This is a genomic window from Microvirga roseola, assembly GCF_020866965.1.
GTDB classification, from domain to species: Bacteria; Pseudomonadota; Alphaproteobacteria; order Rhizobiales; family Beijerinckiaceae; genus Microvirga; species Microvirga roseola.
In genome coordinates this window covers 57,030-105,508 of sequence record NZ_JAJATX010000014.1, presented here as the reverse complement: position 1 = coordinate 105,508, position 48,479 = coordinate 57,030, and the positions used below count along the sequence as shown (strand labels likewise).

Genomic DNA, 48,479 nt, shown 5'->3' with positions numbered 1-48,479 from the left:
GCCGTCCGTGACCGCGCGCGGCATCGTCAACCTCACGGCAATTGCCGTCGTCGAGGCCCAGGCGATGGAGCAGGATCAGCCAAGCCTGATCTGAGGGGCGCTCATTCGGCCTTTGCGGTCACGTCGAGCTTCTTGAGGGCTTCCTTGGGATCGGATGCCAGCATGAAGTCCATCACGCCGAAGCCCGAGGGGTTCTTGGGCTCGGCGGAGATCGTGAGCCGACCGGGCTGGGCGATGAAACGGGAAACCGCCTGGCCGAGAGTCTTGGCTTGCTCCGAATTGCCGAGCAGTGACGACAGGGCGAGAGGCGCTGCGCCCGCATAGGTCCTGCGTAGCGACTCAAGGCTCGTCTTCTGCTCCTCGGCCGCCTTGGCGAGGTAGCGCTCGAGCAGGCCCTTGTCGTCGACAACAATGTCGAGAGCCTTCGCCTTCGCGCCGATCAGCGCCGCGGCGGCAGTGGCTTTATCGGTGCTGAACAGATCCCTGCCGACACTGCCGATGGTGCCGGAGAGGGAGACGCTACCTATCTCCTGCCCCTCCAGGGACAATTCCTTGATGGCGATCTCGCCGCTCTCCTCGTTCCAGGTGGCAGCCGCGACGAAGGAGGTGTCGAGAGTCTTGTAGCCGAGCGCGATGAGCTGTCTGAGAAACTCGTCCGTGCTGTTCGCCGGCAGTTCGAATGCGGAGTTCTGCTGGTCGATCCTGATGTTCGTAGGAATCCCGTTCACAGGCTTGTCGGCCGTGATCTCAAAGGACTTGACGGTCAGGTTCGTGCGCTCCGGTGCAGGTCCGGATCTGTCCAGCGTATCGATACCCATGCCCGACAGGCGCAGGGTGCCCAATGTCGGGATGAGGCTGCGCAGGGCGGAGTGATCGAGATCCTTCAGGGGCTTGCCCTGAAGCGCCTTCAGTCCTTTCAGGGTCGGAGCGATGGAGAAGCCATTGAGGCTGGCGGACTCGATCTTGACCCGATTGTCCGGGGCATCGATCTCGATCCCGTCCATTCGTAGATCGGCCGGTTGTGAGCCGGTGCTCCCCTGATAGGCTATCCGGTCGATGGTCCCGGTGACCTCGGGCTTTCCGTTCTACTTCGGGCCCGACTTGAACTTGATCCCCGTCGTCTCGACGAAACCGGTGTCGAACGCCTCGAGAAGATCGGCCACGGCCATGACGAGGCGGTCCTTTTCCTCGGATGTGGTGGTGCTTTTGTCGGTCAGCTCGGAAATGAGCGCTATCGTGCCGCTCCATGAGTCTCTCGTCGGACGGGCCATGATATTCCGTCCGTTCACCCTTTCGATCTCAAGGCTGTAGTCCTCTCCGGTGTCGAGGACGTCGATGTCCTCCATGGAGAGCGAACCATAAATTCTGGTCAGGGGGAGGGCGGCCTTGCCGTCCTTCGTATCGTAGAGCCTCATGAAGGCCGGCATGTCCAGGTCGCTGATCTTCGTCCGGCCATAGCTCGTCAGGATATTGCCCTTGGCGCTTGTGTCCTCGATGGCCATCGTGTCGATCGTGACTGAACCGATCTGACCCTGGACGATGTCGTTCAACGACACGTTTCTGTAGAGGACCGTCTGGGTTCGGTTGCCGAGCTTCTGCGTGACCTTCACTTCGGGAGCGGTGACCTCCCTGGCGCTGATACGGGCAACGCGCTCCGCCATCGGCTCGGTAGTTGAGGAGAAAAGCGTCTCGAAGTTCCGCCGGGAGGCCTTCGTGTCTGTGAAGTCGATCCGCTTCGCTTCATAGGTGAACGGTCCCCATGTGAAGCGCACGTCCTCCAGCGTGAAGCTGTCGGTGGACTGCGCAAAGGCCGCGCTCCACAGCGGGACCCGGACGGCGCCGACCGTGACCTGCTCGCTCCCGTGGCCGAACGCAACATCCCTTATGATTGCAGGTTCGAATTGCAGGGCTGCGGAGCCTGCAAGGAAGGCGAGCGTGCAGATGCCGGAGCGGCGAAGAAAGCCCATGATGGTCCCCAAGACACGAAGGCCCTCAGGCCGTATTCGGCCAGGAGCGGTCAGGCAGGGACCATAGGGCTAGGAACAGGGTTTCACAACGAGAACGAAGTGCCGCAGCCGCAGGAGGCTGTAGCGTGGGGGTTCTCGATCTTGAAGGACTGGCCGATTAGGTCGTCCACGAAGTCGATCACCGAGCCGTCCATGTACTGGACCGACACCTCGTCCACGATCACCGTCGCCCCGTCGCGTTCGATGACAAGGTCGTCGTCCTGGCGGGTCCGGTCCACGTCGAAGGCATATTGGAATCCTGAGCAGCCGCCCCCGTTCACGCTGATTCTCAGCATGGAGCCGGTAGGTTCCGTGGCCATGATTTCGTTGATGCGGCGGGCGGCGCGTTCGGTCAGGGTAATCCCGGGCATGGCGGTTCCGGTCCTCATGAGGACGTAATTCTTGGACAAGCTGTTAAGAGCAAGGTAAGTGCGCCTTGGCAAGGCTTCAACCCGAGGATGATCCGTGCGGCCCTATGGAGAACGATGGCGAGCCCCTTACGCCTGCGATCCCTGGGACAGCCGGGGGCGCCTCTACCCCGAGGCGGTCTCCCCGACCCGCAGCGACTTCCAGCGCGACCGGGACCGGATCATTCATTCCTCGGCCTTTCGTCGCCTCAAGCACAAGACGCAGGTCTTCGTCTACCACGAGGGCGACCATTTCCGGACCAGGCTGACCCACACCATCGAGGTCAGCCAGATCGCCCGGGCGCTCGCCCGGTCCCTGGGGCTGGACGAGGATCTCGCCGAGGCGCTCGCGCTCTCCCATGATCTCGGCCATACGCCCTTCGGTCATACGGGCGAGGACACGCTGGACGAGTGCATGGCGGCCTATGGCGGATTCGACCACAACGCCCAGGCGCTCAGGATCGTGACCCGCCTGGAGCGCCGCTATGCGGCTTATGACGGCCTCAACCTGACCTGGGAGACCCTGGAGGGGCTGGTCAAGCACAACGGCCCCCTTCTCGATCCCGAAGGCAGGCCGACCCTGCGCTATGAGGCCCGCGGCGTTCCGCTCGCGATCCTCGAATACAACAGCCAGCAGGACCTGGAGCTTTCAAGCCATGCGAGCGGGGAGGCGCAGGCGGCAGCGATTGCGGACGACATCGCCTACGACGCCCACGACATCGACGACGGCCTGAGGGCCGGGCTTTTCGAGATCGACGACCTGCGTGAGGTTCCGTTCCTGGACGAGCTATTGCGCGAAATCGACGGGCGCTGGCCCGGCCTGGACCTGTCCCGCCGCATCCACGAACTGACCCGGCGCGTCATCACCCGTTTCGTGGAGGACGTGGTGGCCCAGAGCGAGAGCCGGATCGAGGCGCTCAAGCCGGCCAAGGCCGAGGATATCCGGCAGGCGGGCGAGACAACCGTCGGCTTCTCGAAGGAGATGCGGGAGGCGGATGCCGGTGTGAAGCGCTTCCTCTATGCCCATATGTACCGTCATCCCAAGGTGATGGCGGTGAGGGCCAGGGCCGACGACGTGCTGCGGGACCTCTTCCGCCGCTTCACGGGCGAGCCCGATCTGATGCCGGACGAGTGGCGGACCGACCTGCCGGAGGACGAGACTCGCCTTGCCCGAAGGGTGTCGGACTACATCGCCGGCATGACGGACCGCTATGCGATCCTTGAACACCGTCGCCTGTTTGACGTAACCCCTGACTTGCGTTAGGCGCGCCAAAGCTTTCGGGGCCGTCGCCCCTGTTGAGATCGAAGTACATGAACATTTTCGGGTTGTTTGAGAAGCGGGTTGCGGATGCCCTCGGCCGTCTGGCCGGTGCGGGCCAGATTCCATCGGGGCTGGACGTCAGCCGCGTGGTCGTGGAGCCCCCGCGCGATCCGTCCCACGGCGATCTGGCCACCAATGCCGCCATGGTTCTGGCCAAGGAGGCGCGCATGAACCCGCGCGCCTTGGCAGACCTGCTCGTCGGCGACCTGAAGGACGATCCTCGCGTGTCCTCGGTGGAGGTCGCCGGTCCGGGCTTCATTAATATCAGGCTTGCACCCGAATTCCTGCATGAGGTTCTGCGGGCAGCCGTCCTGGACAGCGACGGTTTCGGCCGGAGCGGGCAGGGGGCGGGAACCCCGGTCAACGTGGAATACGTCTCCGCCAACCCGACCGGGCCGCTCCATGTGGGCCACGGCCGCGGAGCCGTCTTCGGCGATGCGCTCGCCTCCCTGCTGGCCTTCGCCGGCTACAAGGTGACCCGCGAGTACTATATCAACGATGCCGGCGCGCAGGTCGATGTTCTCGCCCGCTCCGCCTATCTGCGTTACCGGGAGGCCCTGGGGCAGGAGATCGGGGGCATTCCGGAAGGACTGTACCCGGGCGATTACCTCAAGCCCGTCGGCGCGCGCCTCGCCGAGGAGTTCGGCTCAAGTCTCCTCGACAAGCCCGAGGCCGAGTGGCTGCCCCTCGTCCGCCGGGTCTCCATCGAGGGCATGATGGACATGATCCGGGAGGACCTCGCGGCGCTCAACATCCGCCACGATGTCTTCTTCTCGGAGAAGTCCCTGCAGCAGGGCGAGGATAACCAGGTGTCCCGGATGATCGCCGACCTGCGGGCGCGCGATCTCGTCTATGTGGGCCGCCTGCCGCCGCCCAAGGGCCAAAAGGACGAGGACTGGGAGGACCGCGAGCAACTCCTGTTCCGCGCGACCGCCTATGGCGACGAGGTGGACCGCCCGCTCCTGAAGTCCGACGGCAGCTACACCTACTTCGCCTCCGATATCGCCTATCACCACTCCAAGTTCGAGCGCGGCTTCAACGTCATGATCGACGTGCTGGGGGCGGATCACGGCGGTTACGTGAAGCGGATGCAGGCGGCGGTGAAGGCCGTGTCGAACGGCAAGGCCGAGCTGGACGTGAAGCTCTGCCAGCTCGTGAAGCTCCTGCGCGGCGGCGAGCCGGTGAAGATGTCCAAGCGCTCAGGCGACTTCGTGACGCTGCGCGACGTGGTCGACGAGGTGGGCCGGGATGCGGTGCGCTTCATGATGATCTTCCGCAAGAACGATGCGCCGCTCGATTTCGACCTGGCCAAGGTCGTCGAGCAGTCCAAGGACAACCCGGTCTTCTACGTCCAGTATGCCCACGCCCGCTCGGCCTCGGTGTTCCGGCAGGCGGCCGAGGCATTCCCGGGGGCGGATTTCTCAGCCTCCCGGCTCGAGAAGGCGGACCTTTCGGTGCTTGAGGACGAGGCGGAGCTGGATCTTGTCCGCCGCATCGCCCAGTTCCCGCGGACGGTCGAGGCGGCTGCCGAGGCCCATGAGCCTCACCGGGTGGCGTTCTACCTCTACGATCTGGCGAGCGCCTTCCACAGTCTGTGGAACAAGGGCAAAGACTTGCCGCAATTACGCTTTGTTAATCAAACTGATCAAGATTCAACCCTGGCGAGGCTGGCTCTCGTGCATGCCCTGAAAGGGGTGTTGGCATCCGGCCTTGCGATTCTGGGCGTTACGGCACCCGATGAAATGCGGTAACGGTTTTCGAGGCGGAGCAACCGTTTCAGGCCGTTCTTGCGGGTGGCGTGTCGTCATGCCGGCGGAGCCGTTTTGGCTCCTGTCGCGTAATTGGAGGTCCGGCGCATGAGCGAATCAGTGAAGCCCCGTTTTGCGGTCGATCTCAATGAGATCGAGCGTCAGCTCGCCCAGGCGCAGGGCGCCTCGTCCCACCAGCCGGCGCCGGCCACGCGGAACGACCCGCTGGCCGAGCTGGCCCGCATCGTGGGGCAGGACGATCCTTTCCAATCGATCCTGGCGAGCGACGGCGGCAGCCGTCCCAGGCAGCAGGCGCAGGCTGCCGTCCATGATCTGTATGCCAGCCGTGGAGGCGAGGTGCATCATGGGCGACGCGGCGGTTACGTCGAGCCCTCCTTTGAGGCCGATCCCTACCAGGAAGTGGAGGTTCGCGGCTCCGAGCAGGCCTACGGCTATCGCGCCCCAAGCCCGTCGCAAGGGGAGGGCGCCTATGCCGGCGGGGCCTACGACAACTACTACGACGAGAACGCCGGATATCCGGATCCGCGCTACGCCGAGCCTGAAGCGCTGGACTACCCGCCCGTGCAGAGGCGCCGGTCCCGCAGGGGCCTGGTCGCCATCGGGGCGGTGCTCGGGTTCGCTGCCATAGGAGCCGGCGGTTATTACGCCCTCACGGATGGGCCTTCGACCGCCGCAAGCGGCGAGCCGCCGCTGGTCAAGGCATCCAACGAGCCCGTGAAGGTGCAGCCGCAGAATCCGGGCGGGGTCGAGATCCCGAACCAGAACAAGCAGATCTATGAGCGCGCCGGCAACACGGAGACCAAGGTCGTCAACCGTGAGGAGCAGCCTGTCGATGTGAAGCAGGCGGTGCGTCTGAACGGCGGGGCCGTTGGCGATGCCATGGGCGGAGCTGCCCCCCAGCAGCCGGCGAATGGCCTCAATCTCGGGGAGCCCCGGAAGGTCCGTACGGTCACGATCCGCCCCGATGGCACGGTGGTCGGGGCCGAGCCTGCCAATCCCGGCCCGGCTCCTGCCGCTGCGCCCCTGCCCACCATGACCCTGCCCGAGGCGGCGCAGCCCGCCCAGGCCGCATCGGCGACGCCCAGCGCTGCGCCCGTTCAGCCGGCTCCCGCTGCGCCCAAGCCCGTGGCGAGCACACCCGCGGCGGTGCCTGCCACCCCGGCTCCGGTTCCCGCGCCGTCTCCGGCCACGCCGGCCAGCGGCTCATCGCCGCAGCAGGTGGCCTCGGCCCAGCCTGTCCCGCTTTCGCCGCCCGCCGCGTCGGCTGCGACGCCGGCAACGGTGGCGACGGGTGACTACGCCGTGCAGCTCGGCATCGCCAACAGCGAGAGCAGGGCCGAAGCGACCCTGGCCCAGCTCCGCCAGAAGTACTCGGAGCTGGAAAGCCAGCCTCCGCTGGTGATGAAGGCCGAGGTCAACGGCAACACGCTCTACCGCATCCGGGTCGGCCCCATGTCGCGGGAAGAGGCCTCCTCCCTGTGCTCCACCCTTCAGGGGCAGGGAGCCCAGTGCTTCGTCGCCAAGAACTGATAGCAGACACCTCGGCCGTTTCCGCCGAGACTCCTTGACCCTGCCGGGCAGGGGACGTAAGGCGCGGGGATGACCACCCGCGCCTTTATTGCTGGCTGCTCCGGCCTCGAGCTCACGCCCGACGAGATCGCCTTCTTCCGGGAGGCGTCTCCGTGGGGCTTCATCCTGTTCCGCCGCAACGTGGATACCCCTCAACAGGTGAGGGCGCTCTGCGAAGCCCTGCGCGAGACGGTCGGGCGGGCGGATGCCCCCATTCTCATCGACCAGGAGGGCGGCCGGGTTCAGCGCATGGGTCCGCCCCACTGGCCGAAATATCCCTCCGGCAGAGCTTATGGCGGCCTCCATGCCGATGAGCCGCTTCTCCAGCGGGAGCTCGCCCGTCTCGGCGCGAGGCTGATCGCCCACGATCTCCGCTCCGTGGGCGTCACGGTGGACTGCCTGCCGGTGCTCGATGTGCCGTCTCCCGGCGCGCACGACGTCATCGGCGACAGGGCTTATGGGCAGACGCCGGAAAAGGTTGCGGTTCTCGGGCGTGCGGCGGCCGAGGGGCTGCTCGCCGGCGGGGTACTCCCGGTCATCAAGCACATGCCGGGCCATGGCCGGGCAGGGGCCGACAGCCACTTGGCACTTCCCGTGGTCGATGCCTCCCGCGAGGAGCTGGAAAAGCACGATTTCGCACCCTTCCGGATGCTGACGGACATGCCGCTCGCGATGACGGCGCATGTTGTCTACACGGCCCTCGATCCCGAGCGGCCCGCAACGACCTCCCGCATCGTCATGGATGAGATCATCCGGGGCCATATCGGCTATGACGGGCTCGTGATGACGGACGACCTGTCCATGCATGCCCTCTCGGGCTCATTCCGGGAGCGGACGGAGGCTGTCTTTGCGGCAGGGTGCGACATGGCCCTTCATTGCAACGGCGAGATGGGCGAAATGACTGCCGTGGCCGGGGCCGCGCCAGTTCTGGCAGGGGATTGCCTGCGCCGGGCCGAAGCTGCGCTGGCGCGCATCCGTCACGAGCCGGAGCCCCTCGATCCTGTGGATGCCCGCGCGAGGCTCGATGCCGCGCTTGCGGCGATCGCCTAAGCAGGTGAAGGTTCAGGCCCCTTCGCGTTGAGTATCCCCATGGCCAAGCCCCTACCATTCGAGGAAGCCGCACCCGCCGAGCGGGCCGAGAGCGAACCCGCTCTCTTCGTCGACGTGGACGGCTTCGAAGGGCCGCTCGATCTCCTGCTCGAGCTGGCGCGACGCCAGAAGGTGGACCTCCACCGCATTTCGATCCTGGCCCTTGCCGAGCAGTACCTCGTCTTCATCGAGGAGGCGCGCCGCATGCGCCTGGAGCTGGCGGCCGACTACCTCGTGATGGCGGCTTGGCTTGCCTACCTCAAGTCGCGCCTGCTGCTGCCGGAGCCGCCCAAGGGCGAGGAGCCGAGCGCCGAGGAGCTGGCGACGGCGCTCGCCCTGCGCCTGCGCCGCCTAGAGGCGATCCGCGAGGCGGCCAAGAAGCTGGGCGAGCGCACCTGGCTCGGCCGGGACATCTTCGCGAGAGGCGCGCCGGAGCCGGTCGTCATCCGCAAGGATGCCCGCTACGAGGCGAGCCTCTACGATCTCCTCAAGGCCTATGCCCACCAGAGGCAGATTAAGCTCAACTCCAAGGTTTCCCTTCACAAGAGGACCGTGTGGTCTCTCGTCGATGCACGGGAAGCCCTGGAGCGCCTCGTCGGGCATCTCAGCGATTGGGTGACCCTCGATACCTATCTCGTCGAATACATGGTCGAGCCCGCCATGCGGCCGACCGTGCTGGCCTCCGCTCTATCCGCCACCCTCGAAATGGTCCGCGAGGGAAAACTGACCGTTCGGCAGGACGAGGCTTTCGCGCCGGTCTGGGTCAAGCCCGTCGCGGACGCAGCCGAGGCAGGAGCCTGACATGGAAGAAGCAGTCGACATGACGGAAACCGCCGAGAACAGCCGCATACCCGATCACGGCGAGGCGATGCGGATCGCCGAGGCGCTCCTGTTCGCCTCCGCCGAGCCTCTGGGAGCCGAGGAACTGGCCGGACGCCTGCCGGAAGGCGCGGATGTGGAGAAGATCCTCGAGGATCTGACCGGGCTCTATGCCCCACGGGGCGTCAATCTCGTCCGGGTCGCGGGAAAATGGGCGTTCCGGACTGCCAGCGACCTGTCCTTCGTGCTGGCGCGCGATGTCGTCGAGCAGCGCAAGCTCTCCCGCGCCGCCATGGAGACATTGGCGATCATCGCCTATCACCAGCCGGTCACCCGGGCCGAGATCGAAGAAATCCGCGGCGTCGCCACCTCGAAAGGCACCCTGGACCTTCTGCTTGAAACGAGCTGGATTCGCCTAAGGGGCCGGAGGAAGGTGCCGGGACGGCCTGTCACCTATGGCACCACCCCGCAGTTCCTGGAGCATTTCGGCCTGGATGCCATCGAGGACCTGCCGGGGCTCGAGGAGTTGAAGGGGGCAGGGTTCCTGGAAGGGCGGGTGCCTTCCGACCTTTCGGTGCCGGTGCCCTCCGACGACGATGCTCTGCGGCCCGACGAGGATCCGCTCGATCACGACGACCTTTTCCAGCCCCTCGAGATGGATCAGAGCGGGACCGGCGAGGAATGATCCAAAAGCCCGCCTCTGCGCGCGACCTGTTCCGATTGCCCCGCTGGGGCCAGCGCGGAACGGCGGGCGCCTCGATCCCGGCGCAGCTCACCTTCGAGAACATCGTCCAGGTCTACGGCAGCCAGCGGGCCCTCGACGGGGTGTCGCTCCAGGTCGAGCCGGGTGAAATCATCTGCCTGCTCGGCCATTCCGGCTGTGGCAAAACCACGCTGCTGCGCATCGCTGCCGGTATCGAGGCTCCCACCTCCGGCCGTGTGCTGATGGACGGACTCGAGGTCAGCGGACCCAAGACCCTCGTCGAGCCGGAGAGGCGGGGCATCGGGCTGATGTTCCAGGACTACGCGCTTTTCCCCCACATGACCGTGCTCCAGAACGTCATGTTCGGCCTGCAGGACCTCTCGGCCAAGGAGGCGGACATCGCCGCCCGCAGGGCCCTTTCCCGCGTGGGGCTGGAGCATTATGCGGGCGAGTATCCGCACACGCTCTCCGGCGGCGAGCAGCAGCGCGTGGCGCTGGCGCGCTCCATCGCCCCGCGCCCGGGCGTGCTGCTGATGGACGAGCCCTTCTCCAACCTCGATCGTCGGATGCGCGACGCAATCCGGGACGAGACCGTCGCAATTCTGAGAGAAACGGGCGCTACGACCATCGTCGTGACGCACGATCCGGAAGAGGCCATGCGGATCGCCGACCGGATCGTCCTGATGCGCGCAGGCGCCATCATCCAGCAGGGCGAGTCGGAGGAGATCTACCGAAGGCCCGTCAACCTGTTCGCCGCACGCTTCTTCTGCGATTTCAATGAGATCGCCGGCACGGTTCGCGGCGGCCAGGCGACATGTCCGGTTGGGGTTTTTCCCGCTCCGCACCTGGAGGATGGACCGGCCATCGTCTGCGTGCGTCCGCAGGGGCTCAAGCTGAAGCCGCCGGGCTTCTGCCTGCCGGGACGCGTCGCTGGGCGCCGCTTCCTCGGCGAGGTGGACCTGCTTCATATTGACGTTCCGGGGCTCGACCGGCCGCTCCAGGCCCGTGTTCACGATCCTGTTGCTGTCAAAGACGGTCAGGATGTGGGTATTGAAGTGAGACCAAAGGATGTCCTTGTTTTCGCCGCCTCGGATGCCTAGGTTGGCGGCGAGCAAAGAGTTCAGAAACCGCGCCTTTCCGGGCGCAGGAGGAATGCCATGGGTGGCGCGAGTATTTGGCACTGGATCGTCGTCGGTCTGATCGTTGTTCTGCTTTTCGGGCGCGGTAAGATCTCCGACCTGATGGGTGACGTCGCGAAGGGTATCAAAGCCTTCAAGAAGGGCATGTCCGAGGATGATACGGCAAAGCCCGTCCAGCCGTCGGAGCCGGTCCGGTCCATCGATCACCAGAACGGCGTGCAGGCGAGCAACGCCACGAGCGATCACAAGGTCGGCTAATGGTCGAGGCCGGCGACCGTTCCTGAACGCGCCGGTCCTTTTCAGAGTACATGAAGGCAGGGTCGAGGCCACGCCATGTTGGACATGAGCTGGGGTGAGATAATGATGATCGGCGCCGTCGCGCTGATCGTCATCGGCCCTAAGGACCTGCCGCGCGCCCTGCGGACAGTGGGACAGATGACGGGCAAGCTCCGCCGGATGGCGGCGGAGTTCCAGGGGCAGTTCCAGGAAGCCATGCGCGAGGCCGAGCTTGACGAGGTCAAGCAGCAGCTCAAGGGCATGAACGATTCCGTTTCTTCCCTGAACAAGGGCTTCAATCCCATCCAGAGCGTCCGGGACGAACTGAAGACGGCTGTCGAGGCTCCGGTCTCGGGCCAGGAGCAGAAGCCGTCTCCGGAGGCGACCGGCACGGCGCTCCAGGTGCGGGAAGAGGCTCCCGTGCCCGCGCCGGTCGGGCCGGACATTCCCCTACCGGCCCTGCCGATGGACGATCCGGCCGAGGAGATCGCCGCTTCCTTGAGGCGCGAGGCCGAGTTCGAGGCCCAAAAGGCGGCTGCTGCCAGGGCGGCCCAAGAGAACGCCCAGGTGAGACAAGAGAACGCCCAGGCGACATACGAGAAAACGGACGTGAAAGCTTAAATGACCACCGCCGTCGAACAGGATGAGATCGAGGCTTCGCGCGCCCCTCTGATCGAGCATCTGACCGAGCTGCGCTCGCGCCTGATCAAGGCGCTCGCCGCTTTCGTGGTGATGTTCTTCATATGCTTCGCCGGTGCGAAGTACATCTACAACATCCTGGTCTGGCCCTATGTCGCGGCCGTCGGCTCGCCAGAGGCGGCCCGCCTCGTCTATACCCACGGCCTCGAATACCTCTTTACGCAGATCCAGGTGGCAGCTTTCGGTGCAGGCTTCCTGGCTTTCCCGGTCATTGCCGCGCAGATCTACAAGTTCGTGGCGCCGGGCCTGTACAAGAACGAGCGGCACGCCTTCCTGCCTTATCTCGTCGCCACCCCGGTTCTGTTCACCGTCGGTGCGGCCTGCGTCTACTTCATCGCCATGCCGCTGCTCATGCGCTTTTCCGTGGGCATGCAGCAGCTTGCGACCGAGGGCGCCCCGACCATCGAATTCCTGCCGAAGGTCAGCGAGTACCTGTCGCTGATCATGACCCTGATCTTCGCCTTCGGCATCTGCTTCCAGCTTCCCGTCGCCCTGACCTTGCTCGCGCGGGCTGGAATCATCACTTCGGAGTTCCTGAAGGATAAGCGGCGCTACGCCATCGTCATCGTCTTCGTCATCGCGGCCGTCCTGACCCCGCCCGACGTGATCAGCCAGTTCGCCCTCGCGATCCCCACTCTGCTTCTATACGAGGCGTCCATCTTCTCCGTCCGCATGGTCGAGAAGAAACGTGCCGAAGCCGAAACCTCGCGCGAGGCGGAGGAATAGGCGTCAGATTTCCACCATTGGCGCTACCTGGGCATTCTGAAACGGGGCGGTCTCATGACAGCATCGGACCCCGAAGCGGACACCGCTTTCGGGACGCATCCGGTGCATTTTTGGGCAAAGCGCATCGTCTGACGCGGAAAACCGAATTTCACTTTTGCGCACGATGCGCTAAGGCGGGACCGCATCACGAAGCAGGTCCTATCCCATGCACGACATCCGTTCCATCCGCGAAAACCCCGCGGCTTTCGACCAAGGCCTCAGGAACCGGGGCATGGAGCCCTTGTCCGCCCACCTGATCGCCCTCGACGACCAGCGCAAGAGCGCCGTTTCCGCCCTTCAGGCCGCCATGGAGCGCCGCAATGCCATGTCCAAGGAGATCGGACAGGCCAAGGCGAAGAAGGACGAGGCGCGGGCGCAGGAGCTGATGGCCGAGGTGGCGCGCCTCAAGGAAGCGGTGCCGGAGCTCGAAGAGGCCGAGCGCCGCGCCGACAAGGCGCTGTTCGAGGCCCTCGCCGCAATTCCGAACATCCCGCAGGAGAGCGTGCCGGTAGGCGTGGACGAGCACGGCAACGTGGAGCGGCACCGGGTCGGCGCGCCGAAGACCCTGAACAGCAGCAAGCAGCATTTTGAGATCGGCGAAGACCTCGGCCTCATGGACTTCGAGACCGCGGCAAAACTCTCCGGCTCGCGCTTCGTCGTCCTGAAAGGTCAGCTCGCCCGCTTGGAGCGGGCGCTCGGCCAGTTCATGATCGATCTGCACACGATCGATCACGGCTATACCGAGGTGAACCCGCCCCTCTTGGTTCGCGATGACACCATGTTCGGCACGGCGCAGCTGCCGAAATTCGAGGACGACCAGTTCTGGGCCTTCCCGGGCTCGGCCCTCGAGCAGATCGTTGCCTCGGCTGAAGCAGGCGAGGGGAGCGATGCGCTCCGCAAGCCGATCAGGGAGGCCCGCTACGGCCTCATCCCGACCGCCGAGGTGTCGCTGACCAATCTCGTGCGCGAGCAGATCCTCTCCGAAGAGGAACTGCCGCTGCGCTTTACTGCACTCACCCCCAGCTTCCGCGCAGAGGCCGGGTCGGCCGGGCGCGATACCCGCGGCATGATCCGCCAGCACCAGTTCGTGAAATGCGAGCTCGTCTCGATCTCGACGCCCGAGACCTCGGCGGACGAGCACGAGCGCATGCTCACCTCCGCCGAGAACGTGCTGAAGAAGCTGGAGCTCCCGTTCCGCACCATGACGCTCTGCACGGGCGATATGGGCTTCTCCTCGACCAAGACCTACGATATCGAGGTCTGGCTGCCGGGGCAGGGGACGTATCGCGAGATTTCGAGCTGCTCGGTCTGCTCCGATTTCCAGGCAAGGCGCATGAATGCGCGCTACCGTCCGGCGGACGGCAAGGGGCCGCGTTTCGTCCACACCCTGAACGGCTCGGGGCTGGCGGTCGGCCGCACCCTCGTCGCCGTTCTGGAGAACTATCAGAACGAGGACGGCAGCGTCACGATCCCGTTAGCGCTCCGGCCCTACATGGGCGGTCTCGACCGCATTGAACGGCAGGCCTGACATGCGCATTCTCTGTACCAACGACGACGGTATTCACGCTCCGGGGCTTAAGACCCTGGAGGCCATCGCCCGATCCCTCTCCGACGATGTGTGGATCGTCGCGCCGGAGACCGACCAGAGCGGCGTCGCTCACTCGCTCTCGCTGAACGACCCCCTGCGCCTGCGCGAGATTTCCGACCGGCACTTCGCCGTGAAGGGCACGCCGACCGATTGCGTGATCATGGGCATCCGCCACCTAATGCACGAGCACAAGCCCGACCTCGTGCTCTCCGGCGTCAACCGGGGGCAGAACGTGGCGGAGGATGTCAGCTATTCCGGCACCGTGGCGGGAGCCATCGAGGGCACGCTGCTCGGCGTTCCCTCCATCGCGCTCTCCCAGGCCTATGGGGCGGCGAGCCGCACGGCGCTGCGGTGGCACTGCGCTGAGCAGCACGGTCCCAGGATCGTGCGCAGGATACTCGACGCCGGCATCGACAAGGGCATCCTCGTCAATGTGAACTTCCCCGATTGCGAGCCCGAGGAGGTCGAGGGCGCAGCCGTTGTCAACCAGGGCCAGCGCACGCAGGAACTCCTGCGCCTCGACGAGCGTCGGGACGGACGCGGGAATCCTTACTTCTGGATCGCCTTCGAGCGTCACCCCTTCATCCCCGCCAACGGCACGGATCTCTGGGCCATCGCCAACCGGCGCATCGCGATTACGCCTCTCAGGCTCGACATGACGGACGAGCCGACGCTGACGCGCTACGCGCAGATCTTCGACTAGGAGGCCGGGCGCGATGAGCCGGGACATGCCATTCCTTCCCGATGCGGAGAACCGCGGCGAGAGGGAGGCGATCGGCGTTGCGTCCTTCATCCTGTCCTTGAGGGCGCGGGGCATTCGCAACATCGAGCTGCTGCGGGCGATGGAGTTGGTCCCGCGCGACGTGTTCGCGCCTCGCCGGTTCGCGGATCTCTCGCGCACGGACGTGGCGCTGCCGCTGCCCTGCGGACAGACCATGACGGCTCCCGGAACCGTCGCTTCCATGCTGCTCGCGCTCGACGTCAGGTCGGGCCACCACGTGCTGGAGGTGGGTACCGGGACCGGCTACATGACCGCGCTCCTGGCCCATCTCGGAGCCGAGGTCACGACCGTCGAGCGCTTCAACACCCTGGCGGAGAGCGCGGCCCAGCATCTGAAGATCGTGGAGGCGGGCAGGGTCCGCATGGAGGTGGGCGACGGCCTTGCCACGCGGGTGCGCGAGCGCTTCGACCGCATCCTTCTCAACGGCGCGCGCAGCGAGATCCCGCAGACGGTGACGTCGCATCTCGGTCCGGGCGGACGTCTTGTCGGCGCGCTCACCGTGGACGGACGGCCGCACCTCGTTCAGATCGAGCGTATGGCCGATGGCGAATTGCGGCAGGAGATCGGTGCGCCGCTGCGGATTTCGCCGCTGGTCACCGGCATTGCGGCGACCCTTTGACGGGCGCAGAAATTTTTCTCGGCAGGGTTACGGGAAAATACACCTCGTCAACTGTTGCTTAACCTGAACAGGGCTTTAATGCCTCCATCGAGTTGCGTTCGGTTGGGGTAAATCATGCAGTTGCGTGTGTGTTCTGAGCATTGGATTGCGGTGTCGCGGATCGCTCTGGCGAGTTTGATCGGCAGTGCTGCGGCGGCGTGCAGTTCCGACACCCTGCGGTTTGCGGAGAGCCCGTTCTCCAATCCGTTCAAGTCGAGTGACCGGTACGCGCAGAGCGCGCCGTCCACGCCCCAGTATTCCCAGCCCTACTATGCGCCGGCCCAGGCGATGCCGACCGCGCCGGTCCAGGCTCAGGCGCTGCCGCCGGTTCAGGCGCAGCCGATCGCACAGCCCTATCGCACTGCTGCTCCTGTCTCTGCTCCCGCTCCCCTGCGTCCGATGCCCGTGGCGCAGGTTGCTCCGGTGCAGCCGGCGAGCCAGCCGAAATTCCGCCTCGTCGATACGTCTAAGACGCAGGCTCCTGCTCCCACTGTGGCGACTGTCAGAACCCGTCCCGGCATGAACCAGCCGACGCAGGCCGCCGCTCCGGCGCCCGCTCGCCAGACGCCGGTTCAGATCGTCTCGGCCGCTCCCGCAGAGCCGCTGGTGTCCGCTCCCCGGCCCGTCGTCGAGCAGCCCAAGGTCGCCGCTCTGCCGCAGCCGGAGCCTCCGAAGCCTGCCGTCGCCGCGCAGCCCGTTCCGCTCGCTCCGGCTCCGCAGCCCGCGGTGGCGAAGCAGCCTGTGCAGGAGCCCGAGCAGACCGCCAGCGTTCCGGCTGGCGACTTCCGCTGGCCGGCCCGCGGTCGCGTCATTGCGGGATTCGGCGCCAATGGCGGCAATGAGGGCATCAATATCGCCGTTCCCGAGGGAACGCCGGTGAAGGCTGCGGAGGCCGGCACGGTCACCTATGCGGGCAGCGAGGTGAAGGGCTACGGCAATCTCATTCTCATTCGCCACGAGAACGGCTACGTTTCGGCCTACGCCCACAACGCCTCGCTCAATGTGAAGCGCGGCGACCAGGTGAAGCGCGGCCAGGTGATCGCCACGTCCGGCCAGACCGGCAACGTGACCTCGCCGCAGCTCCATTTCGAGATCCGCAAGGGCGCGACCCCGGTCGACCCGCTCAGGCATCTCGGCGGCTAACCGGATCCACTTTTCGCAGGCGCGGATCGCCGGTCCCGCACGCCGCTCTCAACAAGCACCGGTTCAGGCCGTATTCGGAGACGAGGACGGCCCCAAGAGGGGACGATGGGGCTCAGCCATCGTCCCTTTCTGCGTTTCAGATCGCCTTGCCAATACGTCCCGTAAGATCCTGGATGAACTGCCAGGCCGTACGGCCGGAGCGTGCGCCGCGGGTCGTCGCCCATTCCAGAGCCTCGGCGCGGATCGTGTCCCGGTCGCCACTGAGGCCGAGATGGTCCACATAGGCGAAGATCATGTCGAGGTACTCGTCCTGGCTGCATTTGTGAAAGCCGAGCCAGAGGCCGAAGCGGTCCGAGAGTGAAACCTTCTCCTCCACCGCTTCGCCCGGATTGATGGCGGTCGAGCGCTCGTTCTCCATCATGTCCCGAGGCAGGAGGTGGCGGCGGTTGGATGTGGCGTAGAAGATCACGTTGTCGGGACGGCCCTCGATCCCGCCCTCCAGCACCGCCTTGAGGGACTTGTAGGAGGTGTCGTCCGCATCGAATGAGAGGTCATCGCAGAAGACGATGAAACGGTGCGGATCGGATCTCATCAGCGCCATGAGGTCCGGCAGGGTCTCGATGTCCTCCCGATGGATCTCGATGAGCTTCAGGGCGCGCGAATCGGACGGCCGGGTCCGGTTGATCTCCGCATGGACGGCCTTGACCAGGGAGGACTTTCCCATGCCGCGGGCTCCCCAGAGGAGGGCGTTGTTCGCGGGCAGTCCGCTGGCGAAGCGGCGTGTGTTCTCCTTTAGCGTGTCCCGCACCCGATCGATGCCCCGGAGCAGGCCCATCTCAACCCGGTTGACCTTCGGGACGGCCGCCAACCGCCGGGCGGCGGCCTGCCAGACGAAGGCGTCCGCGGCCATGAAATTGGCCTCTGGCAAGGCCGGAGGGGCCAGCCGCTCGAGGGAGTCGGCGATACGCCGCAGGAGGGCAAGGGTCTCGGGGGAGGTCGGATCTGCTGGCATCGGGATATGGCGGTTGAGCGGAAGGGAAGGGATTGATTAGCGCGGAAGCGGCAATGGGTCCACGGACCATGCCTTTGGAAATCCCCGCAACTTCATTGATTTCGTGGAGTCGATGGGTATAGTCCGCCCCGCTTCTAGTCCCGTTTGTGGCGCGGGTGGGCCGGAAAATGCCTGCCTCGCGCCTTTATCCATGGAGAGCCGCTTGTTCATTTCACCTGCCTACGCGCAAGGGGCCCCCGCCGGGGGCGGAATGGAGATGATCCTTCAATTCGTTCCGTTCATCCTTATCTTCGTGATCATGTGGTTCCTCATCATCCGGCCGCAGCAGCGCCGGGTGAGGGCTCACCAGGAGATGATCAAGAACGTTCGCCGTGGCGACACGGTGGTGACCTCCGGCGGCATCATCGGCAAGGTGACCAAAGTCGTCGAGGATTCGAACGACATCGAGGTCGAGATCGCCGACGGCGTGAGGGTGAAGGTGGCTCGGGCCATGCTCTCCGAAGTTCGCGCCAAGAGCGAGCCGGTCAAGGCCTGACGAGAGAGTGCCGGTTCTTCAAGGCCCTGCTCAGGCCAGGAGGACCGGTTCGCCGCAGGTTTTGCGGCGAAGTGTTTGGAAAGGTTGAGCTGTAATGCTGCGCTTCACGAAGTCGAAGGTCATCGCCATTCTGGCGGCCGTCATCCTCGGTATCCTTTTGGCGGTCCCGAGCATGATGACCCGCGAACAGCGCGTGGCATTCCAGAACTCTATTCCGTCGTGGGTGCCGTCCTGGCTCGTCCCGACCAGCGCCATCACCCTCGGACTCGACCTTCAGGGCGGCTCTCACGTCCTGCTCGAAGTGGACGTGCCGGATCTCCTGCGGACGCAGACCACCCAGCTGCGCGACGACGTCCGCCGCATCCTGCGCGAGAACCGCATCTCCCTGCAGGGCGGCATCCAGATGGTGCAGCGCGGCGTTCAGATCCGCGTGCCGCAGCAGGCCGACCGGGACACGCTGCTGCCCCGCCTGCGCGAGTTGGCGCAGCCGGTCGGTAATGCGATCCTCGGCCCGACCGGCAATAACGACATCGAGATTACGACTACGCCCGAGGGCCTGATCACCCTGGCCTATACGGAGGCCGGCGTCACGGAGCGGGTTCGCCGCGCGATCCAGCAGGCCATCGAGGTGCTCCGCCGCCGCGTCGATGCCATGGGTACCACCGAGCCGAATATCCAGCAGCAGGGCGCCGACCGCATCCTGGTGCAGGTGCCGGGCCTCCAGGATCCGCAGCAGCTCAAGGAGCTTCTCGGCCGGACCGCGAAGCTCGAGTTCCGTCTTCTCGGTCAGACGGGCGCAGCCGACACCGACATGCTGCCGATGCGCGAAGAGGGCGGTCGGCGGGTTCCCGTCGAGCGCACCGTGATCGCCGAGGGCGCGGATCTGATCGATGCGCAGCCGGCCTTCGACAGCCGCACCAACGAGCCCATCGTCAATTTCCGCTTCAATATCCGCGGCGCCCAGCGCTTCGGCGACGCGACAGCCCGCAATATCGGCCGGCCGCTGGCAATCGTCCTCGACAACGAGGTGGTTTCCGCACCGACGATCCAGTCGGCCATCACCGGCGGCTCCGGCCAGATCTCGGGCAACTTCACCGTGGAGCAGGTCAACAACCTCGCCGTCCTCCTCCGCGCCGGTGCGCTGCCTGCCAAGCTCACGATCATCGAGGAGCGCACGGTAGGTCCCGGTCTCGGCCAGGACTCCATCGAGGCCGGGACACTGGCCGTATCCATCGGCTCCGCCCTTGTCGCGGCCTTCATGATTGCGGCCTACGGCTTCCTCGGCATCGTGGCTGTCGTCGCCGTCGCGGTGAACGTCGCGCTCATCCTGGGCGTCATGTCGGCTCTCGGGGCAACGCTCACTCTGCCGGGCATCGCAGGCATCCTGCTCACGGTCGGCATGGCGGTCGATTCCAACGTGCTGATCTACGAGCGCATTCGTGAAGAGGCGCGGCTCGGGCGTTCGGCCGTATCCTCCCTCGACCAGGGCTTCGGACGGGCGCTTGGCACAATCCTGGACGCGAACTTCACGACCCTGCTTGCGGCAGGAATTCTGTTCTTCCTCGGCACCGGCCCCGTACGCGGCTTCGCGGTCACCCTGTCCATCGGCGTGATCACCACCGTCTTCACGGCCTATACGGTGACCCGCCTCATGATCGCTGGCTGGTACAATTACACCCGGCCCAAGGCGATCCAGATCTAAAGGACGGGCTTGTCCCATGCTGATCCGCTACTTCCCGACCAACACGAAATTCGAGTTTATGCGCTACCGGCGCATGAGCTTCCCGTTCTCGGCCCTCCTTTCGGTCCTCACGGTGGTCCTGTTCTTTACCGTCGGAATGAATTTCGGCATCGACTTCAAGGGTGGCACGCTCATCGAGATGCGGGCTCTCGGCCCGACGGCCGATGCCGGCGCCATCCGCGACCGCGCCAATGCGCTCGGCTTCGGCTCCGTGGAGGTGCAGGCCTTCGGCGACGGCCGCGAGGTCTCGGTCCGTGTCGAACTGCAGCCTGGCGGCGAGCGGGGCCAGCAGGAGGTCGTGGCGCGTATGCGCGAGGCCTTCGAGGATGCTTACGAGTTCCGCCGCATCGAGGTCGTGGGCCCTCGCGTCTCCAGCGAGCTCGTGCAGTCCGGAACGCTCGGCGTCATCCTCGCCCTCGTGGCGATCCTGGCCTATCTCTGGTTCCGCTTCGAGTGGCAGTACGCCATCGGCGCGGTCGTGGCGACGCTGCACGACATCGTCCTCACCATCGGCTTCTTCGCCATTACGCAAATCCAGTTCGACATGACCTCGATCGCGGCGCTGCTGACGATCATGGGTTACTCGCTCAACGATACCGTGGTGGTCTACGACCGCATTCGCGAGACGCTGCGCAAGTACAAGAAGAGACCCATCGGCGAGCTGCTCGATCAGGCGATCAACGACACGCTCACGCGAACCATTATGACGGGCCTCTCCACGGGCTTTGCCATCATCGCGCTCGCTATCTTCGGCGGCGAAGTCCTGCGGAGCTTCTCCTACACCATGCTGTTCGGTCTGGTGGTCGGCACCTATTCGTCGGTGTTCATCGCCGCGCCGATCCTGGTCTATCTCGGCCTGAAGCAGGGCGCGGAGACGGCTGCCCCGGCGGACGCGACGGCGGCCGCAGCGGAGTAGGGCGATGGGGGTCGGACGCCTCCATGACGGCTTCGTGCCAGGGCGTCATGAGATCGACGCCTACGGCAATGGCGGCTTCCGCTTTGCGGACATGTCCCACCGCGGGTCGATCCTGGTTCTCCCCTCCGGGATCCGCGCCTGGCCGGTGACGTCGGTGTCGGAACTGACGGGAGCGTCCTTCGACCCTGTCTTCGCGGAGGCCGAGCAGATCGAGCTGCTGCTCATCGGTACCGGCGCGGATATCGCGGCTTTCCCTGAGCGTCTCAGGGCCCCGTTCCGTGAGGCGCAGATCCGTCTCGACGTCATGCAGACCGGGGCCGCAGCGCGGACCTACAATATTCTTGTGGCTGAGAACCGCAGGGTCGGCGCGGCGCTGATCGCCGTGCCCTGACATGGCCGAGCCCGGATCCGACTTCGCCCATTGCGAGGCGCTCGTCCGCGAGGGGGATCCCGATCGATTCTGGTCAACCCTCTTCGCGCCAGCCGACAAGCGTCCGCATCTTCATGCGCTCTATGCCTTCAACTTTGAGATCGCCCGCGTCCGGGAGGCCGTGCGCGAGGCGCTGATGGGGGAAATCCGCCTGCAATGGTGGCGGGATGCCCTTCAGGGCGAGATGCGCGGCGACGTCCGGGCCAACCCGGTCGCGGCGGCCCTCGACGACACCATCGTCAAGTTCCGTCTGCCGCACCAGTCCCTCGTCGACCTGATCGATGCCAGGATCTTCGACCTCTACGAGGATCCGATGCCGAGCCTCAATGACCTCGAGGGTTATTGCGGTGAAACCTCGTCCAGCCTGATCCAGCTCTCGAGCATCATTCTGGCCGGTGGCTCCGATACCGGCACGGCGGATGCCTCCGGCCATGCGGGCGTGGCCTATGGGATTACCGGGCTCCTGAGGGCCTTCCCCTGGCATGCCCGCCAGGGACGGGTTTATGTCCCTGCCGACATCCTTGCCCGCCACGGCGTGGTACGGGACGATGTGGTGGCGGGGCGCGGCGGGCCGGGGCTTGCAGCGGCCCTTGCCGACCTGCGGGCGGTTGCCCGCAGGCATCTGGAGCAGGCAAGGACCTTGCGCGCGACCATTCCTGCCGCGGCCGAACCGGCCTTCCGGCCCCTCGCGCTGGTGGAGCCCTACCTCAGGGCGATGGAGCGGCGGGACTATGACCCGTTCCAGACGCCCGTCGAACTGCCGCAATGGCGGCGGATCTGGGCGCTCTGGCGGGGGCCGTTCTAGAGTTCTGTCCTCGGCCTTACTCCGCCGCCTGCGGCTGGGGCGTGCCTTTGAGCCACTCAGCCAGATCCGCCCGGGCCCGATCCGTCAGCATCTTCTTTCTCGCAATGGCTTTGGCCGAGCCGCGCAGGCGCTTGCCGTCCTCGGCCTTCGGCGCGCGATCCAGGGGTGGGAAGAGGCCGAAATTGACGTTCATGGGCTGGAAGGAGCGCGGACCCTCGTCGATGGTCTCGATGTGCCCGCCCGTGATGTGGTTGATGAGCGCGCCGAGCGCGGTCGTATGGGGCAGGGGCTGGATCGGCCGGCCCAGCCGCTCTGCGGCGGCGAAGCGGCCCGTCATGAGGCCAACGGCCGCGCTCTCCACATAGCCCTCGCAGCCGGTGATCTGGCCCGCAAAGCGCAGGCGCGGCATCGCCTTCAGGCGAAGGGTCGGATCGAGGAGCTTCGGCGAGTTGAGATAGGTGTTGCGATGGATTCCGCCGAGCCGGGCGAATTCGGCATTCTCCAGGCCCGGGATCATGCGGAAGATTCCCGTCTGCGCGCCGTATTTGAGCTTTGTCTGGAAGCCGACCATGTTGAACAGGGTGCCGAGCGCATTGTCCTGGCGCAGCTGCACGATGGCGTAGGGCTTCTTGTCGGGATTGCGCGGGTCGGTGAGGCCGACCGGCTTCATCGGCCCATGGCGCAGGGTTTCGCGACCGCGCTCGGCCATGACCTCGATGGGCAGACAGCCGTCGAAATAGGGGGTGTTGGCCTCCCATTCCTTGAACTCTGTCTTGTCGCCGGCGATCAGGGCATCCACGAAGGCGTCGTACTGCTCCTTGGTCATCGGGCAGTTGATGTAGTCCTTGCCGGTGCCGCCCGGCCCGACCTTGTCGTAGCGCGACTGGAACCAGGCGATGTCCATGTTGATGGACTCGCGATAGACGATGGGCGCGATGGCGTCGAAGAAGGCGAGCGACGTCTCGCCCGTGAGCGCCAGGATCGCCTCGGCGAGCGCGGGCGAGGTGAGCGGCCCGGTGGAAACGATGGCCGACGACCAGTCCTCCGGTGGCAGGCCTGCCACTTCGCCCCGCTCGATGGTGACGAGCGGATGTGCGTGGAGAGCGGCTGTCACGGCATCTGAAAAGCCATCCCGGTCAACTGCCAGGGCGCCACCAGCCGGCACCTGGTTCGCGTCGCCCTTGGCCATGATGAGCGAGCCGAGGCTGCGCATCTCCTGATGAAGCAGGCCGACCGCATTGGTTTCGGCATCATCGGAGCGGAAGGAGTTCGAGCACACGAGTTCGGCCAGCCCGTCCGTCTTGTGGGCATCGGTGCCGCGTACGGGGCGCATCTCGTGAAGGACGACGGGAACGCCCGCCTGGGCGATCTGCCAGGCAGCTTCCGAGCCGGCGAGGCCGCCGCCGACGACGTGGATGGGTTCGATCTTGCTCACGCTCATTCTCCTGAACGGTCTTGTTGACTCTCATGGGAGCCCTGGTCAAGGTTGGCCATGTCCCTTGGGAAGGAGGCCCGCGCCATGCAGTCCAGGCGACCTGTCGTCCTTATTACAGGCGGAAGCCGCGGCATAGGCGCCTCGGTGGCGCAGCTCGCAGCCTCGCGCGGTTACGATGTCGCGATCACCTACAGATCCGAGCGCGAATCCGCAGAGAAGGTGGTCGAGGCCTGCCGTGCGTCCGGTGCTGCCGCTATGGCCTGTCAGGGCGATGTGGCGAGCGAGGCGGATGTCATCCGCATGTTCGATGAGACCGAGGCCGCTCTGGGCCGCCTCTCGCACGTGGTCAACAATGCCGGGATCACCGGCAAGTCCAGCCGGCTGGAGCAGGCCCCCGCCGACACGATCCGCGCCTGCATCGATGTTAATGTCCTGGGAGCCCTGTGGGTCGCCCGCGAAGCGACGCGGCGCCTTTCCCGGAACAGTGGGGGTGAGGGCGGTACGATCACCAACATCTCGTCGGTGGCATCGACCCTGGGCAGCCCGAACGAGTATGTCTGGTATGCGGCCTCGAAAGGGGCCATCGATGCGCTGACAATCGGCATGGCCCGGGAACTCGCCGTCGACGGCATCCGCGTCAACGCTGTGTCGCCGGGGATGACGCGGACAGATATCCACGAACGGAGCACAGGCGACGTGGGGAGGATGGAGCGGCTGCGGCCCTTCATTCCCATGAACCGGGTCGGCGAACCGGCGGAAATAGCAGAGGCGATCCTGTTTCTGATGTCGGATGCTGCGTCCTACATCACGGGAGCGATCCTCCCCGTATCCGGGGGCCGCGGATAGCCCTCCAGACAGGCGAACGCCCGCCGGAAGGGCGGGCGAGGGCCTTTGTTGCAGTGCAGCGCAAACTTACGCGGTCGCGTGCTCGCGGGCGATGCCGTCGATCTGGAAGCGGGAGATGCCAAGATCCTCCAGCTCACGATCGGAAAGCTGCGACAGCTCGCGGACGGTTTCGCGATACCGCAGATAGGTGCGGACTTTAGACAGAATGAAGGACACGAACATTGGGGGCTCCTGTTAGTTAGCCAGCCCACTTGACTGGCAGCCTTTGTTCTTGCGTGTGCACTGCAGCATATATGCCTGTGCGACGCCGAAGAGGAGCGGTAATAATGTAGGCCTGTTATGCTTTAGTAGCATAACAGGCTAATGCCTTCTTAACGTGGTTGCGGAGAGGGAATGGCTTGGGACTGTCCTGTCGGTACGGATTCCACCTCGATCCGGGCTCGGGGCAGGGAATGCGGATAGGCCTCCTGCAGCCATGCGATCAGTTTCTCCCGGATCTCGCAGCGGAGGTCGAAGGCGGAAGCCGCCGATGCGGCGCTCATGAGCCCGCGGAGCTCGATGGTCCGGTCCTTGGCGTCCGTCACCTGCAGGGCGGCGACTTCTCCATTCCAGAGCTTCGAATCCTTCAGGATTTCGAGGAACCTGGCTCGCACCGCTTCTACCGGCGTGGAGTAATCGACATACCAGAAGACCGCCCCGATGATCGAAGCCGATTGCCGGGTCCAGTTCTGGAAGGGCTTCTCCATGAAGTAGGAGAGGGGGACGACCAATCGCCGCCAGTCCCACAGGCGGATCACCACGTAGGTGGTCTGAATCTCATCCACATGGCCGAACTCCCCCTCGACCAAAACAGCGTCCCCGAGCCGGATGGGCTGGGTGATGGCGATCTGGATGCCTGCGATCAGGTTCGATAGGACCGGGCGCGCCGCCAGGCCGATTGCCAGGCCCGCAACGCCCGCCGAAGCAAAGAGGCTGACGCCGTACTGCCGCACGGAGGGAATGGTCATCAGAATGGCTGCAAGTGTCAGAAAGCCGATGACAATGACAGCGACTCTTCTCAGCAGGCGGACCTGGGTGAGGAGCTTGCGCGTGAGGATGCTGTCCTCGGATTCCTGCGGCAGCCGCCGGAGATAGAGATCCGCCGCCGTGTTGACGATGGTAATGGCGCTCCAGCCGAGAAAGATGATGAAACCGAAGAGCAGGAGCCATTGGATCAGGTCGATCTCGGGACCTCGCCTGGGCAGGACCTGAATCACGAGCCCCAGCCCGATTGTGATGAGTCCGAGCTGCGTCGGCGGCCCGATCCTGTGGAGCAGCTTGCGGCCGAATTCCGAAAGTTGTCCGCCAAGGACCAGTCTCAGAATCCCGAGAGTAAGCGAATGGAGGAACAGCAGGAGAAATGCCGCGATCAGCAGAAACGCAGCATTGACCAGCCAGTTGGGCCAAAGTCTATGCAACTGCGCAAGAGTATCGGAAAGTGTCGTCGTAATGTCCCACATGGGAGCGCAACGCAGGCTCACCATGAGTGTTCCGCCAAGCTTGGAAACCGCGGCGGCGCGCAGCGACAGCAATCCGCCTTAAATCGTCTCGTTGCATAGCTGCCCGCTTGCAAGACCCGCTCCCAGGCCTCAAAGTTCGGCCCGGATCTACGACCGGGAGGGGCGAATGGAGCAGATCATCACGCTTGCGCTGAGCAACTTTACGCTGACGTTCTTTTTGCTGGGACTTATTGCGGCGTTTGTCGCGCTCCTGCGCCGTCCCCGCCTGCTAAGCCGCGTGGTGGTTGCGGAGGCTCTGCTGTCCTGGTTCCTGTTCTTCGCGCTCGGCGTCACCTTCCTCTACAATTTCGTGATGCACGTCTTCTTTTCGGAAATGGCTGCTTCATTCATCGGTTGGCAGACCAGCCCGTTTCAGAAAGAGGTCGGCTTTGCCAGTTTCGGGTTTTCGGTTGTCGGCTTCCTCGCCTTCAAAGGCAGTGCAGGCGCCCGCCTTGCCGCCGTCATCGGTCCTGCCTGCTTCCTTTGGGGCGCGGCTGCAGGCCATGCGGTGCAGATAGTTGAGGCGCATAACTATGCACCGGGCAATGCAGGCGTAATCTTCTACACGGACATCCTTATCCCGCTGGTCGGCTTTGCGCTAATCTGGATGCGGTATGGAGCAGCCGGTTCCATGCAGGAGACTGGGCAGACCCCTGCATTCGAAAACTGAGCAGTCCCTCGGCGCTAGGCCGACATGCTGTCCATGGCCTGCCTGCAGGCCTGCTCGCAGCGGCGGCACGCTTCGGCGCAGATACGGCAGTGCTCGTGCATGCCGGCATGGCGCTCGCATTCCTCACCGCAGGTGCGGCAAGCATCCATGCAGGCGGCGAGCATACGGCGGATGACCTCTTCGTTGGAGCCGGTCCGCCGGGTCGCCACGGTCCCAGTGGCCATGCAGATATCCGCACAATCCATGTTGCGGCGGATGCACTGCGTCAGTTCCGCGACCATTCCTTCGCCCAGACATGCATCGGCGCAGGATGTGCAGGTTTGTGCACAGTCGAAGCATTCCTCAATGCAACGAATGAGCACGTCATTGGTGCTCCCCTTCACGTGAGGATGCGTGCTGATCATTTCGTGAGCGTGAATGGGGATCTCCTCTTCGACTAGCAGCAGGCTTTCCATCTGCCAGCAAGCAACCGCGCACATTATTGATGGTTCCTACGGCGTCCGAGCAGTGCGAGCTGCATGTCACGGATGCTTGAGCAGAGACAATGGAACTCCTGCTCAAGCGTGGCGGTTGTGATGCGGCAGAGCCCCGAAATCATTGCAGGACAAGGCTTTCGGTGTGAATTTCCTCGATATTCGATTTTCCCTGTTTGCAAACCGTGCCTTGCCCATTCAGGTCGAAACTTTGGCTTGATGCTTGCGTTAGCCCCAAGATCAAGGGCACGGCGCTCCAAGCGGTGCCTAACGATGGAGAAGGTAAATGAAACGCATTTTTCTGACGACCGCCATCGGTGCGCTGGCTCTCGGCGCCACCGGAGCTATGGCTCAGCAGGCTTACGGTCCGGCCGTTGTGAATCCTGGTCCTGGTCAGCAGGCTGTCACTGGCACCTGTGCCCCTGTTCCGAACGCTAGTGGTTCGCAGGTGACCAACCCCTGCACGTACGGCAACACCGCCAGCCCGGGTCAGCCGTCCCCGGCTACGACGGGTTCGATCTACAATCCGCTGCCGCCGAACATGGTCTCCCCGCCGCCGGTTCCGAACGCTAGCGGCTCGCAGGTGACAAACCCCAGCACGTACCGCAACAGCCTTCCGCCGCGCTACTAAGCGTCGGCTCTCCAAGGCTCAAGGCCCTGTCCGGATCCTCTGGACAGGGCCTTTTTCATGCAGGAAGGACATCAACGGGGCTTCTGGCCCTCGACCCGGATGACGGCGCGCAGGGGGCCGTATTCCGTCCGGCGTCTGACGTCGAGTTGAATGCGCCCGCTCGTTTCGAGCTCAACCGAGTTCCTGGACAGCCCGTGATCTTCTCCGACAATGCTGTCCGCTCTGACCCGACCGCTGATGCGCACACAGGTCGCACCATCCTCGAGCAAAGCAAAGCCCGGCTGGCACTGGGCCTCTCCGCGCGGCGCTCCATAGGCTGCGCCTGCAAGAACAAGGCCCAGGAGAACGAGGGCGAGACGCTTCATCAGGTATCCGTCTTATCGTAGCGATTGTGCCCGACACTAGCACAGGTCCGCCCAGCGCGCGTCGTGTTTTCGCTACATGCTCCCGGAGCGGCGACGTCCGTAGCTAGCTGCAACGTCCTCTCGGTCGACCTCCACGTGGAACTGCTCGGCTTTCGGGCTGTAGTCGCGGATTGCACCAATCCCGTAACGATAGGCAAGTTCGCCGCCAAGCCAGCCGGTGAACAGCAGCAGCGCCACGATAGCCACCGACAGCCACAGGCCTCCATTCTCGAGCCCGGCCACCGGGTCGTCCCAGCGGAGCCACAGGTTCACACCTGCGAGCGCCACCACGACGAGGTTGCCGATCATGTGGGTCCAGGAGATCCAGACATTGCGCACTCGGTCGATGGTAAGGAAGTCGATGAAGCCGGGAACTGCAGCAATCAGGGCGGTGACGATTCCCCCGGCGAGGAGCCAGTAGGAGCCACGGGCCCAGAACGGATCGGCGGTAACGCGGAAGGCGACGTCGCTCGCGAGAGCTCCGATCAGGAGGCCGATGGGGATGGTGACGAGCATGTGGTGGAGTGGGTGCCCGGCGATTGCCGCCGTGCTCTGAACTCCGTGCCGATGGTACAGACCCATGAAATCCTCCCTCGGAAGCTTTGTCCGAGACAATGCCTCTGCCAAGGCTTTGCTTCGGCCGCAGACGTAAGAATGGCCGAGCATTCGCCCGGCCATTCGGATCTTCCAGTTAGGCCCTCAGGAGCCTACCAGACTGGGGTCAGAACCAGCCGCGCTCGCTCAGATCGTTAAATTCGTTCTGGGCGAGGACACCGTCGGAATCCGCATCCCACACATCGTACATGCCGGTGTTGAACTCATTCTGGTCGAGGGCCGCGTCCCGGTTGGCATCCCAGCGATCATAATAGCCGACTCGCTCCATTCCGCTCAGGAACTCGCTCTGATCGACGATACCGTCGCGGCCGGTGTCGAGGTCGTTATAGGCGACCGGTGGTTCGCCAATGCCCCAGTTGTTCCAGCCGGTGTTGAACTCGCTCTGCGAAATGTTCCAGTCGCGGTCAGTGTCGAACACGCGATAATAGCCGGTGTAGAACTCATCCGCATCGAGGCGGGAATCCCGGTTTACATCCCAACGGTCATAGATACCGGCGCTGACCCTTGAGAATTCGCGGTCAGTGAGTTCCAGGTTCCTGTCGGCGTCGACATCACGGAACGTCCACTGCGTCGGGACGGCGCCTGTCACGTTCGCTGCCGTGTCCATCCGCTGGGCCACGCCGCCAGCTTCGGCCTGGTTTCGGATCATCACCCGGCCCGGCATCCGATTATACTCGAATGGCGCAAGGTTGACGACGTCGGTCTCGTCATAGCCCAGGTTGATGTTGGCGGCGCCGGGATTCCAACCTGCGCCGTAGCCATATCCGTAAGCCGGAAAGGCTCGATAGCCGCCGCCATAGGCTGTGGCTGCGTTCACGACGAGAGCTTGCAGGGTACCGTCGGTCGAGAAAATCAGGTCGTTGACATAGCCATAGCCGACATCGCCGCGCAGATAGGCATAGTCGTCCATGAGGTCGGTTGCCTTCCAGAGCCTTGGCCCTGTCTCAAGATTGTCGTCGACGACCTGGGTCTGCGTGACGGCGCCGCGGGTCAGGATGTCATTGGCGCCGTAGGTGTACTCCTCGACGTTTTCCTCCGTGACCGGAATGACGACCCGGTCAAGGGTGGGGCTCACCCGTACCTGGTTCCAGGGTACGAAGACATGGGTATCGCCGATATCCCAGAATCCGCCGACTTCTGCCACGATACCGAGGATCTGTCCCTGATCGCTGATGATGATGTTCTCGACATTGCCGATTTCCTCACCAAGCGGCCCGATGACCTCGGCGTCGTCTAGGAGTCGTTCAGCACTCCAGCCGCTCCGGTAGATATCGTTGTAGCTCCAGTCCCGGAGGCCACCTGCTGTGCGGGGGCCGACCTGCCCTTCCTGCATCATAAGCTGGTTCTGCTGATGAGGCTGCGCCTGAAAGCCCGTCTGGGCCGATGCGGAAAAGGCAAGACCCGCACCGAGGGCGAGTGCCACGAGTGACGGTTGAACGAGTCGCTTGGAAATCATGTCGCTCCTCCTGATCGATCCTGGAAAGGGGATCTGCGTTTCATCCGGTGCGGCATGCAGCCGAGATCGGGTGCTGGCCGTCGCACACGGTCAGTGGGAGTAACAGGGGCCTGGGCGAAGCGTTCGATGCCCCGTGCGGGAATTCGGTACGGTAGCAGACGAACCGTGGCTGGGAGGAGATTATTGCGGCGCTGGAATGGGAGGCTTCCTTGCCGGGTTTACGGGTCATCGGATTGTCACTCCCAGGTGACCTACCAGAACTATGAGGGTGTGACCCATGAGCTCTTCAGTATTGCTCCCGTGGTGGAGGATGCCGAAAGCGCCTAGAACTTCGCGGCTCGCGAACTCCGGCAGGCTCTTGAGGTCACAGCGACCGGGGATTCCGCACAACCGGCCAAGCAGTAGCTGGTGGCGCGAAACGGGCTGGACCTGATCGCGGTCCTTCGATCTGAAGCAATCCGCGATCAGATAGCTCGCACAATGATCTCGACCGGGGCGATGGTCCCCTGGTCGAGCGCCCTCATCACATTGGCAAGCCGTTCCTGGGTCGCCGGACCCATCAGGGTGTGGAGACCGAGAGGCGGCATGCCGTCCGTTGCAGCTTTCTCACGCATCCGGCGTCCGAGTTCGAGCGCGAAGGCGCTGCGGTCGCGCTCCTTCTCGATCCGGAAGCCGGCGGCTTCGAGCTTCGTCCGATAGTCGCTGAGCGTCTCGACAAAGCTGGTCTCCTCCGTGGCCGCCCAGGGCATCGGGTAGGGAATAGCGGCCTCGCTCGCATGCGTGATGTCGTAGACGCCGAAAAGCGCTCCGGGCTTGAGGACACGGCGGGCTTCGGAGAACAGCCGCGGCTTGTCAGCGATGTTCATGCCCACATGGATCATGGTCGCGGCATCGAAGGTGGAGTCCGAAAAGGGAAGGGCGAGCGCGCTCGCCTGCTGGAACGACACCCGGTCATCCAGTCCGCAGCGCCGGGTAAGGGCATTGGCGACCTCCACAAATTCCTGCGTGAGGTCGATGCCGGTAACGCGGCAATGATGCGCCTTCCCGAAATGTCGTGCCGGGCCGCCGATCCCTGCGCCGATGTCGAACACATGCATGCCGGGATTGAGGCCGAGTTCCTTGGCGAACTCGACTGTCTCCGCATGCCAACCGAGATGGAACTCGTCGGCGCCTGAAAGGTCGGAAGGATCGAGGTTCTCGACATCCTTGCCGCTTGTGCGGAGTACGTCGAGGATCGCGCTTTCGAGATTGCCGTGCGTGTAGTGCCGTGCGACCTGCTGCTCGGTATCCATGCGGGCCTCCATCCGGAGCCGGCAAAAACCGGCCCGGCCTGCCGCCCCAGCCAGGGTGATCCTACTACGGCCGGAGACGTGCGGCTTTTACCATTCCGCGCCGGTACCGCAGCGCGGGAGGCAATCCTTCCGGTGCAGGCCTCAAGCTGCCGCCTTCAGCTCGAATGTCCCGTCGTGAAAGCGGTCCAGGGTCGAGCGGTGCCCGATGCTGAGGATCGTCGGCTTCCACTCGGCCTTGCGCAGGAGTTCGTACAGATAGCGTTCGGTGTCCTCATCGAGGGCGGAGGTCGCCTCATCGAGGAAAACCGTTTGCGGCTTCGCCAGCAGGATGCGGGCGAAGCCCAGGCGCTGCTGCTCGCCGCCGGAGAGCAGCTGGCCCCAGTTGTCGACCTCGTCGAGGCGCTCGATGAGATGGCCGAGGCGCACGGCCTCGAGCACCCGCGCGACCTCTTCGTCATCGCCGGAAGGGACGGCAGGATAGAATGCGGCCTGCCTCAGGGTGCCGAGGGGCAGATAAGGTTTCTGCGGCACGAAGAAGACCTCGCTCTCTGCAAAGGAGATCCGGCCGCTGGCGTAGGGCCAGATGCCCGCCACAGCCCGCAGCATAGTGCTCTTGCCGGTGCCCGACGCGCCCTTGATCAGCACAGCCTCGCCGCGGGCGACTTCCAGGTTCACGCCGGTGACGAGGGTTTTCCGGCTTGGCAGCGCCAGTTCCAGATCGCGGACGACGAAAGCCTCGCCCCCACGCTCCGCCGTGACTGGGGAGGATGCATCGGCCTTCGCCTCGTCCAGGCGCTTCCGGAAGCTTTTGAGGCGCTCCGTCGTCGCCCGCCACTGGGCGATCTGGCCGTAGCTCGTGATGAAGAAATTCAGGCAGGCCCGAACCGCGCCGCAGGCGGCGGCGATCTGCATCACCTGGGCGAAGGTGATCTGCCCCGTAAAGAAGCGCGGAGCGGAAAGCAGGAAGGGCAGGATGATGCTGAACTGGCCGTGAGTATGCGCAAAGAACCCAATGGATCGCTCCCGGCGCATGATGCTCCAGAAATTGCCTACCACCTTGGTCCAGCGCTCATCGAGGAGGCCTGCCTCCCGCTCCTCGCCCCGGTAGAAGGCGATCGTCTCGGCATTTTCCCGAAGCCGCACGAGACCGTAGCGGAAGTCGCTTTCCAGGTTCTGGTTCGCCGTGTGGAGCTTTGCGAGAGGATTGCCGATGAGGTGAGTGAACCAACTCGCGAGGAATGTGTAGCCGAAGATCGCGAAGACCATGTAGCCCGCAATCGAGAAGCCCGCGACCGTGACCGTGCCGCTCAGGCCCCACAGGATCGTGGTGAAGGCAATCAGGCTGACCGCCACATCGAGAAAGCCGACGGAGAGGTTGATGGTCTGGCCTGCGAAAAGGCCGAGATCCTCCACGATGCGCTGGTCCGGGTTGGTCCCGGGCTCTTCATGGAGCTGGAGGCGGTAATAGGCCCGGTTGGAGAGCCAGTCCCGCGTGTAGCGGCGAACCAGCCAATTGCGCCAGCGCAGCTTCAGGCTCTCCGCCACCCAATGGGAGTAGACGAGGGATGCGATGAAGCTGCCTGCGATGAGGCCGAAGAGACCGATCTGCTTCATGAAAGCTGAGACATCACGGCTTTCGATGGCCGCGTAGAAGCTGGCATACCAATGGTTCTGCTGCACGCAGATCCAGATGGTCGTGAACTTGATGGCCAGCAGCAGCGCCAGCATGCGCCGGGCATAGCCTCGCTCGTCCGATTGCCAGTAGGGCCTGGCGAGCGACCAGACGTCGCTGAGGAAAGAGAAACTCCTGGCCTCCTGGCCGAAGAGCCTCTGGAAGCGGACAGGCGAGCGCCGCCGCGGCGCCGCGTCCGGGCGCAGGATGGTTGCTTGGATGGTCATGGAAGTGCCCCGGACGGCTTGCCACACCGGTGCTTGTCTGCCCCGTGCGTCTGCGCCGCCACCGTCCCGCCCGGCGTCTCCCTGACGCTCTTTGGGGCGGCTCGGTCTTTCTGTTTTTGAAAAAATTCCGCCGACGTAGAAATTATGTCTCAAGAAATCGCCGTCGGTTCGATCACTTGGCCGAATGCACGGATAGTGTTTCGAATATGAATATTAGCTGAAAGCTAGGATGCAGCGCCGCAACAGTCCTGTTCGTCTGCAAGCTTGGCAGTAAAAGCCAGCTTATTGAAGTCGGCCGGCGGTCAGTTTCAAGCCGATGGTGAGTACACTTCCGGACCCGCATTTTGAGAGGAGGGCGCGCTCGGCTGACGCAGGCCGGGCAGGTTTGGTTGATCGGTGAGTTTCCGCAACGTGATCTACCTTGGCCTCGGCAGCTGGTCCCGCGGGTATCGAAAGACTTCGGATGGATTTGTTTGGTCACCCGGCCTACGAGGCCCCAGCCGCGGACGTCCTTGCGCTCGTCGGCGATGCGATCGTCAGCACGGACGAGTGTGGCCGCATCCTGCTCTTCAATCGTGCGGCCGAGGAAACCTTCGGCTACAGGACGGAAGAGGTCCTTGGAGAGCCGGTGGAAAATCTCTTGCCCCAACGGTTCCGTCAGCACCACAAGGCTGATGTGCGGGCTTTCGCCGAGGGCGCCGAGGGGACTCGGCGCATCATGGGCCACCGCAGAGAGGTATCGGGCCGTCGCAAGAACGGCGAGGAGTTTCCTGTCGAGGCGACCGTTTCCCGTCAGAGCCTTTTCGGGCGCACGACCCTGACCGTAGTGATCCGGGATATCTCCGAGCGCAAGCGCATCGAGCAGGAGCTCGAAGCGCGCAACCGGGTCCTGGAGGCAAGCGAGGGACGTCTGCGCCTCGCTCTGAAGGGTGGTCGCATGGGCATCTGGGAGTGGAACCTGAAGACGAACGCGGTGGTTGCCGATGCCGCTGCGCGACGGCTCTGGGGTTTGCCCGAGCGCAGGACGCTGCAGAGCGAGCACGCCCTCGAGCGCGTCCACCACGACGACCTGCCGCAGATGAAGGAGGCCCTGGAGGACGCCATCGAGGAAAGCACCGAATTCAGGCTCGAATTCCGGATCATTTGCCCCGACGACACGGTGCGGTGGGTCGCTTCCAAAGCGGTTGTTCTCTACGATTCCAGAGGCGAACCCGAGGTCATGAGCGGTGTGACCTTCGACATCACGGAACGACGGGAGATAGAGGAACAGCGCCGCCTGATTTCATCCGAGCTGAGCCGCCGCATGAAGAACATGATGGCGCTGGTGAGTTCGGTCGTCGCCCTGAGCGCGCGCAATGCCGATACGGTCGAGACTTACAAGCAGTCCCTCCAAGGGCCGCTCGGCGCTATTTCCGAGACCCACTCGCTGCTGGTGGAGAGCGGTTGGAGCAGCACCACGCTGATCGAGCAGCTCCTGTTCGAGCTTGAGGCCTATAGGAGTCCGGAGGGCACAAACATCGTTCTCGATGGACCGGCGATTGCGTTCGAGCCTCAGGTTGGCCTGTCCGTCGGCCTCGTCCTCCACGAACTGGCGACGAATGCTGCCAAATACGGAGCGCTCAGCGTGCCGAGCGGCTGCGTCGAGGTGAGGTGGACGGTCGAGGACGGTCCGGAAAGCCACCATCTGGCTTTGGAGTGGAAAGAGCGGGGAGGTCCGCGGGTCTCCCCGCCGAAGCGGCGCGGCTTCGGCACTACGCTGATCGAGCGATCCCTGAATCAGACCGTCGGCGGAACAGTCGAGCTCGACTACCGCCCTGAGGGCCTGCTGTGCCGGATCATGCTCCCCTTGGGCGGAGCTACACATAGCCCGTCATGAGCGTCATCCGCCTGCGGTGGCGTTCAGGCCGGCATCTGCGGTTCGAGGACTTTGCCGTCCTGGGTGAAGTCATAGATCTTGCCGGTCTGATCCCAGGAGGGCAGGGCGAGCTTGACGATGTGAGGAGCGAGTTCCTCGGGCGTCTTGAGCGTCAGCGGATCCTCGCCCGGCATCGCGGCGCGGCGCATATTGGTGCGCAATGGGCCCGGATTGAGAAGCATCGCTCTGACCGGCGTCGTCACTGTCTCCGCGGCGTAGGTGCGCACCAAGGCCTCGAGAGCTGCCTTCGACACCGAATAAACACCCCAATAGGCCTTGCACTTGTGAGCCGCGCCTGAGGTCACGAAGATCGCACGTCCGGCATCCGAAGCCCGCAGGAGCGGATCGAGGGAGCGGATCAGGCGGTAATTGGCAGTCACATTGACCGCCATCACCTCGTCCCAGACCGGCTGGTCGATATGGGTGATAGGTGCAAGCTCGCCGAGCTGTCCTGCGTTGCCGAGAAGAATATCGAGCTTGCCCCAGCGCTCGTAAATTGCCGCTCCGAGCCGGTCGAGGGCTTCCAGATCCTTCAGGTTCACCGGCACGAGAGTGGCGGAGGAGCCTTTGGCGCGGATCTCGTCATCGAGGGACTCGAGCGCACCCTGGGTGCGGGCGAGCGCGATGATGTGGGCACCGGCGTCTGCCAGGGCGAGCGCCGCCGCACGGCCGATGCCGCGCGAAGCGCCGGTGACGACCGCGACGCGGTTAGAAAGGGGCTTGTTCATCGAGTCTTCTCAGTCGGCTTCGGCGAGGAGGGCGAGACGGCGTGGGGTGGCGACCTTCAGGTCTGTCAGCGCCGTCGGGTAGTCGCCCGTGAAGCAGTGGTCGGTGAATTGCGGCTGTTCCGAGTTACGGCCCTGCTCCCCCATCGCCCGGTAGATGCCGTCGATGGAAAGGAAGGCCAGCGAATCCGCGCCGATATATTCCCGCATCTGATCCAGGTTATGGGTGGCGGCGAGGAGCTTGTCCTTCTCCGGGGTATCGATGCCGTAGAAATCGGGATGGGTGATCGGGGGGCTGGCGATTCGGAAGTGAACCTCCTTTGCCCCGGCCTCCCGCATCATCCGGACGATCTTCACCGAGGTGGTGCCACGCACAAGGCTGTCGTCCACCAGAACGATCCGCTTGCCCTCGATGGCCGAACGGTTGGCGGAATGCTTCATGCGCACGCCGAGTTCGCGCACCGATTGGGTCGGCTGAATGAAGGTCCGGCCCACATAGTGGTTGCGGATGATGCCAAGTTCGTAAGGAAGGCCGCAGGTCTGGGCGTAGCCGAGAGCGGCCGGAACGCCGGAATCCGGCACCGGGATGACCACGTCGGCCTGGGCCGGTGCTTCAAGCGCCATTTCCCGTCCCATGGCCTTGCGCACCGCATAGACGCTGCGCCCGTTCACGATGGAGTCGGGGCGGGCGAAATAGATGTACTCGAAGATGCAGGGCCGCGCCGTCTGCTCGGGAGCGAAGCGGAAGGATTCAATGCCGCTGTCCGAGATTACGACGCATTCCCCGTTCTCGACATCGCGGACGAAGCGCGCTCCGATGATGTCCAGGGCGCAGGTCTCGGAGGTCAGGATATAGCGGCCGTCGAGTTCGCCGATGACGAGGGGGCGAATGCCGAGCGGGTCGCGGGCGCCGATGAGCTTCTTATTGGTGAGCGCTACGAGGGCATAGGCGCCCTCGATCTGCTGGATCGCCTCCACGAAGCGGTCGACAACCTTCTCATGGCGGCTGCGGGCAACGAGGTGGACGATAACTTCCGTGTCGGTGGTGGACTGGCAGATTGCGCCGTCCCGGATCAGGTTGCGCCGCAGGGTCAGGCCGTTGGTGAGATTGCCGTTGTGAGCCACCGCGAAGCCGCCGCCGTCAAGCTCAGCGAAGAGGGGCTGCACGTTGCGGAGGACCGTCTCGCCGGTGGTCGAGTAGCGGACGTGTCCGATGGCGGAGAGACCCTCCAGGCGCTCGATCACCGAACGGTCGGAGAAGCCGTCGCCGACGAGCCCCATCCTGCGCTCGAGATGGAAGACCCGACCGTCGAAGGAGACGATGCCCGCCGCCTCCTGGCCGCGGTGCTGCAGGGCATGAAGGCCGAGCGCCGTGATCGCCGCGGCATCCGGATGGCCGTAAATGCCGAAAACGCCGCATTCTTCACGCAGGGTATCGCCGTCGAGGTCGAGGTCCACCTGTTTGGGGGTGACCTGCCACGTCTCAGACCAAACAGACATCATGATTTCCTTGGGACTCGCGCCCACCGGCGGCGCAGACCTTATGTAGTCGGCCTTAGGCCGAACGCCAATGTCTTTTCCTGTCGCTGTCCAAAGAGTGATTGGAGCAGCTTAGCCGCGGCGCTGGGGTGCTGCCGGCTCGGCCGGTACTGGGACGAGGGGCACGGTTCCGCGCTGCGGATCGGGTTCGACCGGCTCGGCCGGCTCGGTCTCGGGGGCAGCGCCCCTATTCCGCAGCCTCTGTATGAGGACCTCTGTGTCCTGGGGAAGCGTCGCGATGATGCTGTCGCGGGCGTCTTCCATGGCGGGCCGGGTGCGGGAGGCGGTGGCCCATTCCGGCTCCTTGCCCTGGAGCAGCCAGCTCAAGAACGCCCAGCCGATCACGCAGATCAGGAAGCCGCGGGCCGCGCCGAAGACAAGGCCCAGGGTCCGGTCGAGGGCTCCGATGCGGGAATCGAGGATCAGGTCCGAGATCTGGACCGTGATGATCGATACGATGATGAGGGTGATCACGAAGATCGTGCCGATGGCCGCAACAAGGGCGATGGTGTTGTTGCTGATGTAATCCTGGGCGACAGGCAGGGCGGCCTCGTGAAGGTACCAGGCGGCCGCGGCCGCGACCACCCACGCCACAATGGCGAGGACCTCACGGGTGAAGCCGCGCACGGCTGCCAGGAGGGCCGAAATCAGGACGACTCCGATGACAACGAGGTCCAGGATCGAAAGGGGCATGGGCCGAGCCTAACGCAAGAAACAGGGATGAATGCCGCGTTCGCGGGGTTCAGGGCGTCGGGTGTATAACCTCAAGACAAGCTTTCGTCACCCCTTGGAGTTGGCTACGGGAGAGCTTTGCAGCGGGATAGCATCCGCCGTCCGGCTTTGTCTCGCTACGCCCGCCAAGGCTGAGCCCGCAGGTGCGGGCACAAGCAAAAGCCCCGGCAAACTGATCTGCCGGGGCTCGGTAGGAGCAAGGCTCTTGTTTAGATGAAGTAGAAGTCGCTGCGGGAGAAGTCATCTCCCGGCTTCAGCTGAACGATGGCGAGGCTTTTTTCTTTGCCGCTGCCGTCGACGTCGAAGTAGACGATGCCATTCTTTTTATTATAGTAAAGATAGTCGTTCGAGTCGAGCTTGGTGTCGCTGCTGAAGTGCTTGCTGTCCAGCTTGCCCTTCTTGAAGATCTTGTCGTAGCTGACGGACTTTTTGGAGCTGCCCTTGTTGTCGCCTCCCTTTGGACCCTTGTCGTCGTCACCCTCCTTCTTGCCATCTGCCTTGGAGGCTTTGGACTTGAAGGCCCGGAAGTCTGTAAGGTCAAACTGCAGGACATCATCCTTCGCGTTGAAGTCGTAGATACGGTCGAAATGTCCCTTCTTGACGGGGCTGTCGAACACGAAAGTGTCCTTTCCCGCGCCGCCATAGAGCTTGTCCTTGCCGGATCCGCCGTTGATCACGTCGTCGCCGTTGCCGCCGTAGACCTTGTCTTTGCCGGATCCGCCGTCGATATCGTCATTCCCGTCCAGGCCGTAGAGCGTATCGTTGCCGTTTCCGCCGTCGATCGCATCAGCATAGGCGGTGCCTGTGATTTTGTCCTTGCCAGATGTCCCGCCGAAGACTTCCGCGGCATCCGTGACTGTGATCGTGATCTGCTCGATGTAGGGCTCAGTCGTCTCGCCGCCGTCCGTGACCATGATGCTGAGGGTGTGGGTCCCAACATGGATCTGATCGAGACCGGCCTTTAGTTGAAGCTTGTTGCCGACGATCTCGAACAGGGAATTGTCGATGCGTTCACCATTCTGGTCGACAATGGCATAGGTCAGGGTCGTATCGGCATCCGGATCAAGGCCCGTGAGTGTCGCAACGTCTGTGCCGAGCTGTGCATCTTCTGCAATCATGCCGCCTGTGAATACAAGATCCGTCGGTGCTTCATTGACATCCGTCACATCGATTGTGAAGAATTTATTAGGCACGTCCGTAGGCGTTTCGGCATCCTTGCTCTCTGCAGAAATCTCAAGTTCAAAAGAGCTCAGATCCTCATAGTTCAGCAAGCTGCCATCCGCTACAAGAAGCTGATCTCCAACAATCTTGAAACGGCCGCCGAAATCGTCCACGAGTTCGAAAGTAAATTCTTCGCCGGCGGCATCGTCGACACTGAGAGTGCCGATGACGACTTCGCTACCTGCATTTTCTTCTACAGTGGTCGCAGAGAGCTGGATTGTAGCCATTTTTTATTGTCCTCTAGGCACTAAGACTTAATGCATAGCTCGTTTTGACTAAGCTTCCAAGGAAGTACGTACGAAGTGGCATTCGCAGTTTATAGCAGTTCCAAACTAGCCACGCTCGTTAATTGGGCCGTTCGTTCCAATGACCTAGCCGGAGTGCCGTCACGAGGCCTTCCGTCGCCGCGCTGCAATTCCAGCCACCAGATCCGTAATATGGCCTATGGAGGAGGCCGCCAACGGCAGGCGCTCGGCCTTGCTGCTCTTGGACTCCACACGGGCGGCCGGAGCGACGGCGCTGGAGAAGCCGAGCTTGGCCGCTTCTTTCAGCCGCGCCTGCTCCTGGGCTACGGGCCGAATGGCGCCGGACAGGCCCATTTCGCCGAAATAGACCGTGTCCGGAGGCAACGGATTGCCGGAGAGTGACGACACCAGGGCGGCGGCGGCCGCAAGATCCGCGGCAGGCTCCGTGATGCGCAGGCCGCCGGCGACGTTGAGATAGACGTCGTGCATCCCGAGCTTCAGGCCCCCATGGGCCTCGAGAACGGCGAGCACCATCGAGAGCCTGCTCTGGTCCCAGCCCACCACCGCCCGGCGCGGAGTGCCGAGGGAGGAGGGGGCAACAAGCGCCTGGATTTCCACCAGAAGCGGACGGGTGCCCTCCATCCCGGCGAAGACCGCTGTGCCAGGAGTCGCCATATCGCGCCCGGCAAGGAAGAGTTCGGAGGGGTTCGGCACCTCGCGCAGGCCTTGGTCCGACATCTCGAAGACGCCGATCTCGTCCGTGGGACCAAAGCGGTTCTTCACCGCGCGCAGGATCCGGAAGTGATGGCCCGTATCGCCCTCGAAGGACACCACCGCGTCGACCATGTGCTCGACCACCCGCGGCCCGGCGATCTGACCGTCCTTGGTCACGTGGCCGACGAGGATGACGGCCGTGCCTGTCGTCTTGGCGAAACGGATGAGGGCCTGGGCGCTGCCACGCACCTGAGTGACCGTGCCCGGAGCCGACTCTACTGTCTCGGTCCACATGGTCTGGATCGAGTCGATGATGGCGAGCGCCGGCGGGCGGCCTTGGCTCAAGGTCGCGATGATGTCCTCGACATTCGTCTCAGAGGCGAGCTCGACGGGAGCCTGGCCCAGCCCCAGGCGCTCGGCCCTGAGGCGGACCTGCGCCACGGCCTCTTCGCCCGAGATATAGGCCACGCGGTGGCCGCGGTTGGCGAGCGCCGCGGAAGCCTGCATCAGGAGGGTCGACTTGCCGATACCGGGATCGCCTCCGAGCAGGATGATGGAGCCATGCACGAACCCGCCGCCGGTGACCCGGTCGAGTTCGGCGATGCCGGAGGGCGTACGTGGAGCCTCCTTGGTCTCGCCGGAAAGGCCCTCCAATGGGAAGATGCGGCCCTTGGCCCGGGAGGGGCGTGTGGAGACCGGCCCGGCCATCCGGCTGGCGGAGCCGGTTTCCTCGGCGATGGTGTTCCAGCCGCCGCAGGCCTCGCATTTACCCTTCCAGCGGTTATAGACCGCGCCGCATTCCTGACAGACGAAGGAGGGATGACGCTTCGCCATCAGCCTTCTCCTCCCCGATAGATGCGGGCATAGCGCCGTCCCAGATTGGTGAGGATCTCATAGCCAATGGTGCCTGCTCGGCGGCCGACCTCGTCGACGGTAAGGTTGTCGCCGATAAGCGTGACGGTGTCGCCCCGCTTCACCTGGCGTTCCGGGACATCGGTCACGTCGACGGTGACCAGGTCCATGGACACATTGCCTGCAAAGGGGCAGGGGCGTCCGGCCACCATGGCCACACCGGCCAGAAGCTCCTCGCCGCTCTTCCCCCGGGCACTGGCGGAGCGCGGGTATCCGTCCGCATAGCCGACGGAGATCGTCGCGATGCGCCGCCGCGTCAGGGCAAGCCAGCGGCCATTATAGCCGACGGTCTGATCGGGCTCGACCACCCGAAGCTGTACGATCCGGCCTTCGAGCCCTACGACCGGGCGCATCGGATTGTCCCGGTCCGGTGTCGGATTGCCGCCATAGAGCGCATAGCCGGGGCGCACGATATCGCAATGCGGCTTTTCCTTCAGGAAGATGCCGGACGAGTTTGCGAGCGAGGCCGGAATGCCGGGGAGCGTGTCCCGTACGGCCTGGAAGGCTTCGATCTGCTGCTGGTTCAAGGGATTGTCGTGTTCTTCCGCGCTCACGAAATGGCTCATGAGAAGAGCGGTCTCGAAGTCCTGAAGATCGGGCAGGTTCCTGAGCGTCATTCCCTCGGGCACGGTGAGGCCCAGCCTGTTCATGCCGGTATCCACGTGAATGGCGGCCTTGAGGCGCTTTCCTTGGGCACGGGAGAACCCGGCCCATTCTCCGATCTCCTCGAAGGAGCCGAGGACGGGGCGCAGATCGAATTGCGCATAGGTCGGGCCGGTGCCGGAAAAAAGGCCGTTCAGAACGTAGATCGTGGCGTTCGGCGCCACGTCGCGTGCGCGGATCGCCTCGCTCAGGTGGGCCACGAAGAAGGTGCGGCAGCCGGCGCGGGCGAGGGCGGGGACCGCCTGCTCGATGCCGGTGCCGTAGGCATCCGCCTTGACCACTGCAGCCGCTTCAGCCCCGCCTGCACTGTCGCGTAGACTGCGCCAGTTCGAGGCCAGCGCATCGAGATCGATGTGGAGGAGGCCGCCGGCCGCTTCCTCGGAGATGCGGCCGGGAGTTTCGTTCTGCGAAGGAAGCTTGGTCAATCGCCAATCCGTTCAGGGAGTTTGTCTTCATCCGCAAGATCGGTGAAGCGGGTGATGTCGGCCTGGAAGGCGAGCTGTACGGTGCCTGTCGGTCCGTGACGCTGCTTGCCGATGATGACTTCGGCCTTGCCGTGGACCTGGTCCATCTCCGCCTGCCACTTGAAGTAGTCCTCGGTGCCGGGCTTCGGCTCCTTGTTCTTAAGATAATACTCCTCGCGGTAAACGAACATGACAACGTCGGCGTCCTGCTCGATAGAGCCCGATTCACGAAGGTCGGCGAGCTGGGGACGCTTGTCGTCGCGCGATTCGACCTGACGGGAGAGCTGGGAGAGGGCGATGAGCGGAACCGACAGTTCCTTGGCGAGAGCTTTCAGTCCGGTGGTGATTTCTGTCAGCTCCTGCACTCGGTTCTCGCCCTTCTTGGCGGAGCCCGAGAGGAGCTGGAGGTAGTCGACGATCAGGATGTCGAGGCCGCGTTGGCGCTTGAGGCGGCGGGCGCGGGCCGTGAGCTGTGCGATCGAGATGCCGCCGGTCTGGTCGATGTAGAAGGGAATCGACTGCATCTCGCGGGCGGCTTCGGTGATCTTGTAGAAATCGTCCTCGCGCATGTCGCCGCGGCGGATCTTGTAGGACGGCACGCCCGACTGCTCGGCGATGATACGGGTGGCGAGCTGCTCGGCCGACATTTCGAGGGAGAAGAAGCCGACGATGCCGCCGTTCACGGTCTTGAGGGAGCCGTCCTGCTGTTTCTCGGCCCGGTAGGCCTTTGCGATATTGAAGGCGATGTTCGTCACCAGCGAGGTCTTACCCATCGCCGGGCGTCCCGCGAGGATGACGAGGTCGGAGGGCTGAAGGCCGCCGAGGGACTTGTCGAGATCGATGAGGCCCGTCGAGATACCGGAGAGCGCGCCTTCGCGCTTGTAGGCGGCGGCGGCCATGTCGATAGCGGCCGTGAGGGCGTCCGAAAATTTCTGGAAGCCACCGTCGCTGCGGCCCGTTTCGGCGATGGAGTAAAGACGCCGCTCTGCCTCTTCGATCTGGTCGCTGGGCGAGCTGTCGACAGGGGCGTCGAAGGCGGTGTTGACGATGTCCTCGCCGATATTGATGAGGCTGCGGCGGATCGCGAGGTCGTAGATGGTGCGCCCGTAATCCTCGGCATTGATGACCGTCGTGGCCTCGGCCGCAAGGCGTGCGAGGTACTGCGAGACCGTGATGCCGCCGAGATCCTGATCGCCGAGGAAGGTCTTCATCGTGATCGGCGTGGCGACCTTGCCGGCCTTGATGAGGCTCGTCGCCACCTCGTAGATCCGCCGGTGCAGATCCTCGAAGAAGTGTCCGGCTTCCAGGAAGTCGGAGACCCGGTAGTAGGCATCGTTGTTGACCAGGATCGCGCCCAGGAGCGCCTGCTCGGCATCGAGGTTCGAGGGGGGCGTGCGGAACTGCGGCTCGGCGGCTTCGAGGCGGGCGATCAGGGCATTGGCGGTGGCCATCTGGCGCTCCGGATACGAGGGTGGGACTTCAGGAAGCTCTTAGACCGCAGTTAGTGTGCGAAAGGTTGCCGATCAGGCACAGAACCGAGCCTTCGCCCGATCTGTCCTCGCTGTCCTCGATTCTCACACGGCGCGCATTCTCGTGCAGGTTCGGCTTGACTCCAGGCATTGTCTGAAGCCCACGAAAAAGCGCTCCCCATCGAATCGACGGAGAGCGCGATTTTAGAACAAAGCAAGAACTGGAGCAACCGCTCCAGCTTAGGCTTCTTCGCCCTCGTCCTCGGCCAGAGCGGCGCCGACTTCGAGGCCAAGATCCTCGAGGTCCATCTCCTCGCGGGTCGAGACCATCTCGCCGCGGGCCTGACGCTCGGCCTCTTCGGGGCTGCGGGCGATGTTGATCGTCACCTGCACCTCGACCTCCGGATGGAGGGTGACCGGCACGGTGTGCAGGCCGAGGGTCTTGATCGGCATATTGATGGCGATCTGGTTGCGGTCGACCGTGAAGCCGCCCTGGGTCATGACCTCGGCGAGGTCGCGGGTGGAGACCGATCCGTAGAGAACGCCGGTCTCGCCAGCCTGACGGATGACGATGAAGCTCTGGCCGTTCAGCTTCTCGCCGACGACCTCAGCCTCCTTGCGGCGCTCGAGGTTGCGGGCCTCGAGCTGGGCGCGCTGCTGCTCGAAATGAGCCTTGTTGGCATCGGTGGCGCGCAGGGCCTTTCCGCGCGGCAGGAGGAAGTTGCGTGCATAGCCCGAGCGGACCTTTACGGTCTCGCCCATCTGGCCGAGCTTGGCGACGCGTTCGAGGAGGATCACTTCCATGGGTTTTCTCCTTTAAGGGTTGTGATCGGGTGGAAAGGGGCCCCGGCTGTTGGCGTCGGCCAAGCGGCGACGGCGGAAGCCGATCACCGCGTCGGTCAGGCCGAGCAGCGCCAGGGGAATCATCAGGACGGCCTGCGTCAGGAAGACGAGCAGGTACAGTCCGGTCAGAATGAAGGGCCGGGCAGGCTTCCCACGGGTCCAGTCGTGGATGAAGGCCAGACCCTGCATGACGAAGGCCGCGAAGAACGCGCCCAGCAGGGCGTAGCCGAGCACGCCGGCGAAGCCGTCGATGAAATTGACCAGCAGGAAAGCCAACACCAGCACGAGCCCGGAAAAGCGCGGCATGGCGAGTTCCGGAAGCGAGGGCCAGGGGCGCGGGAGCCGCTTTGAGGCGTGAACGATCCGCCCTGCCGCCCAGAGATAGAAGGCAAGGAAGACGGTGAAGCCGAAGGCGGACAGGAACGGCGTTCCCCGGGCGAGGGCATCGATCAGTTGCCGCCGCGTTTCCGGATCGAGGGCGTCGGGGCTCTCCGGCGGGGACTGCAGGTTAATGAAGGCCTCGGAGAACTCGCGGGAGTTCTGCAGAAGCGTCTCGTAGTCGCCGCCGCTGGAAATGACCGCGGTCGCCACCGTGGTGAGTGCGGCCGTGCCGGCGATCCAGGCGAGCAGGCGTCCGACCGGGTACCACTCCATGGTCCCGTCCTGGGCCGGGCGGCCGAGAAGGAACAGGTAGGCCAGCCACCAGGCGGGCAGGGCCGTGACGAGCGCGAAACCGACACCGCTCAAGGGAGAAATGAAGGCCGCGATGGCAAGTCCGCCGACGACGGCGGCGACGAGGCCGGAGCGGTGGTTCCAGCCGAGCGAAACGATGAGGACGGGGATCGGGGCGAGGAGATACAGGACGGCGGCCAGCGGCGTGGCCTTGACGACCACCGCAGTCAGAAGGGCCGAAACGAGGCCCGCGCCGATGCCTGTAACGATGAAATTCATGGTCCCGCTGTCCCGCTGCTCTCTCGCAGGGTTAGGGGCTTATCCTGCCCCAACTGACCCGGCGGGGTTGCACCGCTGGGCGACGACTGTCGAAAAGCGGGCCGCGCGAGGCGGCCCGCCTGAAGCTTGTTAGCGGATCACGTAGGGCAGCAGGCCCAGGAAGCGCGCGCGCTTGATCGCCTGGGCAAGCTCACGCTGCTTCTTGGCCGACACGGCTGTGATGCGCGAAGGAACGATCTTGCCGCGCTCGGAGATGTAGCGGGACAGGAGCTTCGTGTCCTTGTAATCGATCTTCGGAGCGTTCGGCCCCGAGAAGGGGCAGGTCTTCCGACGACGGAAGAACGGACGACGGCCACCGCCGCCACCAGCACCAAATGCCATGATTAAGCCTCCTCGCCTTCGCCGCCGCCGCCTTCAAAGCCGCCGTCGCGCTCACGGCGCTCGCGGTCCTTGCGCTCGTCGCGGTCACGCTTCTGCATCATCACGGACGGCTCGGTCTCGAGCTCCTCGACGCGGATGGTCATGAAGCGAAGGATGTCTTCGTTGATGCGCATCTGACGCTCCATCTCGGCCACGGCGTTAGCCGGGGCGTCGAGGTTGAACATCGTGAAATGCGCCTTGCGGTTCTTCTTGATGCGGTAGGCGAGGGACTTCACGCCCCACATCTCGGTCTTCTCGATCTTGCCGCCATTCTGCTCGATGACGCCCTTGTACTGGTCGACCATCGTCTCGACCTGCTGGGGGGTCACGTCCTGGCGAGCCATGAAAATATGCTCGTAGAGAGGCATAGTGGGCCTTTCTCAGGTTTGAGGTTCAAGCCTAAAGCACTGTTTTGAAGAGTGTTTCGGCCGTTTCGCGCGTCCGATCGGCGCCAAGCCCTTCGAGCCTCAAGGCCCGAGCGGTTGTCGAAGGCGGAGACACGGGACGACGGGTCCGAAGACCCTGCGCGGCAAGCCACGCCGTCCGTTCAGCCCCCGGCCGGAGCGAACGCGAAGTGGGGCCTATAGGCGATTTGGGCCGGGAAGGCAAGCGCCGGTTCCTGGTGTCATCCCCGGCGAGCGAAGCAAGGGAAGGGGATCCAGAGTGCCGAGCGCGTGGCGGAATTCCTTTCCCCTGCGTTGGCTTCTCCCCTGCGTTGGCTTCGCCAGATCCGGCCGGAAATGACAAGTCCGGATAAAAGTACGGCCTTTGCCGTTGATAGCGTGCACGGGCACTCCCAGGCCTCTGGTCAATCTGCGGCTCTAGGCTAAAAACATTCTATGACCGCTCCTCCCGTTCGCCTCGGCGTCAACATCGATCATGTCGCAACCGTGCGGAATGCGCGGGGCGGCTTTCACCCGGATCCCATTCGAGCCGCCAACATGGCGGTTCTGGCAGGTGCCGACGGTATCACGGCCCATCTGCGCGAGGACCGGCGGCATATCCGCGAGCAGGACATGGAGCGGCTCAGGCGCAACCTCTTCGTACCGCTCAATTTCGAAATGGCGGCGACTGCCGAAATGGTCGAGATCGCCAAGCGTATCCGTCCGAATGCCTGCTGCCTCGTCCCCGAGAAGCGGGAGGAGCGGACGACCGAGGGAGGCCTCGACATTATCGGCGGCCATGCCCATCTGCGTCCCATCATTCAGGAATTGAAGGGCGAAGGCATCAGGGTGTCTCTATTCGTCGAGCCGGAAGTCGAAGTCATGGACGCCGCCTGCGAACTGGGCGCGCCCGTAGTCGAGCTTCATACCGGCACGTACAGCGAAGCCTGGGCCGAGGGCGACGAGGCCCGTATCGCCCATGAGCTGAGCCGGCTGCGCCGAGCGGCGGAGCATGGTGCTGGGATCGGGCTCGAGATCCATGCTGGCCATGGCCTGACCCTCGACAATGTCGGGCCGGTCGCAGCCCTTCCGCAGGTGGTCGAGCTCAATATCGGCCATTTCCTCATCGGGGAGGCGATCTTCATGGGGCTGGACGAGGCCGTGCGGGTCATGCGCGCCGCCATGGATCAGGGCCGGGCGCAGGTGCCGGCATGATCCTGGGGATCGGATCGGACCTCTGTGACATCCGCCGCATCGAGCGCTCCATCGCCCGATTCGGCGACCGCTTCACCCATCGCATCTTCACCGAGGGCGAGAGGGCGAGGAGCGACCGCCGCGCCGCCCGGGCTCCGTCCTATGCTCGCCGCTTCGCCGCGAAGGAGGCCTGCGCCAAGGCCCTGGGCACCGGCCTCAGCCATGGCGTCTTCTGGCGGGACATGGAGGTGGTCAACCTTCCCAGCGGCCGCCCGACGATGCGCCTGACGGGAGGGGCGCTGGAGCGTCTGCAGGCGATGACGCCCGAGGGTCACAAGGCCGTCGTTCATGTCTCGCTGACGGACGATCCGCCCCTGGCTCAAGCCTTTGTGATCATCGAGGCGCTTCCGGCCTGAGGAAGAGGCCGCGTTGCGGCAGGGCGCGCCATAGGTTAGAGCAAGGCTCCGGCGGGACGGGTCTCCAGCCGCCGGACAAGGTCTGCGGCCAATGCCAATCGGGAGCGGCTTGCACTTCCAAGCCGAGTGCAAACCTCTCTCGATCGCCGCAACGACATGCGATGGCATGAGGCCGTCGCATTCCTCGAGCATGGATCGAATTCAAGTGACCGAAAACGCCAAGAAGTACGTGGGCGACAGCGC

50 protein-coding genes (1 of these 50 only partly in view) are annotated in these 48,479 nt (G+C 64.3%); 26 read left to right on the top strand and 24 right to left on the bottom strand.

Features of this window, described 5'->3' with window-relative positions:
* Window positions 1-101: 101 nt before the first annotated feature.
* The 3 genes from LG661_RS11355 to erpA all read right to left on the bottom strand — a co-directional run bounded on the left by LG661_RS11355 (window position 102) and on the right by erpA (window position 2,377).
* Complete coding sequence (locus LG661_RS11355) at window positions 102-1,004, bottom strand: hypothetical protein (RefSeq protein ID WP_230532020.1); 903 nt, start codon at window positions 1,002-1,004, stop codon at window positions 102-104.
* A gap of 81 nt (window positions 1,005-1,085) precedes the next feature.
* Window positions 1,086-1,967 carry a hypothetical protein gene (locus LG661_RS11350; protein WP_230532019.1) on the bottom strand — a complete coding sequence of 294 codons (882 nt, stop codon included), beginning with the start codon at window positions 1,965-1,967 and terminating at the stop codon, window positions 1,086-1,088.
* A gap of 83 nt (window positions 1,968-2,050) precedes the next feature.
* The gene (gene erpA, locus LG661_RS11345) at window positions 2,051-2,377 is read right to left on the bottom strand and encodes an iron-sulfur cluster insertion protein ErpA (RefSeq protein ID WP_230532027.1); all 327 of its coding nucleotides are present in this window, start codon (window positions 2,375-2,377) and stop codon (window positions 2,051-2,053) included.
* 94 nt (window positions 2,378-2,471) lie between these two features.
* On the opposite strand from erpA, the gene LG661_RS11340 reads away from it, so the two are divergent.
* From LG661_RS11340 to LG661_RS11275, 14 genes are all read left to right on the top strand, one after another.
* Window positions 2,472-3,677 (top strand): deoxyguanosinetriphosphate triphosphohydrolase, encoded by a 1,206-nt coding sequence (locus LG661_RS11340; protein WP_230532015.1) that lies wholly within the window; start codon window positions 2,472-2,474, stop codon window positions 3,675-3,677.
* Between the two features lie 47 nt (window positions 3,678-3,724).
* Window positions 3,725-5,485: an arginine--tRNA ligase gene (gene argS, locus LG661_RS11335; RefSeq protein ID WP_230532013.1), complete on the top strand. Its 1,761-nt coding sequence runs from the start codon at window positions 3,725-3,727 to the stop codon at window positions 5,483-5,485.
* Between the two features lie 105 nt (window positions 5,486-5,590).
* Window positions 5,591-7,033: an SPOR domain-containing protein gene (locus LG661_RS11330; RefSeq protein ID WP_230532012.1), complete on the top strand. Its 1,443-nt coding sequence runs from the start codon at window positions 5,591-5,593 to the stop codon at window positions 7,031-7,033.
* A 69-nt stretch (window positions 7,034-7,102) separates the two neighbouring features.
* Window positions 7,103-8,122 carry a beta-N-acetylhexosaminidase gene (nagZ, locus tag LG661_RS11325; protein WP_230532010.1) on the top strand — a complete coding sequence of 340 codons (1,020 nt, stop codon included), beginning with the start codon at window positions 7,103-7,105 and terminating at the stop codon, window positions 8,120-8,122.
* A gap of 39 nt (window positions 8,123-8,161) precedes the next feature.
* Window positions 8,162-8,962, top strand: coding sequence for a segregation and condensation protein A (locus tag LG661_RS11320; RefSeq protein ID WP_230532009.1), 801 nt, complete (start codon window positions 8,162-8,164; stop codon window positions 8,960-8,962).
* Between the two features lies 1 nt (window position 8,963).
* Complete coding sequence (scpB, locus tag LG661_RS11315; RefSeq protein WP_230532007.1) at window positions 8,964-9,665, top strand: SMC-Scp complex subunit ScpB; 702 nt, start codon at window positions 8,964-8,966, stop codon at window positions 9,663-9,665.
* Window positions 9,662-10,783 carry an ABC transporter ATP-binding protein gene (locus LG661_RS11310; protein ID WP_230532004.1) on the top strand — a complete coding sequence of 374 codons (1,122 nt, stop codon included), beginning with the start codon at window positions 9,662-9,664 and terminating at the stop codon, window positions 10,781-10,783. Before scpB ends, LG661_RS11310 begins: the two co-directional genes overlap by 4 nt.
* Window positions 10,784-10,840: 57 nt before the next feature.
* A complete protein-coding gene (locus tag LG661_RS11305) occupies window positions 10,841-11,080 on the top strand; it encodes a twin-arginine translocase TatA/TatE family subunit (protein WP_230532003.1) in 240 nt (79 codons plus the stop codon).
* A gap of 75 nt (window positions 11,081-11,155) precedes the next feature.
* Complete coding sequence (gene tatB / locus LG661_RS11300; RefSeq protein WP_230532002.1) at window positions 11,156-11,719, top strand: Sec-independent protein translocase protein TatB; 564 nt, start codon at window positions 11,156-11,158, stop codon at window positions 11,717-11,719.
* Window positions 11,720-12,523, top strand: a complete 804-nt coding sequence (gene tatC / locus LG661_RS11295) for a twin-arginine translocase subunit TatC (protein WP_230532000.1) — start codon at window positions 11,720-11,722, stop codon at window positions 12,521-12,523.
* Window positions 12,524-12,728: 205 nt separating this feature from the next.
* Window positions 12,729-14,090 carry a serine--tRNA ligase gene (serS, locus tag LG661_RS11290; RefSeq protein ID WP_230531998.1) on the top strand — a complete coding sequence of 454 codons (1,362 nt, stop codon included), beginning with the start codon at window positions 12,729-12,731 and terminating at the stop codon, window positions 14,088-14,090.
* Window position 14,091: 1 nt separating this feature from the next.
* Window positions 14,092-14,853, top strand: coding sequence for a 5'/3'-nucleotidase SurE (gene surE / locus LG661_RS11285; RefSeq protein WP_230531997.1), 762 nt, complete (start codon window positions 14,092-14,094; stop codon window positions 14,851-14,853).
* A 25-nt stretch (window positions 14,854-14,878) separates the two neighbouring features.
* Window positions 14,879-15,550 (top strand): protein-L-isoaspartate O-methyltransferase family protein, encoded by a 672-nt coding sequence (locus LG661_RS11280; protein ID WP_230531995.1) that lies wholly within the window; start codon window positions 14,879-14,881, stop codon window positions 15,548-15,550.
* A gap of 150 nt (window positions 15,551-15,700) precedes the next feature.
* A complete protein-coding gene (locus LG661_RS11275) occupies window positions 15,701-16,732 on the top strand; it encodes a M23 family metallopeptidase (RefSeq protein WP_230531994.1) in 1,032 nt (343 codons plus the stop codon).
* Between the two features lie 136 nt (window positions 16,733-16,868).
* Here LG661_RS11275 and LG661_RS11270 read toward each other — a convergent pair whose 3' ends face one another.
* Complete coding sequence (locus tag LG661_RS11270; RefSeq protein WP_230531992.1) at window positions 16,869-17,744, bottom strand: ATP-binding protein; 876 nt, start codon at window positions 17,742-17,744, stop codon at window positions 16,869-16,871.
* 256 nt (window positions 17,745-18,000) lie between these two features.
* Between LG661_RS11270 and yajC the strand changes: the two genes are divergently transcribed.
* The 5 genes from yajC to LG661_RS11245 all read left to right on the top strand — a co-directional run bounded on the left by yajC (window position 18,001) and on the right by LG661_RS11245 (window position 22,171).
* Window positions 18,001-18,279, top strand: coding sequence for a preprotein translocase subunit YajC (yajC, locus tag LG661_RS11265; protein WP_230531991.1), 279 nt, complete (start codon window positions 18,001-18,003; stop codon window positions 18,277-18,279).
* A 94-nt stretch (window positions 18,280-18,373) separates the two neighbouring features.
* On the top strand, window positions 18,374-19,981 hold the full coding sequence (gene secD, locus LG661_RS11260; RefSeq protein ID WP_230531982.1) for a protein translocase subunit SecD: 1,608 nt from the start codon (window positions 18,374-18,376) through the stop codon (window positions 19,979-19,981).
* A gap of 16 nt (window positions 19,982-19,997) precedes the next feature.
* Window positions 19,998-20,936, top strand: a complete 939-nt coding sequence (gene secF / locus LG661_RS11255) for a protein translocase subunit SecF (RefSeq protein ID WP_230531981.1) — start codon at window positions 19,998-20,000, stop codon at window positions 20,934-20,936.
* A 4-nt stretch (window positions 20,937-20,940) separates the two neighbouring features.
* Complete coding sequence (locus LG661_RS11250) at window positions 20,941-21,327, top strand: Mth938-like domain-containing protein (RefSeq protein WP_230531979.1); 387 nt, start codon at window positions 20,941-20,943, stop codon at window positions 21,325-21,327.
* Window position 21,328: 1 nt separating this feature from the next.
* On the top strand, window positions 21,329-22,171 hold the full coding sequence (locus LG661_RS11245; RefSeq protein WP_230531977.1) for a phytoene/squalene synthase family protein: 843 nt from the start codon (window positions 21,329-21,331) through the stop codon (window positions 22,169-22,171).
* 16 nt (window positions 22,172-22,187) lie between these two features.
* Here the strand turns inward: LG661_RS11245 and trmFO are convergent, their stop codons facing one another.
* On the bottom strand, window positions 22,188-23,606 hold the full coding sequence (gene trmFO / locus LG661_RS11240; RefSeq protein ID WP_230531975.1) for a methylenetetrahydrofolate--tRNA-(uracil(54)-C(5))-methyltransferase (FADH(2)-oxidizing) TrmFO: 1,419 nt from the start codon (window positions 23,604-23,606) through the stop codon (window positions 22,188-22,190).
* 84 nt (window positions 23,607-23,690) lie between these two features.
* On the opposite strand from trmFO, the gene LG661_RS11235 reads away from it, so the two are divergent.
* Window positions 23,691-24,452 carry a glucose 1-dehydrogenase gene (locus LG661_RS11235; RefSeq protein ID WP_230531973.1) on the top strand — a complete coding sequence of 254 codons (762 nt, stop codon included), beginning with the start codon at window positions 23,691-23,693 and terminating at the stop codon, window positions 24,450-24,452.
* A gap of 66 nt (window positions 24,453-24,518) precedes the next feature.
* Here the strand turns inward: LG661_RS11235 and LG661_RS11230 are convergent, their stop codons facing one another.
* Window positions 24,519-24,674, bottom strand: a complete 156-nt coding sequence (locus tag LG661_RS11230) for a DUF1127 domain-containing protein (protein ID WP_230531972.1) — start codon at window positions 24,672-24,674, stop codon at window positions 24,519-24,521.
* A gap of 149 nt (window positions 24,675-24,823) precedes the next feature.
* Window positions 24,824-25,975 carry a mechanosensitive ion channel family protein gene (locus LG661_RS11225; protein WP_230531971.1) on the bottom strand — a complete coding sequence of 384 codons (1,152 nt, stop codon included), beginning with the start codon at window positions 25,973-25,975 and terminating at the stop codon, window positions 24,824-24,826.
* 142 nt (window positions 25,976-26,117) lie between these two features.
* Here LG661_RS11225 and LG661_RS11220 point away from each other — a divergent pair, with 142 nt between their 5' ends.
* The gene (locus LG661_RS11220) at window positions 26,118-26,660 is read left to right on the top strand and encodes a DUF6790 family protein (RefSeq protein WP_230531970.1); all 543 of its coding nucleotides are present in this window, start codon (window positions 26,118-26,120) and stop codon (window positions 26,658-26,660) included.
* Between the two features lie 14 nt (window positions 26,661-26,674).
* Here LG661_RS11220 and LG661_RS11215 read toward each other — a convergent pair whose 3' ends face one another.
* Complete coding sequence (locus LG661_RS11215; RefSeq protein ID WP_230532026.1) at window positions 26,675-27,079, bottom strand: four-helix bundle copper-binding protein; 405 nt, start codon at window positions 27,077-27,079, stop codon at window positions 26,675-26,677.
* A 340-nt stretch (window positions 27,080-27,419) separates the two neighbouring features.
* On the opposite strand from LG661_RS11215, the gene LG661_RS11210 reads away from it, so the two are divergent.
* Window positions 27,420-27,764: a hypothetical protein gene (locus tag LG661_RS11210; RefSeq protein WP_230531969.1), complete on the top strand. Its 345-nt coding sequence runs from the start codon at window positions 27,420-27,422 to the stop codon at window positions 27,762-27,764.
* A 71-nt stretch (window positions 27,765-27,835) separates the two neighbouring features.
* On the opposite strand, the gene LG661_RS11205 is transcribed toward LG661_RS11210, so the two are convergent.
* The 5 genes from LG661_RS11205 to LG661_RS11185 form a co-directional block, all read right to left on the bottom strand.
* Complete coding sequence (locus tag LG661_RS11205; RefSeq protein WP_230531967.1) at window positions 27,836-28,129, bottom strand: porin; 294 nt, start codon at window positions 28,127-28,129, stop codon at window positions 27,836-27,838.
* Window positions 28,130-28,201: 72 nt separating this feature from the next.
* A complete protein-coding gene (locus LG661_RS11200) occupies window positions 28,202-28,750 on the bottom strand; it encodes a DUF2231 domain-containing protein (protein ID WP_230531966.1) in 549 nt (182 codons plus the stop codon).
* Between the two features lie 139 nt (window positions 28,751-28,889).
* A complete protein-coding gene (locus LG661_RS11195; protein ID WP_230531965.1) occupies window positions 28,890-30,239 on the bottom strand; it encodes a PRC-barrel domain-containing protein in 1,350 nt (449 codons plus the stop codon).
* A gap of 464 nt (window positions 30,240-30,703) precedes the next feature.
* The gene (locus tag LG661_RS11190) at window positions 30,704-31,531 is read right to left on the bottom strand and encodes a class I SAM-dependent methyltransferase (RefSeq protein ID WP_230531964.1); all 828 of its coding nucleotides are present in this window, start codon (window positions 31,529-31,531) and stop codon (window positions 30,704-30,706) included.
* 141 nt (window positions 31,532-31,672) lie between these two features.
* On the bottom strand, window positions 31,673-33,430 hold the full coding sequence (locus LG661_RS11185) for an ABC transporter ATP-binding protein/permease (protein WP_230531963.1): 1,758 nt from the start codon (window positions 33,428-33,430) through the stop codon (window positions 31,673-31,675).
* 463 nt (window positions 33,431-33,893) lie between these two features.
* Between LG661_RS11185 and LG661_RS11180 the strand changes: the two genes are divergently transcribed.
* On the top strand, window positions 33,894-35,306 hold the full coding sequence (locus LG661_RS11180) for a sensor histidine kinase (RefSeq protein WP_230531962.1): 1,413 nt from the start codon (window positions 33,894-33,896) through the stop codon (window positions 35,304-35,306).
* Window positions 35,307-35,329: 23 nt separating this feature from the next.
* Here LG661_RS11180 and LG661_RS11175 read toward each other — a convergent pair whose 3' ends face one another.
* The 11 genes from LG661_RS11175 to rpsF form a co-directional block, all read right to left on the bottom strand.
* The gene (locus tag LG661_RS11175) at window positions 35,330-36,073 is read right to left on the bottom strand and encodes an SDR family NAD(P)-dependent oxidoreductase (RefSeq protein ID WP_230531961.1); all 744 of its coding nucleotides are present in this window, start codon (window positions 36,071-36,073) and stop codon (window positions 35,330-35,332) included.
* A gap of 9 nt (window positions 36,074-36,082) precedes the next feature.
* Complete coding sequence (gene purF, locus LG661_RS11170) at window positions 36,083-37,570, bottom strand: amidophosphoribosyltransferase (protein WP_230531960.1); 1,488 nt, start codon at window positions 37,568-37,570, stop codon at window positions 36,083-36,085.
* Window positions 37,571-37,681: 111 nt separating this feature from the next.
* On the bottom strand, window positions 37,682-38,302 hold the full coding sequence (locus tag LG661_RS11165) for a CvpA family protein (protein WP_230531959.1): 621 nt from the start codon (window positions 38,300-38,302) through the stop codon (window positions 37,682-37,684).
* 248 nt (window positions 38,303-38,550) lie between these two features.
* A complete protein-coding gene (locus LG661_RS11160; protein WP_230531958.1) occupies window positions 38,551-39,789 on the bottom strand; it encodes a calcium-binding protein in 1,239 nt (412 codons plus the stop codon).
* A 159-nt stretch (window positions 39,790-39,948) separates the two neighbouring features.
* Window positions 39,949-41,355, bottom strand: a complete 1,407-nt coding sequence (gene radA / locus LG661_RS11155; protein WP_230531957.1) for a DNA repair protein RadA — start codon at window positions 41,353-41,355, stop codon at window positions 39,949-39,951.
* On the bottom strand, window positions 41,355-42,521 hold the full coding sequence (gene alr / locus LG661_RS11150) for an alanine racemase (protein WP_230531956.1): 1,167 nt from the start codon (window positions 42,519-42,521) through the stop codon (window positions 41,355-41,357). Before alr ends, radA begins: the two co-directional genes overlap by 1 nt.
* The gene (locus LG661_RS11145) at window positions 42,518-44,011 is read right to left on the bottom strand and encodes a replicative DNA helicase (RefSeq protein WP_230531955.1); all 1,494 of its coding nucleotides are present in this window, start codon (window positions 44,009-44,011) and stop codon (window positions 42,518-42,520) included. The genes alr and LG661_RS11145 overlap by 4 nt, the downstream gene beginning before the upstream one ends.
* 258 nt (window positions 44,012-44,269) lie before the next feature.
* Window positions 44,270-44,833, bottom strand: coding sequence for a 50S ribosomal protein L9 (rplI, locus tag LG661_RS11140; RefSeq protein WP_230531954.1), 564 nt, complete (start codon window positions 44,831-44,833; stop codon window positions 44,270-44,272).
* A 12-nt stretch (window positions 44,834-44,845) separates the two neighbouring features.
* Complete coding sequence (locus LG661_RS11135; protein ID WP_230531953.1) at window positions 44,846-45,823, bottom strand: DUF2232 domain-containing protein; 978 nt, start codon at window positions 45,821-45,823, stop codon at window positions 44,846-44,848.
* 129 nt (window positions 45,824-45,952) lie between these two features.
* Complete coding sequence (gene rpsR / locus LG661_RS11130; protein ID WP_160883627.1) at window positions 45,953-46,204, bottom strand: 30S ribosomal protein S18; 252 nt, start codon at window positions 46,202-46,204, stop codon at window positions 45,953-45,955.
* Between the two features lie 2 nt (window positions 46,205-46,206).
* Entirely contained in the window at window positions 46,207-46,611 is a 405-nt protein-coding gene (gene rpsF / locus LG661_RS11125) for a 30S ribosomal protein S6 (protein ID WP_230531952.1), read from the bottom strand.
* Window positions 46,612-47,082: 471 nt separating this feature from the next.
* On the opposite strand from rpsF, the gene LG661_RS11120 reads away from it, so the two are divergent.
* From LG661_RS11120 to lepB, 3 genes are all read left to right on the top strand, one after another.
* Window positions 47,083-47,841: a pyridoxine 5'-phosphate synthase gene (locus tag LG661_RS11120; RefSeq protein ID WP_230531951.1), complete on the top strand. Its 759-nt coding sequence runs from the start codon at window positions 47,083-47,085 to the stop codon at window positions 47,839-47,841.
* Window positions 47,838-48,236 carry a holo-ACP synthase gene (gene acpS / locus LG661_RS11115; RefSeq protein WP_230531950.1) on the top strand — a complete coding sequence of 133 codons (399 nt, stop codon included), beginning with the start codon at window positions 47,838-47,840 and terminating at the stop codon, window positions 48,234-48,236. Before LG661_RS11120 ends, acpS begins: the two co-directional genes overlap by 4 nt.
* A gap of 190 nt (window positions 48,237-48,426) precedes the next feature.
* Window positions 48,427-48,479, top strand: partial view of a signal peptidase I gene (gene lepB, locus LG661_RS11110; RefSeq protein WP_407666696.1) — the start only. The gene runs 739 nt beyond the window's last position; 53 of the gene's 792 nt are visible here — the first part of the coding sequence; its start codon is at window positions 48,427-48,429; its stop codon lies off the right edge, out of view.

What these genes read in the sequence shown, in the direction of transcription:
- LG661_RS11355 (WP_230532020.1), bottom strand. Translation starts at nt 1,004, where the DNA reads ATGGACGGGATCGAGATCGATGCCCCGGACAATCGGGTCAAGATCGAG.
- LG661_RS11350 (WP_230532019.1), bottom strand. Translation starts at nt 1,967, where the DNA reads ATGGGCTTTCTTCGCCGCTCCGGCATCTGCACGCTCGCCTTCCTTGCA.
- erpA (WP_230532027.1), bottom strand. Translation starts at nt 2,377, where the DNA reads ATGCCCGGGATTACCCTGACCGAACGCGCCGCCCGCCGCATCAACGAA.
- argS (WP_230532013.1), top strand. Translation starts at nt 3,725, where the DNA reads ATGAACATTTTCGGGTTGTTTGAGAAGCGGGTTGCGGATGCCCTCGGC.
- LG661_RS11330 (WP_230532012.1), top strand. Translation starts at nt 5,591, where the DNA reads ATGAGCGAATCAGTGAAGCCCCGTTTTGCGGTCGATCTCAATGAGATC.
- nagZ (WP_230532010.1), top strand. Translation starts at nt 7,103, where the DNA reads ATGACCACCCGCGCCTTTATTGCTGGCTGCTCCGGCCTCGAGCTCACG.
- LG661_RS11320 (WP_230532009.1), top strand. Translation starts at nt 8,162, where the DNA reads ATGGCCAAGCCCCTACCATTCGAGGAAGCCGCACCCGCCGAGCGGGCC.
- scpB (WP_230532007.1), top strand. Translation starts at nt 8,964, where the DNA reads ATGGAAGAAGCAGTCGACATGACGGAAACCGCCGAGAACAGCCGCATA.
- LG661_RS11310 (WP_230532004.1), top strand. Translation starts at nt 9,662, where the DNA reads ATGATCCAAAAGCCCGCCTCTGCGCGCGACCTGTTCCGATTGCCCCGC.
- LG661_RS11305 (WP_230532003.1), top strand. Translation starts at nt 10,841, where the DNA reads ATGGGTGGCGCGAGTATTTGGCACTGGATCGTCGTCGGTCTGATCGTT.
- tatB (WP_230532002.1), top strand. Translation starts at nt 11,156, where the DNA reads ATGTTGGACATGAGCTGGGGTGAGATAATGATGATCGGCGCCGTCGCG.
- tatC (WP_230532000.1), top strand. Translation starts at nt 11,720, where the DNA reads ATGACCACCGCCGTCGAACAGGATGAGATCGAGGCTTCGCGCGCCCCT.
- serS (WP_230531998.1), top strand. Translation starts at nt 12,729, where the DNA reads ATGCACGACATCCGTTCCATCCGCGAAAACCCCGCGGCTTTCGACCAA.
- surE (WP_230531997.1), top strand. Translation starts at nt 14,092, where the DNA reads ATGCGCATTCTCTGTACCAACGACGACGGTATTCACGCTCCGGGGCTT.
- LG661_RS11280 (WP_230531995.1), top strand. Translation starts at nt 14,879, where the DNA reads ATGCCATTCCTTCCCGATGCGGAGAACCGCGGCGAGAGGGAGGCGATC.
- LG661_RS11270 (WP_230531992.1), bottom strand. Translation starts at nt 17,744, where the DNA reads ATGCCAGCAGATCCGACCTCCCCCGAGACCCTTGCCCTCCTGCGGCGT.
- yajC (WP_230531991.1), top strand. Translation starts at nt 18,001, where the DNA reads ATGATCCTTCAATTCGTTCCGTTCATCCTTATCTTCGTGATCATGTGG.
- secD (WP_230531982.1), top strand. Translation starts at nt 18,374, where the DNA reads ATGCTGCGCTTCACGAAGTCGAAGGTCATCGCCATTCTGGCGGCCGTC.
- secF (WP_230531981.1), top strand. Translation starts at nt 19,998, where the DNA reads ATGCTGATCCGCTACTTCCCGACCAACACGAAATTCGAGTTTATGCGC.
- LG661_RS11250 (WP_230531979.1), top strand. Translation starts at nt 20,941, where the DNA reads ATGGGGGTCGGACGCCTCCATGACGGCTTCGTGCCAGGGCGTCATGAG.
- LG661_RS11245 (WP_230531977.1), top strand. Translation starts at nt 21,329, where the DNA reads ATGGCCGAGCCCGGATCCGACTTCGCCCATTGCGAGGCGCTCGTCCGC.
- LG661_RS11235 (WP_230531973.1), top strand. Translation starts at nt 23,691, where the DNA reads ATGCAGTCCAGGCGACCTGTCGTCCTTATTACAGGCGGAAGCCGCGGC.
- LG661_RS11230 (WP_230531972.1), bottom strand. Translation starts at nt 24,674, where the DNA reads ATGTTCGTGTCCTTCATTCTGTCTAAAGTCCGCACCTATCTGCGGTAT.
- LG661_RS11225 (WP_230531971.1), bottom strand. Translation starts at nt 25,975, where the DNA reads ATGGTGAGCCTGCGTTGCGCTCCCATGTGGGACATTACGACGACACTT.
- LG661_RS11220 (WP_230531970.1), top strand. Translation starts at nt 26,118, where the DNA reads ATGGAGCAGATCATCACGCTTGCGCTGAGCAACTTTACGCTGACGTTC.
- LG661_RS11210 (WP_230531969.1), top strand. Translation starts at nt 27,420, where the DNA reads ATGAAACGCATTTTTCTGACGACCGCCATCGGTGCGCTGGCTCTCGGC.
- LG661_RS11205 (WP_230531967.1), bottom strand. Translation starts at nt 28,129, where the DNA reads ATGAAGCGTCTCGCCCTCGTTCTCCTGGGCCTTGTTCTTGCAGGCGCA.
- LG661_RS11200 (WP_230531966.1), bottom strand. Translation starts at nt 28,750, where the DNA reads ATGGGTCTGTACCATCGGCACGGAGTTCAGAGCACGGCGGCAATCGCC.
- LG661_RS11195 (WP_230531965.1), bottom strand. Translation starts at nt 30,239, where the DNA reads ATGATTTCCAAGCGACTCGTTCAACCGTCACTCGTGGCACTCGCCCTC.
- LG661_RS11190 (WP_230531964.1), bottom strand. Translation starts at nt 31,531, where the DNA reads ATGGATACCGAGCAGCAGGTCGCACGGCACTACACGCACGGCAATCTC.
- LG661_RS11185 (WP_230531963.1), bottom strand. Translation starts at nt 33,430, where the DNA reads ATGACCATCCAAGCAACCATCCTGCGCCCGGACGCGGCGCCGCGGCGG.
- LG661_RS11180 (WP_230531962.1), top strand. Translation starts at nt 33,894, where the DNA reads ATGGATTTGTTTGGTCACCCGGCCTACGAGGCCCCAGCCGCGGACGTC.
- LG661_RS11175 (WP_230531961.1), bottom strand. Translation starts at nt 36,073, where the DNA reads ATGAACAAGCCCCTTTCTAACCGCGTCGCGGTCGTCACCGGCGCTTCG.
- purF (WP_230531960.1), bottom strand. Translation starts at nt 37,570, where the DNA reads ATGTCTGTTTGGTCTGAGACGTGGCAGGTCACCCCCAAACAGGTGGAC.
- LG661_RS11165 (WP_230531959.1), bottom strand. Translation starts at nt 38,302, where the DNA reads ATGCCCCTTTCGATCCTGGACCTCGTTGTCATCGGAGTCGTCCTGATT.
- LG661_RS11160 (WP_230531958.1), bottom strand. Translation starts at nt 39,789, where the DNA reads ATGGCTACAATCCAGCTCTCTGCGACCACTGTAGAAGAAAATGCAGGT.
- radA (WP_230531957.1), bottom strand. Translation starts at nt 41,355, where the DNA reads ATGGCGAAGCGTCATCCCTCCTTCGTCTGTCAGGAATGCGGCGCGGTC.
- LG661_RS11145 (WP_230531955.1), bottom strand. Translation starts at nt 44,011, where the DNA reads ATGGCCACCGCCAATGCCCTGATCGCCCGCCTCGAAGCCGCCGAGCCG.
- rplI (WP_230531954.1), bottom strand. Translation starts at nt 44,833, where the DNA reads ATGGAAGTGATCCTCCTCGAACGCGTCGCCAAGCTCGGCCAGATGGGC.
- LG661_RS11135 (WP_230531953.1), bottom strand. Translation starts at nt 45,823, where the DNA reads ATGAATTTCATCGTTACAGGCATCGGCGCGGGCCTCGTTTCGGCCCTT.
- rpsR (WP_160883627.1), bottom strand. Translation starts at nt 46,204, where the DNA reads ATGGCATTTGGTGCTGGTGGCGGCGGTGGCCGTCGTCCGTTCTTCCGT.
- rpsF (WP_230531952.1), bottom strand. Translation starts at nt 46,611, where the DNA reads ATGCCTCTCTACGAGCATATTTTCATGGCTCGCCAGGACGTGACCCCC.
- LG661_RS11120 (WP_230531951.1), top strand. Translation starts at nt 47,083, where the DNA reads ATGACCGCTCCTCCCGTTCGCCTCGGCGTCAACATCGATCATGTCGCA.
- acpS (WP_230531950.1), top strand. Translation starts at nt 47,838, where the DNA reads ATGATCCTGGGGATCGGATCGGACCTCTGTGACATCCGCCGCATCGAG.